This is a genomic window from Coleofasciculus sp., assembly GCF_046565525.1.
Taxonomy (GTDB): Bacteria; Cyanobacteriota; Cyanobacteriia; order Cyanobacteriales; family Coleofasciculaceae; genus Coleofasciculus.
On sequence record NZ_JBKHUP010000008.1, the window covers coordinates 1 to 57671 of the forward strand.

54 protein-coding genes, 1 tRNA gene and 1 other annotated feature (1 of these 56 running past the window's edge) are annotated in these 57671 nt (G+C 46.1%); of the genes, 23 read left to right on the forward strand and 32 right to left on the reverse strand.

Going from position 1 to position 57671, the window contains the following annotated elements; genetic code table 11:
* The first annotated feature begins 258 nt into the window (after positions 1-258).
* A complete protein-coding gene (locus tag ACLGGO_RS04095; protein ID WP_446418369.1) occupies positions 259-1413 on the forward strand; it encodes an AAA family ATPase in 1155 nt (384 codons plus the stop codon).
* Positions 1414-1607: 194 nt separating this feature from the next.
* Here ACLGGO_RS04095 and ACLGGO_RS04100 read toward each other — a convergent pair whose 3' ends face one another.
* The 6 genes from ACLGGO_RS04100 to sufU form a co-directional block, all read right to left on the reverse strand.
* The gene (locus ACLGGO_RS04100; protein WP_446337002.1) at positions 1608-2048 is read right to left on the reverse strand and encodes a QcrA and Rieske domain-containing protein; all 441 of its coding nucleotides are present in this window, start codon (positions 2046-2048) and stop codon (positions 1608-1610) included.
* Positions 2049-2190: 142 nt separating this feature from the next.
* Positions 2191-2886, reverse strand: a complete 696-nt coding sequence (locus ACLGGO_RS04105) for a rubrerythrin family protein (RefSeq protein WP_446337001.1) — start codon at positions 2884-2886, stop codon at positions 2191-2193.
* A 68-nt stretch (positions 2887-2954) separates the two neighbouring features.
* A complete protein-coding gene (locus ACLGGO_RS04110; protein ID WP_446337000.1) occupies positions 2955-3242 on the reverse strand; it encodes a peptidase in 288 nt (95 codons plus the stop codon).
* A 177-nt stretch (positions 3243-3419) separates the two neighbouring features.
* Positions 3420-4934: a sensor histidine kinase gene (locus ACLGGO_RS04115; protein WP_446418370.1), complete on the reverse strand. Its 1515-nt coding sequence runs from the start codon at positions 4932-4934 to the stop codon at positions 3420-3422.
* Positions 4935-4949: 15 nt separating this feature from the next.
* On the reverse strand, positions 4950-5624 hold the full coding sequence (locus ACLGGO_RS04120) for a response regulator transcription factor (RefSeq protein ID WP_446368367.1): 675 nt from the start codon (positions 5622-5624) through the stop codon (positions 4950-4952).
* Positions 5625-5793: 169 nt separating this feature from the next.
* Entirely contained in the window at positions 5794-6228 is a 435-nt protein-coding gene (gene sufU, locus ACLGGO_RS04125; RefSeq protein WP_446418371.1) for a Fe-S cluster assembly sulfur transfer protein SufU, read from the reverse strand.
* A gap of 45 nt (positions 6229-6273) precedes the next feature.
* On the opposite strand from sufU, the gene ACLGGO_RS04130 reads away from it, so the two are divergent.
* On the forward strand, positions 6274-6591 hold the full coding sequence (locus ACLGGO_RS04130) for a cupin domain-containing protein (RefSeq protein ID WP_446418372.1): 318 nt from the start codon (positions 6274-6276) through the stop codon (positions 6589-6591).
* Here the strand turns inward: ACLGGO_RS04130 and ACLGGO_RS04135 are convergent.
* The 7 genes from ACLGGO_RS04135 to ACLGGO_RS04165 all read right to left on the reverse strand — a co-directional run bounded on the left by ACLGGO_RS04135 (position 6509) and on the right by ACLGGO_RS04165 (position 13939).
* Positions 6509-7183: a nucleotidyltransferase family protein gene (locus ACLGGO_RS04135; RefSeq protein ID WP_446418373.1), complete on the reverse strand. Its 675-nt coding sequence runs from the start codon at positions 7181-7183 to the stop codon at positions 6509-6511. The genes ACLGGO_RS04130 and ACLGGO_RS04135 overlap by 83 nt on opposite strands.
* A gap of 98 nt (positions 7184-7281) precedes the next feature.
* Positions 7282-8412 (reverse strand): XdhC family protein, encoded by a 1131-nt coding sequence (locus ACLGGO_RS04140; RefSeq protein WP_446418374.1) that lies wholly within the window; start codon positions 8410-8412, stop codon positions 7282-7284.
* 16 nt (positions 8413-8428) lie between these two features.
* Positions 8429-10561, reverse strand: coding sequence for a xanthine dehydrogenase family protein molybdopterin-binding subunit (locus ACLGGO_RS04145; protein ID WP_446418375.1), 2133 nt, complete (start codon positions 10559-10561; stop codon positions 8429-8431).
* Entirely contained in the window at positions 10558-11553 is a 996-nt protein-coding gene (locus ACLGGO_RS04150; protein WP_446418376.1) for an FAD binding domain-containing protein, read from the reverse strand. Before ACLGGO_RS04150 ends, ACLGGO_RS04145 begins: the two co-directional genes overlap by 4 nt.
* Positions 11546-12109, reverse strand: coding sequence for a 2Fe-2S iron-sulfur cluster-binding protein (locus tag ACLGGO_RS04155; protein WP_446418377.1), 564 nt, complete (start codon positions 12107-12109; stop codon positions 11546-11548). Before ACLGGO_RS04155 ends, ACLGGO_RS04150 begins: the two co-directional genes overlap by 8 nt.
* A 137-nt stretch (positions 12110-12246) precedes the next feature.
* Positions 12247-13518, reverse strand: a complete 1272-nt coding sequence (locus ACLGGO_RS04160; RefSeq protein ID WP_446418378.1) for an acyl-CoA dehydrogenase family protein — start codon at positions 13516-13518, stop codon at positions 12247-12249.
* 250 nt (positions 13519-13768) lie between these two features.
* Complete coding sequence (locus ACLGGO_RS04165; RefSeq protein WP_446418379.1) at positions 13769-13939, reverse strand: hypothetical protein; 171 nt, start codon at positions 13937-13939, stop codon at positions 13769-13771.
* A 459-nt stretch (positions 13940-14398) separates the two neighbouring features.
* Between ACLGGO_RS04165 and ACLGGO_RS04170 the strand changes: the two genes are divergently transcribed.
* The 6 genes from ACLGGO_RS04170 to ACLGGO_RS04195 all read left to right on the forward strand — a co-directional run bounded on the left by ACLGGO_RS04170 (position 14399) and on the right by ACLGGO_RS04195 (position 20867).
* Positions 14399-15703, forward strand: coding sequence for an ABC transporter substrate-binding protein (locus ACLGGO_RS04170; RefSeq protein WP_446418380.1), 1305 nt, complete (start codon positions 14399-14401; stop codon positions 15701-15703).
* Between the two features lie 47 nt (positions 15704-15750).
* Positions 15751-16656, forward strand: a complete 906-nt coding sequence (locus ACLGGO_RS04175; RefSeq protein ID WP_446418381.1) for a carbohydrate ABC transporter permease — start codon at positions 15751-15753, stop codon at positions 16654-16656.
* A 7-nt stretch (positions 16657-16663) separates the two neighbouring features.
* Positions 16664-17539, forward strand: a complete 876-nt coding sequence (locus tag ACLGGO_RS04180) for a carbohydrate ABC transporter permease (RefSeq protein WP_446418382.1) — start codon at positions 16664-16666, stop codon at positions 17537-17539.
* Positions 17540-17657: 118 nt separating this feature from the next.
* The gene (locus ACLGGO_RS04185; RefSeq protein ID WP_446336985.1) at positions 17658-18752 is read left to right on the forward strand and encodes an ABC transporter ATP-binding protein; all 1095 of its coding nucleotides are present in this window, start codon (positions 17658-17660) and stop codon (positions 18750-18752) included.
* Between the two features lie 180 nt (positions 18753-18932).
* A complete protein-coding gene (locus ACLGGO_RS04190; protein ID WP_446336984.1) occupies positions 18933-19481 on the forward strand; it encodes a hypothetical protein in 549 nt (182 codons plus the stop codon).
* Positions 19482-19526: 45 nt separating this feature from the next.
* Positions 19527-20867: a TIGR03279 family radical SAM protein gene (locus ACLGGO_RS04195; RefSeq protein WP_446418383.1), complete on the forward strand. Its 1341-nt coding sequence runs from the start codon at positions 19527-19529 to the stop codon at positions 20865-20867.
* A 65-nt stretch (positions 20868-20932) separates the two neighbouring features.
* On the opposite strand, the gene ACLGGO_RS04200 is transcribed toward ACLGGO_RS04195, so the two are convergent.
* Positions 20933-21850, reverse strand: coding sequence for a glycosyltransferase family 2 protein (locus ACLGGO_RS04200; protein WP_446418384.1), 918 nt, complete (start codon positions 21848-21850; stop codon positions 20933-20935).
* A gap of 178 nt (positions 21851-22028) precedes the next feature.
* Here ACLGGO_RS04200 and ACLGGO_RS04205 point away from each other — a divergent pair, with 178 nt between their 5' ends.
* The gene (locus ACLGGO_RS04205; RefSeq protein WP_446418385.1) at positions 22029-23345 is read left to right on the forward strand and encodes an NB-ARC domain-containing protein; all 1317 of its coding nucleotides are present in this window, start codon (positions 22029-22031) and stop codon (positions 23343-23345) included.
* A 91-nt stretch (positions 23346-23436) separates the two neighbouring features.
* Here ACLGGO_RS04205 and ACLGGO_RS04210 read toward each other — a convergent pair whose 3' ends face one another.
* On the reverse strand, positions 23437-23664 hold the full coding sequence (locus tag ACLGGO_RS04210; protein WP_446336980.1) for a hypothetical protein: 228 nt from the start codon (positions 23662-23664) through the stop codon (positions 23437-23439).
* Positions 23665-23731: 67 nt separating this feature from the next.
* A complete protein-coding gene (locus tag ACLGGO_RS04215; RefSeq protein ID WP_446418386.1) occupies positions 23732-24493 on the reverse strand; it encodes a Uma2 family endonuclease in 762 nt (253 codons plus the stop codon).
* Between the two features lie 330 nt (positions 24494-24823).
* Here ACLGGO_RS04215 and ACLGGO_RS04220 point away from each other — a divergent pair, with 330 nt between their 5' ends.
* Positions 24824-28660, forward strand: coding sequence for a PAS domain-containing protein (locus ACLGGO_RS04220; protein WP_446418387.1), 3837 nt, complete (start codon positions 24824-24826; stop codon positions 28658-28660).
* 17 nt (positions 28661-28677) lie between these two features.
* Here the strand turns inward: ACLGGO_RS04220 and ACLGGO_RS04225 are convergent, their stop codons facing one another.
* Both ACLGGO_RS04225 and ACLGGO_RS04230 read right to left on the reverse strand, forming a co-directional pair.
* Positions 28678-30297 carry a rhomboid family intramembrane serine protease gene (locus tag ACLGGO_RS04225; protein WP_446418388.1) on the reverse strand — a complete coding sequence of 540 codons (1620 nt, stop codon included), beginning with the start codon at positions 30295-30297 and terminating at the stop codon, positions 28678-28680.
* A 59-nt stretch (positions 30298-30356) separates the two neighbouring features.
* Positions 30357-31724: an RNA-guided endonuclease InsQ/TnpB family protein gene (locus tag ACLGGO_RS04230; protein ID WP_446418389.1), complete on the reverse strand. Its 1368-nt coding sequence runs from the start codon at positions 31722-31724 to the stop codon at positions 30357-30359.
* Positions 31725-32433: 709 nt separating this feature from the next.
* On the opposite strand from ACLGGO_RS04230, the gene ACLGGO_RS04235 reads away from it, so the two are divergent.
* From ACLGGO_RS04235 to ACLGGO_RS04255, 5 genes are all read left to right on the forward strand, one after another.
* Positions 32434-34371, forward strand: a complete 1938-nt coding sequence (locus tag ACLGGO_RS04235; protein ID WP_446418390.1) for a S9 family peptidase — start codon at positions 32434-32436, stop codon at positions 34369-34371.
* A gap of 148 nt (positions 34372-34519) precedes the next feature.
* Positions 34520-35122 carry a rhomboid family intramembrane serine protease gene (locus tag ACLGGO_RS04240; protein WP_446418391.1) on the forward strand — a complete coding sequence of 201 codons (603 nt, stop codon included), beginning with the start codon at positions 34520-34522 and terminating at the stop codon, positions 35120-35122.
* A 201-nt stretch (positions 35123-35323) separates the two neighbouring features.
* The gene (locus ACLGGO_RS04245) at positions 35324-35575 is read left to right on the forward strand and encodes a TIGR02450 family Trp-rich protein (protein ID WP_446336974.1); all 252 of its coding nucleotides are present in this window, start codon (positions 35324-35326) and stop codon (positions 35573-35575) included.
* Between the two features lie 126 nt (positions 35576-35701).
* On the forward strand, positions 35702-36079 hold the full coding sequence (locus tag ACLGGO_RS04250; protein WP_446418392.1) for a hypothetical protein: 378 nt from the start codon (positions 35702-35704) through the stop codon (positions 36077-36079).
* Between the two features lie 248 nt (positions 36080-36327).
* A complete protein-coding gene (locus ACLGGO_RS04255) occupies positions 36328-37203 on the forward strand; it encodes an SDR family oxidoreductase (protein WP_446418393.1) in 876 nt (291 codons plus the stop codon).
* 120 nt (positions 37204-37323) lie between these two features.
* On the opposite strand, the gene ACLGGO_RS04260 is transcribed toward ACLGGO_RS04255, so the two are convergent.
* Complete coding sequence (locus ACLGGO_RS04260) at positions 37324-37854, reverse strand: PEP-CTERM sorting domain-containing protein (RefSeq protein WP_446418394.1); 531 nt, start codon at positions 37852-37854, stop codon at positions 37324-37326.
* 352 nt (positions 37855-38206) lie between these two features.
* Positions 38207-38677, reverse strand: coding sequence for a GNAT family N-acetyltransferase (locus tag ACLGGO_RS04265; RefSeq protein ID WP_446418395.1), 471 nt, complete (start codon positions 38675-38677; stop codon positions 38207-38209).
* 104 nt (positions 38678-38781) lie between these two features.
* On the opposite strand from ACLGGO_RS04265, the gene ACLGGO_RS04270 reads away from it, so the two are divergent.
* The 4 genes from ACLGGO_RS04270 to ACLGGO_RS04285 all read left to right on the forward strand — a co-directional run bounded on the left by ACLGGO_RS04270 (position 38782) and on the right by ACLGGO_RS04285 (position 44647).
* Entirely contained in the window at positions 38782-39933 is a 1152-nt protein-coding gene (locus ACLGGO_RS04270; RefSeq protein ID WP_446336970.1) for a UDP-sulfoquinovose synthase, read from the forward strand.
* 204 nt (positions 39934-40137) lie between these two features.
* On the forward strand, positions 40138-40338 hold the full coding sequence (locus ACLGGO_RS04275; protein ID WP_446418396.1) for a hypothetical protein: 201 nt from the start codon (positions 40138-40140) through the stop codon (positions 40336-40338).
* A 113-nt stretch (positions 40339-40451) separates the two neighbouring features.
* A complete protein-coding gene (locus tag ACLGGO_RS04280; protein WP_446418397.1) occupies positions 40452-41585 on the forward strand; it encodes a glycosyltransferase family 4 protein in 1134 nt (377 codons plus the stop codon).
* 443 nt (positions 41586-42028) lie between these two features.
* Positions 42029-44647: a GAF domain-containing protein gene (locus tag ACLGGO_RS04285; RefSeq protein WP_446336967.1), complete on the forward strand. Its 2619-nt coding sequence runs from the start codon at positions 42029-42031 to the stop codon at positions 44645-44647.
* A 369-nt stretch (positions 44648-45016) separates the two neighbouring features.
* On the opposite strand, the gene ACLGGO_RS04290 is transcribed toward ACLGGO_RS04285, so the two are convergent.
* The 10 genes from ACLGGO_RS04290 to rplS form a co-directional block, all read right to left on the reverse strand.
* Entirely contained in the window at positions 45017-48223 is a 3207-nt protein-coding gene (locus tag ACLGGO_RS04290) for a sensor histidine kinase (RefSeq protein WP_446418398.1), read from the reverse strand.
* 1117 nt (positions 48224-49340) lie between these two features.
* Positions 49341-49871: a hypothetical protein gene (locus tag ACLGGO_RS04295; RefSeq protein ID WP_446418399.1), complete on the reverse strand. Its 531-nt coding sequence runs from the start codon at positions 49869-49871 to the stop codon at positions 49341-49343.
* A gap of 472 nt (positions 49872-50343) precedes the next feature.
* A complete protein-coding gene (gene rplL / locus ACLGGO_RS04300; RefSeq protein WP_446418400.1) occupies positions 50344-50748 on the reverse strand; it encodes a 50S ribosomal protein L7/L12 in 405 nt (134 codons plus the stop codon).
* 86 nt (positions 50749-50834) lie between these two features.
* Positions 50835-51401 (reverse strand): 50S ribosomal protein L10, encoded by a 567-nt coding sequence (gene rplJ, locus ACLGGO_RS04305; protein ID WP_446418401.1) that lies wholly within the window; start codon positions 51399-51401, stop codon positions 50835-50837.
* Positions 51402-51455: 54 nt separating this feature from the next.
* Positions 51456-51618 (reverse strand) — a sequence feature (ribosomal protein L10 leader region).
* A 29-nt stretch (positions 51619-51647) separates the two neighbouring features.
* Positions 51648-52364, reverse strand: coding sequence for a 50S ribosomal protein L1 (rplA, locus tag ACLGGO_RS04310; RefSeq protein ID WP_446336962.1), 717 nt, complete (start codon positions 52362-52364; stop codon positions 51648-51650).
* 105 nt (positions 52365-52469) lie between these two features.
* Positions 52470-52895, reverse strand: coding sequence for a 50S ribosomal protein L11 (rplK, locus tag ACLGGO_RS04315; protein ID WP_446336961.1), 426 nt, complete (start codon positions 52893-52895; stop codon positions 52470-52472).
* Positions 52896-52897: 2 nt separating this feature from the next.
* Complete coding sequence (gene nusG, locus ACLGGO_RS04320; RefSeq protein WP_446336960.1) at positions 52898-53515, reverse strand: transcription termination/antitermination protein NusG; 618 nt, start codon at positions 53513-53515, stop codon at positions 52898-52900.
* Positions 53512-53742: a preprotein translocase subunit SecE gene (gene secE / locus ACLGGO_RS04325; RefSeq protein ID WP_446336959.1), complete on the reverse strand. Its 231-nt coding sequence runs from the start codon at positions 53740-53742 to the stop codon at positions 53512-53514. The genes nusG and secE overlap by 4 nt, the downstream gene beginning before the upstream one ends.
* A 144-nt stretch (positions 53743-53886) precedes the next feature.
* Positions 53887-53959, reverse strand: a tRNA-Trp gene (locus ACLGGO_RS04330).
* A gap of 93 nt (positions 53960-54052) precedes the next feature.
* Positions 54053-54415 (reverse strand): 50S ribosomal protein L19, encoded by a 363-nt coding sequence (gene rplS, locus ACLGGO_RS04335; RefSeq protein WP_446336958.1) that lies wholly within the window; start codon positions 54413-54415, stop codon positions 54053-54055.
* A gap of 225 nt (positions 54416-54640) precedes the next feature.
* On the opposite strand from rplS, the gene ACLGGO_RS04340 reads away from it, so the two are divergent.
* From ACLGGO_RS04340 to ACLGGO_RS04355, 4 genes are all read left to right on the forward strand, one after another.
* Positions 54641-54853, forward strand: coding sequence for a hypothetical protein (locus ACLGGO_RS04340; protein WP_446336957.1), 213 nt, complete (start codon positions 54641-54643; stop codon positions 54851-54853).
* Between the two features lie 103 nt (positions 54854-54956).
* A complete protein-coding gene (locus tag ACLGGO_RS04345) occupies positions 54957-55499 on the forward strand; it encodes a DUF1349 domain-containing protein (RefSeq protein WP_446418402.1) in 543 nt (180 codons plus the stop codon).
* A gap of 38 nt (positions 55500-55537) precedes the next feature.
* A complete protein-coding gene (locus tag ACLGGO_RS04350; RefSeq protein ID WP_446336955.1) occupies positions 55538-55777 on the forward strand; it encodes a DUF433 domain-containing protein in 240 nt (79 codons plus the stop codon).
* Positions 55774-56004: a DUF5615 family PIN-like protein gene (locus ACLGGO_RS04355; RefSeq protein ID WP_446418403.1), complete on the forward strand. Its 231-nt coding sequence runs from the start codon at positions 55774-55776 to the stop codon at positions 56002-56004. Before ACLGGO_RS04350 ends, ACLGGO_RS04355 begins: the two co-directional genes overlap by 4 nt.
* 182 nt (positions 56005-56186) lie before the next feature.
* On the opposite strand, the gene ilvC is transcribed toward ACLGGO_RS04355, so the two are convergent.
* A complete protein-coding gene (gene ilvC, locus ACLGGO_RS04360; RefSeq protein ID WP_446336952.1) occupies positions 56187-57179 on the reverse strand; it encodes a ketol-acid reductoisomerase in 993 nt (330 codons plus the stop codon).
* 211 nt (positions 57180-57390) lie between these two features.
* Positions 57391-57671, reverse strand: partial view of a glycosyltransferase family 2 protein gene (locus tag ACLGGO_RS04365; RefSeq protein WP_446418404.1) — the 3' portion only. 715 nt of this gene lie beyond the right edge of the window; the window shows 281 of its 996 coding nt (coding positions 716-996); the start codon falls outside the window, past its right edge — the gene reads right to left on this strand; its stop codon occupies positions 57391-57393.

The following is a 57671-nucleotide window of genomic DNA, read 5'->3' on the forward strand; positions in this document are numbered from 1 at the left end:
AAGCCGAGTCGCGGAAAGAGGAAGCCTCGTCAGTGATGGCGGGAATCCCTGTGCGTTTACGCCGGGGAGGATGTCAAGCATTCATGTTCTAGATGTGTCAGGGTACGTCTTTCTAAGGTAAAAAAAGGAGTTCCTTGCTCAATTGTGTGAGGCTTATGCCGGACAAGCTCAGCCGATCAGATTATCATCAGCAGTATCGATAACAATTGCTGCTTTTCATATCGGTGTCATTTTATTGCCATCAGCCTACTATAAGCCATGAAAGTCAAGCGCCTGAAAATCAACTCGTTCCGTGGCATCGGCGATCTGACGCTGGAGTTCCAGGAGACTGAACCAACAGTCTTGGTGGGGATCAACGGAACGGGAAAATCCAGTATTCTCGACTGTATCGCACTCCTACTTTCCCATTTTGTGGCGGAACTTCAAGATCCGATTGGAACGGGACATTTTATTAATGAACAGGACATTACTGAAGAACGGAAAATTCCGCGACATTTTTTTAGTCAGGAAGATATCGCCAATGGCGCCCATCAAACCAAAAATGAGATCACGATTTCCCTAAGGGAACGGCAGATCAGTTGGTTTCTCTCGTTATCCAATACCAAGGGACGACCCCGGGGTGGGCATATTCGAGAGTTAGAAGGAATTTGTTTGCGAATTAAGAATCAGTTGCAAAACAATCTGAATGTGAATTTACCCGTAGTGGTTTATTATCCCGTCAACCGCCAGTTTTGCGACAAGGTTACCCAAGAACCGACGAAATACCATTGGTCAAACCAACTGGTGATTTATGACCAAGCCCTAATCGGTGTGTCGATTAACTTTAGCAGCTTTTTCGAGTGGTTTAAGGATCTTGAAGATCTAGAAAACGAATGGCGTCGAGATAATCCTGAACACCGCGATCGCCTCTTAGAAGCCATCAGACAAGCGATATCCTCTCTGTTGCCCGGTTTTGCTAACTTGCGGGTGCGACGCGCCCCCTTACGGATGACAGTGACAAAACAAGGTCGAGAATTAGTCGTTAATCAGCTATCAGAAGGTGAAAAAGGCTTGCTCGCACTCGCCGCCGATTTAGCCAAACGGTTAGCGATCGCGAATCCGGGGTTAGCGAATCCCCTAGAAGGGAGTGGTGTGGTTCTGATTGATGAGATTGAACTCCACCTGCATCCTAAATGGCAACACGAGATTGTGCCAGCACTGACTCGAACTTTCCCCAACTGTCAGTTTATTGTGGCGACTCATTCACCCCAGGTGATTGCCAATGTCAACCCGGAACAGGTTTATCTTCTTCAAGCTATCCCAGATAGCGAAATGGGAGACACTCCCATGATTATCGCCAAGCATCCAGAACCGTCAATGACTCAAGATAGCAATTCCTTGCTCAAAGAACTGATGGAGGTTTCGGTTAGCTAAATCGGCAAGAACCCTTACTTCAAATATCCTGACACGAGCGAAGGATCAGGCAGGGTGGAATAAATCGCCAGTCTAAAGACACGTCATTTTAGTCTCTCCTAGAACTTACGTTTTCTTGACATCTAAATTACCATTCGTAGGGGCACGATACTATCGTGCCCTCACCATAAGTTGCGTTTGTGTGTAAGTTTGTTTTAACCAGCTTTGACCAGAATTAAATCATCTTCTTGCTTCACATCATAACCTGCCAAGGAATCTTTAGCCGGTCCTTGAATGACTTCGCCATTGATCGTGAATTTAGAATCATGGCAGGGACATACAAATTCCGTTTGATCTGCTTGCCACTTTACTGTACAACCCGTGTGAGTACAGGTAGGATTGACCGCTATAATCCTGTTCGAGTCGCCGGGATCACGCACCACCAAGATTGAACCGATGGAAAATTGTTCGTTGAGGATTTCACCGTTTTGATCCAATTGAGCGACTGCACCAACAGACTCAAATCCATCCGCACGAGTGGGATTAGCCGCAGAGGTTGATTCATCTGTTTTGGGCGAACAAGCAACAATGGCGACGGGCAAGTAACTGGCGATACCACCAATACCAACCCAAGTTATAAATTCTCGGCGATTCATAGGTTAAAACGTCTTGACGATAGCCCTTCCCAAGGGTGTAAGGTACAGCCTAGTGTAGATGCGTAATCTTTGCGCCTCTACCAATATACTTGATCCGGTTGATCAATTGAATTTTTTCAACTATTCGTTTGCAATCATCACCCTAAACAACCTCTCCAAACAAATTTTTTGCCGTGCCACATTCTGGGCAATTTTCAAAGTTTAAATTATTGGTGGTAAATCCGCATTCAGGACAAACATAGAACACCATTTTAGCGTCTTTCCAGTCTTCGAGGTTGTCTTTGGCTTGAGTGTAGTATTTAGCATGTTCAGTTTCAGCTTGTACGGCATAAGTAAAGGTTTGAACTGCCTCTTGATTGCCTTTTTGCTTAGCCTGCTCAATGAACTCCGGATACATGGTATCCCGCTCATAAGATTCTCCGTTAATGGCTTCTTCCAGATTTTCTCGAGTGGATTTAACCTCTGGAGTTTCAATCGTTGCTTCCGGTTTAGCACCAAGTTTGCGAATTACAGCCGCGTGATTAGCTGCATGTATTGCCTCAGCTTGGGCAGCCGCTTGGAAGAGACGGGCAACTTGTTGATAGCCCTCTGTTTCTGCTTTTTTGGCAAAGGCTAGATAACGAGTATGAGCATTGGATTCACCATTATAGGCAGCTTGGAGGTTTTTCAATGTCACTCCATCTGGGCTGGATGTTTCCTGAGAAACCTCTTGGGTTGTCACCGATGTTGACGGTTCAACCGTAGCGGTTGGGGTTGGCTGAGTACAACCGACTAATGCGAACACTCCCAGACCTAAAATTGATACAAACGTAGCTGTTTTTTTAAGTAGATGACTCATCGTTGCACTCTCCTCATTATTAAATAGTTTTCTCTTTTTAAGTTGTAAGTTGGAACCTGATCAGGATTTTAGTGGTTGCCTGTTTTTTGAATAGACGGACGTTTCTTAAATAAACCTGTCATGCTTAACCCTGTAACTAACAACCCCACTAATCCCAAACCATTCAGCAGCGGATAGATGGTTTCTAAACCCAAAATTTTCAGAGTATGCAGTTGCATTAGAAACCTAGCGATCTCGTCTTGATGAAACCATTCATCAAAAATGGTGTAACCCATGCCAGTAATCACGGTTATAATTAACGGGAGACAGGCAGCGATCGCGATTAGGCGGTGGTATTTACGAAACGTGCGTATCATGGGCATCCCCTCCTCCATTGCTTGAGAATTCTGATGTTAGCCATCACTGTTTCCGGCTATAGTTAAGACTTTAAGTGGAAAAGGTAAAGAACTCGGGTGGATACCACAGTTTTGGCAAAAAAAAGTCACACCACCAGTAGGGACACGGCAGTGCCATGCCCCTACGGCTATCTACCCCTAAGAAACTATGGGCAGATACACCTGAAAACAACTGCCAACTCCTAACTCACTCGTCACCGTAATGTCTCCACCATGTTGTTGAGCAACGGCTTGAGCGATCGCTAAACCTAACCCTGAACCTTCCTGGCGCTGAGTTCGGGCTTTATCGGCTCGCCACAGGCGATCAAAAATAAACGGCAAATGTTCTGGATCGATACCAATCCCTGTATCCTCCACACTGACAACCACCAAGGTTTCATCTGTGCTCATCGACAGGGTAACTGTACCCCCGGATGGAGTGTATTGCAGAGCATTTTCAAGCAGATTACAAAATACACGAAAAAGTTGAGAAGCATCTCCCTTGACAAAAACATCAGGTTGTAGTAACCATTTCAGGGTAATGTCTTGGGCTTCAGCGTTGGGTTCGAGACGCTCCTCAACATCCTCCAAAAGTTCGTCAAGGGGAATCACCATCCATTCGCGGGCGGCGGTTGTCGCATCGGTTCGGGCGAGTAACAGGAGATCCTCCACCAAACGACTCATCTGGCTAGTCGCCGACGCGATCGCAGCCAATTTTTCCACATCCGCCGGATGAATCCGTTCGGGATGAGTCTGCATCACCTCCACTGACGCCTTAATCGCCGTCAGGGGGCTGCGTAACTCGTGAGACGCATCGGCTGTAAACTGTTTAAGTTGCTGAAAACTCTGCTCAATCGGCTGCATCGACTGCCGAGTCAGCCACATACCGCCCACCCCCATCAATCCAAAAGCCAGGATACCGGCTACCCCAGATCCCCAACGTAACTGGCTGAGGACAGCTTCCACAGACTCTGTAGATTCACTGGCGCGAACATAACCTTCGAGTTGTCGTTCTCCTTGGCGGTAACTGTATGCGGGAATCGTTAGGGTACGAATCTGCCCTTGTTCCCCTGTCTGGAACCCTTCTTGTAGGAGAAAAGTGGGCGAAAGTGTGCCAGAGATAGCTAACCGTTGCTGATCCGCCCCAAACCACTCCACACTTTGATCCGGTTTACTCAGATTTTGCCAGGGAATGTCGAGATCACCATCTCCGTCTAAAGGGCGATAAGCAGGTTGATCAACGGCATCTTTATCCTGCTTAATCGCCACTAAACTATGAGCCGCCGCTTGGGCTAAATTGAGCAGACGGTTATCTAATTGCTGATAGAGACTATGGGCAAAAAATTCATAGACTACACCATTGGATATGACCCGAATTGCCACCATAACCATCAGGTAGGAACCCAACAGACGCCAGCGCAAGGATTTAAACTGGGGGCTGACAGAGTTTTGACGCTTTACTTCGGAAAGAGGGCAGGGTTTTGAGTATGTAGAAGCGGGTTTAGGGATTTTCTTTTGGCTATTGAGGGTAACGTTTGTGCGAAACCCGCCCTGACTGAGTTTTGGATTTTGACCCTTTGCTTTGCTTATAGGGAACCTGGTTTTGATACCCAATTTTGGTAAAAATTTATACGGTTTTTTATGTCCCTGATTTCCCTGATCTTCTCTGACCATACGTCTTTCCCCTGGCTAATTTTGCTTCAGCCGATACCCGATACCATAAACCGTTTGAATCAAATCCGGTGGAGCGCCGACTGCTCTAAGTTTTTTGCGTAAATCTTTAATATGAACCTTAACCGCATCTTCTCCGGGTGGATCATCCCATGACCAAAGCTGTTCTAAAATAGCGCTACGACTCTGCACACGACCATGACTTCGTAACAGTAATTCCAGTAAACTGTATTCCTTGGGCGTCAGATGCAGGGGGTGTTCAGCATAAGTGACTTGACAGGTATTCGGATCGAAGCTCAGACGTTCCCACTCCAGCACCGGGGGTAGGCTAGAATTGCCTCGACGCAGTAATGCCCGAATCCGAGCGGTTAATTCTGGCAAATCAAAGGGTTTCACCACATAATCATCCGCACCTGCATCTAATCCAATCACCTTATCATTGCTAGTGTCTTTAGCCGTCAGCATCAGCACCGGGGTCATTTTACCGGAACGTCGCAAGCGTTGACAAAAGCTAATTCCATCCAGTTTAGGTAGCATCACATCCAGCAGGATGAGTTTATAGTTGAATGCTTCGACAAAATCCCACCCCGCTTCGCCATCGGTAGCCATATCAACAATATAATGTTGGTCTTGCAGAGTTTCTGCCAGCGCTTTAGCAATGCGCTGATCATCCTCAACCAGCAAAATCCTCATGATTGTTCACAGCTATTCACGGGTAGATAGTTTCTATAATAACGTTTCACTTTCGTAAACCATAAATTGGATTCGCAGCAAACAATTTTTTCTAATCCGTCGATAACACAGTCTGACAGGTAAACCATTGACAGCCGCCAAATTTAAAATTATTACATGAGGATTCGCGTTAAGATTCTATAACGGCTTTAAGCGTATGCCAACTCAATGTCGCACATTTAATCCGTATAGGAAACTGGGAAACACCCTGTAAGGCTTTCAGTTTCCCCAACTCTGGAGAAAACTCACCTTGTCCGGTAATCATCTCTCGAAAGCGTTCCACCATTGACAAGGCTTCGGCTATGGTTTTCCCCCGTACCGTATCCGCCATCAAGTCGGCTGACGCGATCGCGATCGCACAACCTTTTCCCTCAAATTTAATATCTTCAATCCTATCGCCTGTTGGATTAAGTTGTATCGTTAGTTCAATCGTGTCGCCACACATTGGGTTATGTCCGTAATGATATCCATCTACAGGATTGGTTGTGCCTCGATTTCTAGAGTTTTTTGAGTGTTCCAGAATAATTTGCTGATATAATCGGCGCTGATGAATTGAAGAAGTCATAATCTTTTAACATTCAATAGAGGATAGTTCCATCATTCATTAGATATGCCCAATATTTTCAACTTACCGCCCCAACTGCCTAATGAAGAACTATTTGAGGCTTTAGTCTCTAGTGATAGCGTTTTAATTGAGCGCATTATCTCCACGGGACAAACGACACCTATAGGAGAATGGTATGACGGACAGCAGGATGAGTGGGTGATCCTGCTTCAGGGTGAAGCAATTATTGCTTATAATGATGGTTCGAGAATTGAACTCAAAGCCGGTGATTATGTTCTGATTAATGCTCATCAAAAGCATCGAGTTGAATGGACAAGTTCTCACCCACCCTGCATCTGGCTTGCTGTCCATGGTAATCTATAGGAGAAAATAGTTGTTCATAGTCTTTAGGTGTATCGATATCAATTGCTCCTTCGGAAAAGGGAATACTAAAGACTTGAGGATAGTAGTTTTGAATCAGTTTTTTTGCCCCTTCGGTAGTCTTAAGCGCCATGAGTTCGGGAAATAAAGTATTGTTAAATAACACAGGTACACCCAGCGTTCCAGCATATTCAGATGCAATAATAGGTTGACCCGTAGAACGGTAGGCTTCAACGAGATGGTTAAGGGTTTGAGACGAAACGAAGGGTTGATCACAAAGCGCGATCGCAATGGCTTCTAAGTGAGGATTCCCCGTCAGCAGCGCGTTTAAACCAACCTGAATTGAAGCACTCATTCCCTCCCGCCATTGTTGATTTTTGACCACTTGTACAGGTAAATCACTGAGTTCCGGCTGTATTCGTTCTGCATACGCCCCCAACACAACTATAGTCGGTTGGCAGACAGAGGCGATCGCAACCTCTGCGGTGTGGCGAATAAAACTGCGTCCTTGGTAGTCTAGCAGTTGTTTGGGTGTACCCATGCGTGTGGATGCTCCTGCTGCCAGAATGATTAGACCAACTGCTGAAGAATTCATGCTAAACTGCTCTATATGTTTGTAGTAAGTGCTGTCTTCGCTTCTGGCACGCTTGGTGCCTACTACGAACTAAGATAAACTGTCCGATAAATGTTGAATTATTTGATGCTGCGGTCATGAATGGGTCCTAGTCGGTTTCTCAGCGACTCGCCCGTGCGATTCCTGATAACGGCTTGAATTTCCGCCACAATGGATAGGGCAATTTCTTCTGGTGTATCCCCACCAATGTCAAGACCAATAGGACTATATAAACGTTGACGTTGTTGTTCGGTTGGGGTAATTTCTTCTGGCAAATCTTGCAGTAAGGTTTCGGTTCGGCTTTTGGAACCAAGGATACCTAAATATTGTACCGGAGAGGGTAAGAGGGTTTTCAGAAGTTCCAGGTCATGCAGATAGTTATGGGTCATAACTACAGCTATTGTACGATGATTGAGGTGAACGCGATCGCAGACTTTCTCTGGAGACGAAAGAATGACGTGATCAGCACATTGGAACCGTTCTCCTGTCACTTCCGCTTGTCGGTTATCCACGACTGTCACATACCATCCCAATTCTTGCGCCAAGCGTACTAATGGTAAAACATCATGACCTGCACCAAAAATGATCAGGGGTATGGGCGGCTGGATAAACTCAATAAACACCTCAGCTTTACCGATGAGTAAGGGATAAGTGTTTATCAATGAGCGACTGTTTTTAAGCGCGTTCTGGGCATCATCGCGTATCTGGGTAACTAAATCAGTATCTGGGATATTGCTTTCGACTCTACCATCTGGATACAGGATTAAGCGAGTTCCAATTTTGGTTTTGATCTCACCCTCAACCTGAAACACCGTTGCTAGAAATCCCACTTGTCGATGGCGGATACAGTCGCTTAAAAATGTTAGCGGGTTGAATGAATTCTCTGGTTTAATTCGTTCAATCAGAATCTGAACAATTCCATTACAACCGAGTCCCAATCCCCAGATAATATCCTCATCGGACATCGTATCGTACTCTACAACAATGGGTTTGCCAGAGGTCATCACCCCTTGCGCCTGTTCAAAAACATCACCTTCTAAACAACCACCACTCAAGGAACCAACCATCTTTCCCCCTGAAGTCATCAGCATTCGCGCACCAGGGCGTCGGTACGTCGAACCCGAGGCTTTGACGAGGGTGGCGAGGGCGATGCTTTGATCAGAGTTCTTCGTTTGCTCAAATGTTTGCAGAATGTTCTGTAATTCTTTCATAAGTGAGCCACTCTGACTACTGATTTGTTAACTTCTCCGGTGTCAGGGGCAGATTCCGCAATCGCTTACCCGTCGCGTGATAAACGGCATTCGCCACCGCCGCCGCCACCCCGGTAATGCCAATTTCACCCACACCCCTTGCCCCGGCTGGGTTAAAGTTTAAATCCGGTTTACCAACAAATGTCACCTCAATCCGAGGAATGTCTGCGTGTGCCGGAAAGTGGTAGGTCGCCAAGTCATACACCACAGGATAGCCAATATCTGGGTCAAAGTGGCACGCCTCCATCAACGCTTGCCCAATCCCCATAATCACAGCACCGCGCACCTGACTCGCCGCCGTTTTCCCATTCATCACCCGCCCAATATCCATCACTGACACCCAGCGCGTCACCCGCAAACGCCCGATTTCTTCATCCATAGCCACCTCGCAGAAATGTGCACCCCATGACTGAAATGCCCATTTTTTGCCCTCATCTCCCGGTGCTGTCGAAGCCGTTGCCTCAAATGCTTCCCGCCCAGATTGACGCAGGGCATCAAAGGCAGCCGATGCTGTTGTACAATTCGCCGTTTTCAGTACTTCCTGACACGCTTCCATGACGGCGGGGGCAATCGAGGCTGTCATCATCGAACCTCCAGCCATCCCACCATCGGGTAATTGGGAATCGCCCAATTCCACGCGCACATTGTCCACGGGTACACCCAGCGCCTCGGCGGCTGTCACCGCAATCATGGTATAAGCACCTGTACCCATGTCATTAGCGGCGGTTAGGATATGCACAGTGCCATCGGGTAATAGGCGCACTTTAACCGATGCTTGACCGCGAAGTGCCGGAAACGTTGCTGCCGCCATACCCCAGCCGATTAGCTGACCCTCACGGGTGAGGGCGCGGGTTTGCATCGGTCTATCTTTCCAGCCAAATTGTTGTGCGCCCATTTGCAAACAATCAGCAAAGTGCTTGGCAGAAAAAGGCAATCCTTTGCGCTGATGTTCCTTCGTTTCATTTTTCAGCCGCAGTTCCACCGGATCTAAATTCAGCGCCCAAGCCAGTTCATCCATGGCGGATTCCAGCGCCCACATCCCCGGATTTTCCCCCGGTGCACGCATAAATGTTGGTGTACCCACGTTCAGGACAGCGAGTTCCTGATTTAACTGCATCGTGGGGGCAGCATACATGACCGGTGTAATATTTGTACAAGGTTCAGTGAAAACCTCGACGGGAGAGGTACAGGACTTAACCTCATGCGCGATCGCACTCAGTATACCCTCTGCATTTGCCGCCAGACGAATCCTTTGTTCAGTTTGGGAACGATGTCCCGTATTCGCGGTCATCTGTCGGCGGCTGAGAACCAGTTTCAGGGGACGTTGTAGCTGACGGGCGGCGGCGACACAGAGAATCGCGTGAGACCAAGGGAAGCCTTTACAACCAAATGCCCCACCAATATACGGCGTTATTATCCGTACCTTTTCTACAGGGATATCACACAGTTCAGCATAAGTGCGTTGGGAACCCATTACCCACTGGGAGGGTTCGTAGACGCTGAGGGAATCGCCTTGCCACTGGGCAATAATGGCATGGGGTTCCATGGGGGCATGGAGTTCTGTGGGGGTGGTGTATGTCGCCTCAACCGTCGCGGCTGCGTCTGCCATCCCAGCCGTAAAATCTCCTGTGGCAAACTGCCCTTTCTCAAAGGTAAACGACTCACCAAACATGGACGGCGCTTCCTGGAATGTGGCGTTTTTCGCCTCAACCACTGGCGGTTGGCTATCGTACTCAACCTTCACCTGATGCGCCCCATGTCTTGCCCGTTCAAAAGTATCTGCCACCACTAAGCCGATAATTTGTCCCCCATAGTGAACGGTATCATCGGATAGGGGTAAACGTGCCTCGTAGATTTTCGAGGTGATGAAATTATTGGTGGGTGGGCATATTGGCGGGGCGTTTTTATGAGTGAAAACCGCCATCACCCCCGGTATTTCTTCTGCTGCACGAGTATCAATGGATTTAATCCGCCCCTTGGCAATACTGGCAGTTACCAGATACCCGTGAACCAGTCCCGGAATCGGGTGTTCTGCGGCATAGGTTGCCGTTCCTGTGACTTTGGCACGTCCATCTTTGCGGCTAACATTTTTCCCCATCACCTGACTCATGCGACATTTCCCCCCTTTGCTGATAATATCAGCGATCGCCTGATCGCGCGTTTGGCTAATTCCACTTTAAAACCATTGTCAACTAAGGGTTGCGCTGCCTGTAGTGCCATGTCTGCTGCTTCCTGGAATGTTTCGGCGTTGGCAGGTTTTCCCCGTAAAAATGTCTCGGCTTCCTGGGGACGCCAGGGTTTGTGAGCAACGCCACCTAGGGCTAAACGCGCCTCAATAATAGAATCTGCGGCAATATTCACCATAGCCGCCACTGAAACCAGGGCAAAGGAATAGGACGCCCTGTCCCGTAGTTTAAGATAAACACCCGATTGAGCAAAGGGTACAGGGGGTAACACCACAGCCGTAATCAGTTCTCCGGGTTCTAACGTTGTGTCCCGTTGGGGGGTGTCACCAGGGAGACGGTGAAACTCGGTGAATGGGATTTGCCGCCTCCCGTTGGTTCCTTCCACCTCAACCACCGCATCCAACGCCGCCAACGCTACACACATATCGGAGGGATGAACCGCCACACATTGGTCACTCGCGCCAAAAATGGCGTGCATCCGATTCATCCCCGTTACCGCCGGACAACCACTCCCTGGCTGCCGTTTATTGCAGGGGAAGGCGGTATCGTAGTAGTAGGGACAGCGCGTGCGTTGTAGAAGATTACCACCCACACTTGCCACATTGCGAATTTGCTGAGAGGCACCCGACAAAATCGCCCGCGAGAGTACAGGATAGTTCTGGCGGACAGTCGGATGATCCGCAACGGCGGTATTACTCACCAGTGCGCCAATCCGCAAACCGCCTGCTGTCGTATCTTGAATCCGCCGCATCTGCAAGCGGGAGATATCGATAAGCTGGGAGGGTTGATCCAGAAAGACTTTCATCCGGTCAACTAAGTTAGTCCCCCCAGCAATAAACAGGGCTTGTTGATCAGCCATTGCTCGTTGCACGGCATCGTTTACCGAAGTGGCGCGGATATAGGAGAATTTATTCATTGACCAAGACGGTAGCGCTAGGAGAGGGAGGCGTCTGTCCGGCGGCTTGCTGCACGGCGGCGACTATGCCATTATAAGCGCCACAGCGACAGAGATTCCCACTCAGTCGTTCTTTAATTTCCGCCTCAGAGAGTTCTGCTAGTTGAGGTGGATGGGAGAGATCCTCTGTGACAGCGCTCGCACAGCCTTGTTTTACTTCGTCAAGGAGGGCGACAGCAGCGCAAATCTGTCCGGGTGTACAGTAGCCGCACTGGAAACCATCCTGTTCGATAAATGCGGCTTGTACGGGATGGAGAGTATCGCCGACGCTGAGTCCCTCAATGGTAACAATCTCCTTGCCTTCCTGCATGACAGCTAAGGAGAGACAGGAGTAAACCCGCTGTCCGTCAATGAGGGCTGTACAAGCGCCACATTGACCATGATCACAGCCTTTTTTACTGCCTGTAAGGTTAAGGCGATCGCGCAGTGTATCTAGTAATGTAACTCGTGGTTCAATGGTCAGCGATCGCGTCTGTCCGTTAATCGTCAGGTTAACTGTTATTTCGTCATTTGTCATTGTCATTTGTTTATGTCTTATGTCTTATGGTCGGGGCGGGTTTTGCCGCCAAGCTAGGGATAACAATCAATATTAGTCCCTAAACCCGCCCCTACACACAGACGCCATGGCGCGTCTCCACATGCTCCCCATCACCCCTAATTTAGAGGCGAGTAGACTAACTGCGCCAAGGTTGCTTCCATTACTGCCGTGGTTTGCCCAGACACCGTAAATACTACAGCTTCACGATAAACTCTTTGGGCGGCGTGGGATTGGATATTTGCCGCCCCACTAGAAACTGTTACAGCCGCATTGGTACAGCGCCCCGCTAAATTAATTGCCCACGCCCTTAGCTGTAGGGATTGGGGACGTTTTTTCCCCATGTAGGGGCGGGTTTCACTATTATCATTTGTTGTCACCCGGATGTTTCTAAACCCGCCCTCATCTCCCCTATCTCCCCTATATCCCCTATATCCCCTATCTCCCCTATCTCCTCCATTTTCCTGATCTTCGGTGTCAGCATAATTTGTTGATAATGCGGCAATCATAGCGGCTTCACAGTCCAAGACTTCGGCGTGGAGATGATCAAAAGCCGCTTGAATAAACCCTAATTTCTTGCGTCGATAAACGGCGGTAACAATATCTAATCCGGCTTTAGCACAGCCTAAGGCAAAGAACCCATGATTTAACACATTTTTTCGATCCGTTTCATGAATCGCCCCGGCTTTTCTGATGAATAAAACAGACTCGTGGGGTAAAAACCAATCAGTCAGACTCGCCGACACTGTATTCGTGGAGTTCATCGCCGCTAACACCATCGGTTCACTAAACGCGATCGCACCCCCAACAGCTTGCTCCGTAGACGTAAACGGCACTATACCATAGAGTTCCCGACCATCGGGTAATGTCGCCCCAATCACAAAATCCTCAAACAAGCCAAAACCCGTAACCCAAGGGACATTTCCAGTAATCTGATAGCCCCCATCCACGGGCGTCGCTTTGACTGGAGGATTCCCAGTGCGTCGCAGTTGGGAGAATCCTACCCCCACTAACGCCTCACCTCTCCCCATGGGGGGAAGATAACGCTGCTTTAAGGCTTCATTGTCACTCTTTGCCAAAAAGCCACCTGCACTCTGATGCTGAGTTTGCAGAAATGCCAAGGCGCCCGAATAGCGACAGACGTGTTGCTGGAAGTGAGAGAAGGTGACAGGAGTAACCTCTGCACCTCCCCAACGTTGGGGAACCTTCAGCGCTAGGAGGTTGCGAGAGCCTAATCCCTGGAGCGCGGTTCGCAACGCCTGTGTATCCTGATCTATCTCTGATGCGCGAGGGGCAACGATTTGGCGCAAGTAAGCATCCGCCACCTCTAAAAGGTTGGACTGATTCGCGATATCTTGAGCAACACCCTGGTTAGCTGCGGTTAGTGACATTTGGCAACAAACAGTTAAATTATCCCTTCCTTAGACTATCCAATTTTTAGCAAAGGAAACAAAGAGCAGGGAACGGCAACAGACGATTGCCCAAATTCTTTAGGGCGGCTAGATAAGACAGTTGATACGAAAAATCGGATTACTTAAAATCAGCTTGGTAAAAAATAGGAAAAAATCAGTTGTTTCATCAAAGGTATTATCTAGCTAATGTATTTAGTAAAATCCTCAATAAGCATAGCCCCTTATTTTACTATGTTTGAGAAATGGCACATTGGCTCAATGCAGATTTCTCATCATCAATCCCATACAGAATAACCTTGGGCATAATGATCAATCCCCAGAAAACCATTTTTTCGGGCAAAATATCATAGCCAATTTCTATTAATCGTAACCCTGGACACATAACTGACACCGTTTTCACGAAACTATTTGATGTAGGGTAGGCAAGTAGGATAAAGCCTGAAAAGCTGAACAAGAGACTTGCTGGAACTTGCCCATCCCACGTTAACTTGGAATTATTGCCACAGGTGCAAATTGTCAACTAACTATGGAGGTATAAATTATGTTAGCGAAACAGGATACCAGTATCTTGCACACCCGAATCGACTGACCGAGCCGCTCTTGCCTCATTGTTCTCTCAATGTTAACTTAAATAAATTTAAGTTTCATTTCTTTACATCTAGCGCTAACCTAGATTGACATCTCGTCAAATCGAGCGATGAGGTAAAGTACTTCATAAGCGTTAGCTACAATTAGGCTGAAGCTTCTACACCTTGTTGTGTTGACTCCAATGCCAGCGCCAAGAGCAATCCTGTCAGAGACAGGGCATAATCGTCATCACACAGGTGAATTGAACCCTATTGAATTGTCAGAGCATCCAATGAACATTAGTCAGCAATTAAGCAGACTCAAAAGAGGCATCTTCAGAATCAAAAGATTCCCTCGTTTTTTAATCTTACTGATTGCCTCAATTGCCGCAATTCAGTTTCTAATTCTCCCAGCATTGACCCAACAACCCGTCACAGTCCAAGTATTGATGAGCGCCTTAGAAGCATCCCAGTGGCAACCTTTTGTGGAGGACTTTGAACAACAAAATCCAGGCATCAATCTGGAAATCATCGAAGGACCGAATGAAACTAACTTGGTTGAAGACCTCTATACCTCGGCTTTCTTACTAGGAAAATCCCCTTACGATCTCGTTTATCTAGACATTGTTTGGGTACCAAAATTTGCCGCCGCCGGATGGTTAATGCCTCTGTCTGACCGAGTTTCTGAAGACCAATTAGCAGAGTTTTTGCAAGGGGATGTAGAGGGGGGACGCTACAACGGTGAACTTTATCGGATGCCCTTCCGTTCCGACGGGGGTATGCTCTACTACCGTACTGACTTATTAAAGCAAGGTGGATACGAACCCCCCGAAACTTTTGACGAACTCATGCAAATCTCCCAAGCTTTGCAACAACAAACAGACATTGATTTGGGGTATTTATGGCAAGGGAAGCAGTACGAAGGATTGTCTGCTATGTTTGTGGAAATCCTGGAAGGATTTGGTGGCTTTTGGGTGAATCCAGACACATTAGAAGTTGGACTTGATCAACCCGAAGCTATCCAAGCTGTCGAATTTTTACGCAATACCATTGACAAGGGCGTTTCTCCCCCTGGTGTCACCACTTACGCCGAAGAAGAAACCCGGCGCATCTTCCAAAACGGTGAAGCTATTTTCTTGCGAAATTGGCCCTACGTTTACACATTAGCAGCCGACTCAGAAATTGCGGGTCAATTTGCAATCAAGCCGATGGTACACCAACCTAATGATAGCAGTGGTGCTTGCCAAGGTGGATGGGGACTGGGTATTTCTAAATCGACGAAACACGCCGACGAAGCATGGAAAGTGATTGAATTCTTTAACCGTCTGGAGGTACAACAACAATTCATATTGGCAACAGGCTATGCTCCAGCTCTCAAATCCCTTTATACCGATCCCGAACTGGTGGCTAAATATAGTTACCTTCCCAAACTTCTAGAAGTTCTGGAAAAAGCGGTTCTGCGTCCACCCATCGCCCAATATGCTCAAACCTCGGATATTTTACAGCGTTATCTGAGTGCAGCGATTACGCAAAGCCTAAGTGCAGAAGAAGCCATGAATCGGGCAGCCCAGGAGACTCGTAGACTCTTGGGAGATTAATGTGAAGCAGCAGGTTTCACGGCTAGTTGTAAGTCTATAAAGTCACTATGAAACAAGGTTCAATTCGGCAAAAAGAGATCCGAACGGGTTGGTTACTAACCCTACTCGCCATACTTATCTTGGTAATGGTATTTGCCTATCCCATTGGACGGGCATTTTGGTTGAGTCTATTCACTCAAAATTTGGGTACTGAGTTGCAGGCAGAGTTTACTGGCTTGGACAATTATGCACGGCTTTTGGGTGATGGGCGCTTCTGGCAAAGCATCTGGCACACGACCGTTTTTACGGTGTCCTCGATTCTGGTTGAATTAGTGCTAGGAATGGCAATTGCCCTAGTTCTAAATCAAGCCTTTTTTGGACGAGGTTTAGTTCGCACGGCTGCACTCATTCCCTGGGCGTTACCAACGGCAGTCATGGGGTTAGCGTGGCAGTGGATTTTCAATGATCAGTATGGCGTTGCCAACGATATTTTGCGATTTTTACCCGTCGTTGACCCGGTAACTTGGTTGGGTGAACCTAATTTGGCAATGGTGGCATTGATTGCGGCTGATGTCTGGAAAACAACGCCTTTTTTTGCGATCATTCTGCTGGCAGGATTGCAATCAATTTCTGAGGATCTTTATGAAGCTCATGCTATTGATGGAGCCTCTCCACTACAAAGCTTTGTGCAAATCACCTTACCTTTGCTAACCCCACAAATCCTGATTGCCTTATTATTTCGATTTGCTCAAGCCTTCGGTATTTTTGATTTGATCCTAGTGATGACGGGAGGGGGTCCAGCCAATGCTACGGAAATGATCTCACTCTATATTTACGACACGGTGAGGCGCTATCTGGATTTTGGTTACGGTGCTGCTTTGGTAGTCGTAACATTTCTCTTGCTGATTATCGCCGTAGCAATTGTCGCATTTTTGCTCTCAAAAACCCGGCTTAATGTTTTAGGAGACCAATAGATTAACCATGGCAATCGCTCAACAATCATCATCACAAAAAAAGTCACGAATCAATACCAAGCAAATTATGCTCTGGGTTGGTGTTGTCTTAACGCTAATCTTTTGCCTCGCGCCAGCCCTTTGGCAAGTTCTCACGTCATTCAAGGTGAATGAGGCAATTTCGGCAATTCCTAATGTCTATTTTCCCGCGCCAGATCAACTCACTTGGAATCACTACACGCAGCTATTTGATCGTTATCCCTTTTGGCGTTATATCTTCAATAGCGCCCTTGTTTCATTAACCTCCACCTTCTTGTGTTTAATCGCCGGAGCGCCTGCCGCTTATGCCTTAGCACGCTTAAGACTTCCGGGAGAGCAGATTGTTCTAGGCTGTGTCCTCGTCGTCAGTCTCTTTCCCTACGTGCTACTGTTTCTGGGGCTGCTAGAGGTGGTGAAACTTTTCGGCTTGGGAAATAACTACATCGCCTTAATTGTTCCTTATACCGGAATTAATTTACCGCTGACTATTTTGGTTCTACGGAGTTTCTTTCAGCAGCTACCTAAAGACTTAGAAGATTCGGCTAAGGTTGATGGATACAACACAGTACAAATGCTGCTGAAAATTGTTCTGCCGATGACCATACCTGCCCTGGTAACGACGGGAATTTTGACATTTATCTTTGCCTGGAATGAATTTATCTTTGCCTTGACCTTTATTACTCAAAATGAAATGAAAACTATCCCGGTGGCAGTGGCTCAAATCGGTGGCACATCTGTATTTGAAATCCCTTACGGTCCGATCGCGGCGGCGACAGTAGCTGGAACGTTGCCCCTGATTGTGTTAGTCCTCCTCTTCCAGCGTCGCATTGTTCAAGGAATCACGGCTGGGGCAGTTAAAGGATGAGGTTGTAGGGGCGATCCGCTTGCACAAATTAACAACTGTGTCCATTCAATAAAATCGGGTCGCCCTTTACTCAAGTTTCCTTGACATGCTCCCATTCAAAACTCAATAGGTAAAAATCATGGCAAAACTCGAATTACAGAATCTACGTAAAGAATACAATCCCAAAACAGTGCCGATTAAAGACATCAGCTTAGAGGTTGAAGATGGTGAATTTATGACATTTATCGGACCCTCTGGCTGTGGCAAATCCACATTACTACGATTAATTGCGGGATTGGAAACCCCAACCAAGGGTAGAGTTGTAATCAGTGGACAAACGGTCAACACTGTCCCTCCCGGCGATCGCAACATTGCCATGGTTTTCCAGAGTTACGCCCTCTATCCCCACATGACTGTAGAGGAAAATATCGGCGCTTCTCTGAGAATCCGTAAAACCCCTAGCGATGAAATTCGCAAACGCATTGATGATGTCATTCTCAAGCTAGATTTAGACCGTTCCTTACTCGAACGCAAACCCCGTCAACTCTCTGGTGGACAACGACAACGGGTAGCGGTTGCCCGCGCCTTAGTTCGGGAACCGGAAGTCTTTTTATTAGATGAACCCTTGAGTAACTTAGATGCCCTGCTGCGAGAACAAGTTCGGGCAGAACTCAAGCAACTATTTAAATCTCAAAACAAACCCGTTGTCTATGTTACCCACGACCAAACCGAGGCAATGACTCTCTCTACTCGCATTGCCTTACTTTACGAGGGCGTATTGCAACAGCTTGATACTCCCTATCAGATTTATACCTACCCCGCTAATAGTTTTGTTGCTAGTTTCATGGGCAGTCCCCAAATGAACCTACTAACCCTTAGCTGTCAGGAGAATTATGCTATTCTGGGTGACTTTAAACTGAAACTGCCCAACTTGCCGAAAAAACCACGCCAAATTATCATGGGTATTCGTCCCGAAAATGTGCGGATTGCCAGAGAAGGAGATAACCAAATCATTAAGGGTAACGTGTATCTCGTTGAAGATATGGGCAAAGAAAAACTGATTAGCGTGCGGATGAGGGGTTCCCAAGGGTCAGAAGGTAAGACAATTCGGGCGTTGTTACCCGCTGATCACTACTGGGATGGTGAAGAAGATACGGTGACTCTAGCCCTACCGGAGAAAACGATGCACTGGTTTGATGTAGAATCAGGCGATCGCTTCACCCATCACTCCTAACCTATCCAGTCTCGAAACTGACGACAGTCGGGGCGGGTTTAGTCACATTTTTTGTGCAACCGAAAAGATAATCGTCAAACCCGCCCCTACACCTTACTTTTCACTTTTCATGGGATCTGGAAAACCTCTCTGGAAAACCTCTATGATCTATAAGTGGGCGTCTAGTCGAAAAATCATCACATGGACTTTCTAGAACTTGATCCCGGTCACGTCGATATTATTCTCCAATACCAAGCTGAGTTAGAAAAGCTAGGTGTTAAACTCAATGATGAACAGTTAAAAGAAACAATTTACAACTATTCTCATAATTTAGAACCGTCGATTCAAGCATTCATCGAGTATTGCGCCAAGGGAGAACTTGAGAAACCGAATGATTATCTGATCAAAGCCTTACGCTACGGTTGGAAACCGCGAAACATCTCAAATCCCCCTCGATTACCTGTCTTTACGGAGGCTGATTTTGATACAGGGCATACTCTGGAAGAACGACAAGAGAACTACCGTCGATTGTGTGACTTGGTGAAACATTCTTGTCATCCCAGCAAAACCCCAACCCGATTTAAACCATTGCGTCGTCTGCGTCTCTATAATCAACGACCCGATCTCACAACTGTTGCCCAATTCATGGCAGATCCCATTCTTCGACCCGAAATAGAACGGGCAATTTCACAGCATCCGGAGTGGGGTTATCAAATTACACCCAATGGCGTTCAAGAACTAGAATTTTGAATTCCCTGTGCCTTGACATAAACATAAACAAATGACAAATAACCAATGAGTGAAACTTCTATCCGTCCGGCTTTAATTAACAAAGTCATCCCCAACTCCATCGCGGCTGAGGTGGGGTTTGAACCGGGTGACGCCATTATCTCGATCAATGGTACAGCTCCCCGCGACTTAATCGACTATCAATTTCTATGTGCCGATGAAATACTGGAATTAGAAGTCCTAGATGCGGCGGGAAAAACCCATTCTCTAGAAATTGAGAAAGACTACGACGAGGATTTAGGGTTAGAATTTGAAACCGCCTTATTTGACGGCTTAATCCAATGTAATAACCGCTGTCCCTTTTGCTTCATTGACCAACAACCCCCTGGAAAGCGGCAAAGTTTATATCTCAAAGACGACGACTATCGCCTCAGCTTTCTCTATGGCTCATACTTAACCCTAACCAACCTCACTCAAAGCGAATGGAATCGGATAGAACGCCTGCGTCTATCTCCTTTGTATGTGTCCATCCACGCCACGGAACCGGAAATTCGCAGCCGATTACTCAAAAATCCTCGTGCTGGGCAGATTTTAGACCAGTTGCAATGGTTTCAGGAACGGAGACTGCAAATTCATGCTCAAGTTGTGGTTTGTCCCGGTATTAATGATGGCATTCATTTAGAACAAACCCTGAAAGATTTAGCCCAATTCCAACAGAATGAAATCCCGGCTGTTGCTTCAGTCGCCGTCGTTCCTGTGGGATTAACTCGCTTTCGCCCTTCAGAGGATGAATTAATTCCTGTCAGTCGAGAAAAAGCTGCAGAGGTTATCCAGAAAGTTCAATCCCTACAAACAAAATTTCGCCAGCAATTCGGCTCTACATTTGCTTGGTTAGCCGATGAATGGTTTTTAATCGCTAAACAGGAATTACCGCCAGAATCTCATTACGAAGATTATCCCCAAATCGGTAATGGTGTGGGTTCAATTCGCCAGTTTATTAAACAATTTCAAGATGCAGCAACGCGGATGTTACCCAGCCGTGTGGAACCTGAGCGAGAATTAACCTGGGTGGTAGGTAATGCGGTGGAAACGGCGTTTGTTCCTCTATTGCAGCAGTTAAATAAGGTTGAGGGATTGGATGTCAAACTAGCAGCGCTACGGAGTGAATATTGGGGACAAGAGATTACAGTTACAGGGTTGTTAACCGGACAAGATTTACTCAACCAATTGTCAGGGAAAGACTTCGGCGACGGGATTTTGCTCCCTGCACTGATGCTTAAACATGATGATACAAGGTTTTTAGATGATATGACGGTAGCAGAGGTAAGTCGTCAGCTAGGAACGCAAATTTTAGTCGTCCAGGGAATTGAGGAATTGCTGGAGCATTGTAGGGCAATAAAACTATAATCTGGCTAAAATTTACAGTCAACTTAAAAGCTATTCCTAATTTTAGGGAAAATTTATAGCATTAACTAAGTGCGTTTTTCAAGCATATCAGCTAAAAGTGCAAACATAGTAATTTGGGTGGCAGCAATCAAAAGAATGAGTGTCCTTTCTGTAAGATTTTCGCGAACAAAAATATCTTGAATAAAGGTAAAAAAGAACCCCAGCCAAAATAATCCTGCGATAGGAATAAACACTCTTAAAGGAGCAAAGTAAACTCCCGTTCGCAGAATTAATTGAATAAAACGCAAGGTATCGCGTATTGGCTTAATCTTGCTTTTACCCTGACGATGATAAAAGTTAATGGGTTCGTAATGTACGATATAGTTATTCGCTAGCATGGCTACTGTAATGGTGGTCGTGAAGCTAAATGTGTCTGGCAGTATCTTCAGAAAGCGTTTGACCACACTCTTGTGAAAAACTCGCAGTCCACTGTTGAGATCGGGAATTCGACTATTTGTGATCCATTCAGCAAAGCGAATGAGAAACCATTTCGGTATTTTCCGCAGATTTGAATAGTGAACCTGAGGACCAATCCTCGCTCCCACAACCATATCGGCATTTTGGGTTAAAGCAACCAGATGGGGAATGATTTCGTTGGGATAGGTGCCGTCAGCATCGGTAATCACAATTAAGGGATACTTAGCTTGTCGAATTCCTGTCTTTAGCGCCGCACCATATCCCCGATTCCGGCGGTGTTCAATGACTCTAACATTAAAGCAGGAGCGCAGCAGTTCACCCGTTCCGTCTGTCGAACCATCATTAACAGCGATAATCTCATACTCGCCGTTAATAGATTTCAGAGTGTTCTGGAGATGATCGATGGTGAGGGTAATGCCTTTTTCTTCGTTGTAAACGGGAAGGATGAGGGAAAATGGCGGACAGTTTGCCGCTAAACCATTACGGCTAGAGGATAATTTTTGGTTGACTTGGCTACTTTCGTGCATGATAAATAAGCCTGGGAGTAAAAATCCCGTCTAGTGTTTTCAAAATTTATCATGACTTCTTGTATTTAGGGTTCGGCTACCTCTTTTTGACCTGATCACTCCCAAATCGGCTGCATTTATTCTCATAAATATGAGTTAAGCTGAAGGGTGGAGTCTGGTATAAGTGTGAGCATCGACGGTGATTTCTCAGGATTTTCTCAAAACCATTGCTACTGAACGGGGTCTATCCAAGTCTGAATTAGAGGTTTTGTCCTTGGCGATGGAGGGTCATGGAACGGCTGCGATCGCGTCTCATCTTCAGATTAGTGGAGATGCTGTGCGTAAGCGGCTTAGCGAAGTCTACCAAAAGTTTAAAATTCCGGGTAGAGGTCCAGTTAAACTGACCAAATTGCAACAAATCCTGGTTAACCGCTATCAAGAGTATCTCCAGCAGCAAAAGGATACCCCAAACCGTCCCCCTGTTTCCCAGAGTCCCCCTACCTCACCCCAGCCGCAAAATCGCCGAGATTGGGGTGAAGCACCGGATGTTTCCGTATTCTACGGGCGTAGCGATGAACTGAAAACCCTGGAACGCTGGATTATTCAGGAAGGCTGTCGCTTGGTGGCGCTGTTGGGGATGAGTGGTATTGGTAAAACGGCGTTATCGGTGAAGCTGGCGAAACAGCTACAGGATAAATTTAAGGTTGTCAGGTGGCGATCGCTACGTCAAGCGCCTTCTGTGTCTGATCTTCTCGCCGCCTTAATTCAAGACTTATCCCAGCAACCGGAAACGGTAATCCCTAAAACCCCTGATCAGCGCATCTCCTGGCTGATTGACTATTTCCGACAACACCGTTGTTTAGTCATTTTAGATGGTGTGGAATCGATTTTACAAAGTGGGGAATTAGCCGGGATTTACCGAGAAAGCTATGAAGGGTATGGTGATTTTTTTCGACGTTTAGGACAAGAACCCCATCAAAGCTGTGTACTAATCACGTCTCAGGAGAAACTGAATGAAATTTCGTTATTGGAAGGTGAAACCTCACCGGTTCGTTCATTTAAGTTAGAAGGCTTGGGAGACGCATCCCGATTCATTTTAAAAGAAAAAGGATTATCCGGCGAGAAAAAATGGCAACCGTTAATTCAAGGCTATCGCGGTAATCCGTTTATGCTCAAGCTGGTGGCGACGACGATTAAGGAAGTTTTTGATGGTGACGTGACGGATTTTTTATCAACGACGTTGTTTACCCACGATATTAGTGATTTCATTGAGGAAATTTTAGACCGCTTATCGGAATTAGAAGAAAGAGTATTGGTTTATCTTGCTCATCAAAAAGAGGCGATTTCGTTTAAAGCATTGCAACAGCAGTTTAGCGACACATCGCCCCAGGAAGTGATTCGGGCGCTGGGTTCCCTGAGTCAGCGATCGCTAGTGGAGAAGTCGGAGGGTCGATTCATTTTACCACCAGCCGTTCGGGAAGTGACACTGCAATTAATGACTCCGTTGGAGGAGTAAAGCCACGGCGATTGAAATCGCTGCTACACAAACAAAGTCCGCCTACGCGGACTGACTTATAGCTGGGGTGGGAAACTTGGATTTAGTATAATTACTGCTGCAAATCTTGTAAATTAATTTCAACTAGATTTTTCCGTTCTCTAACATTTTTAATAGCTCCTAAAAGCCTAGTTTTGTTGGCTTCTGATTTTAAAAGATACTCAGTTTCATCAAATTCTGACACAATAATTTCAATCTCTTTATCTCCAAATTTTGTTTTTATTTCTTCCAGGAAATTACGATCGATTTCGTTTGCTTTTAAACGATAAATGGTTGACATTGTTGTTTCCTATTTGTAGTTTTGACAATTATAAAGTACGGAGGTGTCCACAATTGATGAACGCCGACTACTCTGGCAAATCTGGTTCAACGCCTAACTCTTTGAGTCTAGCTCGTAATTCTGTTACCTGCTGTTGTGCTAATTCCCTCTGCTGTCGTTCTATCTCCGCTTGTTTTTGGGCAGCTTCAGCTTGTTTCTGGGCAATTTCTGCCCTCTCTTCTGGTGTGGCGACGAGTTGACCCTCTAGGCTGAAAAAACGCAGTTTTGACTCATAAACTCCCAAAAACAATTTCAACTGACGACTCCATAACCACCCTTGATTAGTGGGTTCTATCGGTTGGTACTCACCCGCCATAAGCAGAAACCCCTGAAACTCCAACGTGTCTGGATGAAACCAAAAATATTCGGGGGTGCGGAAGGTATCTTGGTAAAGTTTTTTCTTAAAGTCTTTATCAATTTTGGTGGTGCTATCAGAAAGCAGTTCCACAATTACATTTGGATATTTACCCTGTTCTGCCCATAATATCCAGCTTTTGCGGGGTCGATTTTCTGTGCCTAACACAACAAAAAAATCGGGTCCTCTAAAGTCGCGCGTGGTGATGTGTTCTGGGCTAAAGTAAATGGTAAGATTGCCTGTAGCATAGAAGTCCGTGCGTTCTCGCCACCACCACTTGAGGCAAGCCAGCAGGAGTTCTATTTGATCTCGATGTAAATCACTTTCCAAGGGAGGTTCATCACTCAACAAATCAGATGGAGGAATAATAATATCCTCTGTGTCGTTAAAGGAAGTAATTTGATCTGTTGGTTGTGAATCCTTGGCGAGGGTCATCGGGAGAGACGATAAACGGCTATCTTTAGTTTACAGATTCGCTTATGAGCGGATAGCGCCTTGCTGCCAAATCCGTTTTTGTAATCTTACCCTTTCTGCTTCCCTTGTGCCCTGTGCCTTAGAGAGTGGTATGCAACCGGACATGATAAGCTGCTATGCAGCTAAATCCAATAATTTAGCTCCTGAAACCCTTTGATAGCTTAGATTGCCTTATCAAATTAAATGCATTACAGCTTATCAGGGATTGGGTAGGGGATATCTACCTCATCCTTAAGAGTTATTTTAAGATTAAAATAAACAGATTATGGCAAGTCTGAGGAAAGTTTCTCTATGCGTTTTGCTTCAAACTCTACGCCCTTAACTCGCCAACACTGGTGGCTTGTCATTGTCTTATCTGGATTCGCCCTAATTTTAGCTCATGGAGTGGCACTTCTCTATCAGGTGCAACCGGGAATATCGCTATGGTTTTTCCCATCCGGAGTCGCGATCGCACTGACGCTCTGTTTTGAATGGATAGGACTTATCTTAACCGGCATCACCTCACTTGTCATCGCCCCGTTTTGGGGAAGTGGTGACTGGACAGGTTGGCTCAGAATCACTGATATAATAATTCCACTGATAACTTGGCTTCTTTATCGCCGACTTTGGCAGGGTTCGCTGTCACTCAAACGTTTCGCTGATGCCGTTGTCTTTATTTCTGCTACTCTCGCCGCCTGCACGACTTCCGCCACGGTTCACAGTCTAGGGTTGCTAGCTTGGGGTAAAATACCGCCGTCTACTCTACTACAGAACTTATCCTACAACTGGTTAGGGCAGGCAATGGGTATCCTCGCCGTAGCGCCAACTGCTCTTTTAATTCTCACCCGATTCTGGCAAAATCGAGGTTGGCTTCCTAACTCAGACCAAAAAAGTTCCTCTGTCTGGAGTCTCTGGCTGCATCAATGGCTGGAAATCTTGGCACTGGGGTGCTTAAGTATCGGTATCGCTACCCTCACCGTTTGGGCAACCTTTGATTCCGGCTTGACATTCGAGCGATTATTGTTTATTGGTTTTCTACCGATTCTCTGGGCAGCTATCCGCTTTGGTGCGATGGGTGGGATGCTCTTGGTTAGCTTTTCTATCGCGGTGACAGGGCTAGACTACCTAATTTTTTATCCTAGCGCCCTCTCCCTGTCCCCATTGCCCATTTCCGCAGACATTTTATCTTTGCACCAACTGAGTCTGCTGACGCAAGGTATTGTCAGTTTACTCCTGGGAGCGGCGATCGCACAACCCGAAACCGTTACCGCAAAACCTGCGGCATATAGCGACTATCCCACTCGCGCTCAACTCAATGCTTTATTAACCAAAGCCTATACTCGCTTACAAGAATTTAACCAAAAATTGCGGCAGAGTGAAGAACGATTTCGCACCTCTGTGGAAAGTATGCTGGATTGTTTTGGTATTTATACCGCAATCCGCGATGAATCGGGTGAGATTGTGGATTTTCGCATCGATTATGTTAATGCCGCCGCTTGCCGTGATAACTTTTTAAGCAAACAGCAAATTGGGCAATCGTTATGCCAACTCTTGCCCGCTCATCGGGAAACTGGGCTATTTGCCGAATACTCTCAAGTCGTGGAAACAGGTGAACCCTTAATTAAAGAATCCCTGATTTACGAAGATAATTTTGCTCAGCAACGCCTGCGTCGCGCTTATGATATCCGGGCGACGAAGTTAGGAGATGGCTTTATTGCCACTTGGCGGGATATCACAGAAGGTAAGCAGGTTGAAGCCGAACGGCAACACTTGGCACATCAGGTGCAGCAGCAGGTGGGACTGTTGCAGGGTATTCTTAGCGCCTCTGTGGATCAAATTTACCTCTATGACCGTCACGGCAAATACCTCTACGTCAGTGTATCAGCCGCCAAAGCCTTAGGACGACAGCCCAGTGACATGGTGGGTAAAACCTGGCAAGAGTTGGGTTTACCTGCAACCGTGATGGAATCCTATGATGCTCAACGCCAAGTGGTATTTGAAACCGGGCAAAGCCTGACTGATGAAATCAACTTCCCGACGGTGCAGGGAATCAGACAGTATGAGTACATTCTCTCACCCGTTGCCAATGCTGAGGGTACGATTGAGACAGTGGTGGCTACAGTTAGAGATATTACAGACCGCAAGCAAGCCGAAGTCCAACTCCAAGAACGGGAGGAATTATTCCGTACCTCAGTTGAGACAATGTTGGACTGTTTTGGCATTTACTCCGCCATACGCGATGAATCGGGTGAGGTTATTGATTTTCGCATCGACTATGTTAATGCGGCTGCCTGTAAAAACAACAGTTTAAACCAAAACCAGCAAATTGGTAGGGGACTGTGTGAAATCCTACCCGCCCATCAAGAAACGGGGCTATTTGCGGACTACTGTCAGGTTGTGGAAACTCGACAACCGTTAGTGAAAGAATCGGTTGCGTATGAAGATAACTATGGTCAACAGCGCCTGAGTCGAGTCTTTGATATTTGCATTGCCCCCTTTCGCGATGGGTTTATTGCCACTTGGAGAGATGTGACGGAACGCCAGCAAACCCAAGCTGAACTTTATCGTCGCCAACAGGAATTCCAAGCCCTGGTGGAAAATTCTCCGGATATTATTTGCCGATTTGATCAAGACTTAAGTTTTATGTATGTCAACCCAGCCATAGAAGCGGTAACGGGATTGTCACGCCAAAGTTTTCTGGGCAAAACTTATCAGGAATTAGGCATCCCAGAACCCATAAGTACCCACGGGCAAACCACGCTGCGTGAAATATTTGCCACGGGACAAGAGCAAATTCCGGAGTTCAATTTCCTCACCCCCGATAATACAACTCGATACTATCAAGCCCGGATGGTGCCGGAATTGGCGGAAGATGGCATCGTTGAATCAATCTTGGCTATTGCCCGGGATATCACTGATATTAAACTTGCAGAAGCAGAACGCAATCAGCTACTGGTGCGGGAACAGGAAGCCCGTTCGGTGGCAGAAGCGGCGAGTCGAACTAAGGATGAGTTTTTAGCTATAGTATCCCATGAATTGCGATCGCCTTTGAACGCAATTTTGGGTTGGGCGCAGTTACTTCGCATCCGCCAGTTGGATGCACAAAAGACAAATCGCGCCCTTGAGACGATTGAACGCAACGCCCAAGCCCAAGCCCAACTGATTGACGATTTACTGGATATTTCGCGGATTATTCGCGGTCAAATTCGCCTGAATATCTGTCCCACGAATCTGGTTGGTGTGATTGAAGCGGCGCTAGATACGGTGCGTCCCACGGCGACGGATAAACAGATTCAAATGGACTCCCGGCTTAATGCTTCTGGGGGTTGGGTTTCGGGTGACCCCAACCGCTTACAGCAAGTGATTTGGAACCTACTCTCAAATGCGGTCAAGTTTACCCCAGAAGGGGGACGAGTTGAGATTCATTTAGAACCAGTGGATCAATTTGCTCAAATCCGGGTCAAGGATACGGGTAAAGGAATTAATCCAGAGTTTTTGCCTCATATCTTTGAAAGCTTCCGCCAAGCCGATAGCACCACAGCCAGAAAACAAACCGGCTTAGGATTAGGATTAGCGATCGCGCAAAATCTGGTGAAACTGCAAGGTGGTACGATTCACGCTGAAAGCCCCGGAGAAGGACAAGGGGCGACGTTTATTGTCAAGTTACCTCTTTTGGATGATGACAACAAAAAAATGAATGCTCACGATGGAATTGATTCATCCTTGAACTTTGACGCCTCACTCCTAAGTCGGATACGAGTCTTAGTCGTCGATGATGATGCAGATACCCGTGAATTCTTGATCGCCCTTCTGGAACAGTACGGGGCAATGGTAACTGCAACAGCATCCGCAACTGAAGCGCTGGAACGGCTACAACAAATGAAATATGATCTGCTACTGAGTGACATTGGTATGCCCGGTGAAAATGGTTACAGGCTGATTCGCCAGATCAGGGCGTTACCGTTAGCCCAAGGGGGACAGATGCAGGCGGTGGCTGTCACCGCTTATGCTAGAGAAGAAGACCGTATGCAAGCCCTATCAGCAGGCTTCCAGATGCACATCTCTAAGCCGATTGAACCGAGGCAATTACTCAAGGTCATTGTCCGGCTAGCTGGAAGAACTGCCAGCACGCGAGATTTCCTCAATTGATTTGATGAACACTACGATCACTTATGGTACAGCATAAGCCCCACCAAAAAACCGATAATTAAGCCTGATGTATGACCCGTGAAACTTACCTGAGGAATTGATAGGTCAAAGACGACTTGAAAGGCAATAATAAATAAAATAAACCGCAAACGACGAGAGGCTAAACGCGATTTTTCGCGCCGCCATCCCTGAAGTAAAATAGCCGCCGTTGCGCCCACAATTCCCATCACTGATCCGGATGCCCCAACCACAAATTGCGCCTCAGAGTATCCAAAATGAGTGGCTAGAGATACCACCACCATCGAACCTATACCACTAATCAAGTAGAGCAGCAAATATCGCCACCCAGAGAGGGCATATTCGACAAAGGGTCCAAGGATATAAAGACCCAGCATATTCATTAATAGATGCGTAAATCCAAAGTGCAAAAATGTTGATGTCAATAATCGCCACCAAGCACCGTCGAGAACTTCCTGTGGCACTAATGCTCCGAGAGCATATAAAACCTGCTGATTTTCACTTCCGCCCAAGTGAATTTCCAATCCAAACACGATCAGGTTTAATCCAATAATTCCCCAAGTCGTATACGCTCTAGAACCCAGAAACCGTTCTCTAGAACCGTATCGCACCTGATGTTGAAGATTGAGTGTAAGTTGCGCTAAAATCTGCCGAGAATGTTGAGTTAAAACAGCATCAGGGTTGACAGGTGATTGGGATAAACGAGCTTGGATAGCATGGCGGTAGAGTCCAGTATGGCGGTTAGAAATAGCCCACAGTTGCTGACGCGCCCCCTCTACCTCTCCCGCCGCCCAATCCGTCGTAGCCAGCCAAAATCGGCGAATGTAATTTGGATAAAATGCTAAGGGTCCAGTGAGCAATTGTGCGACTTGGGCTTTTTGACCGCAAAAGGCAAAGGCAAATAAATAAGCTTGACTCTGATTGATGCCGCGATCGCTTTGTTCTAAGATAGGTTCAAACCGTTCGATTTGTGCGAGCAAGCCATTTATGTCCCCCATTTCTGCCAACGCTCGCAGGTAGTACAGGATTAGACTGGGATCATGTTCTAGGGCGCTCTGTGATACGTTGGTTTCAATCCACTCCCGCAACTCTTGCCAACGCGCCTCCATTTTGTAGAGGGTGGCGATGGTGTGTCGCACCAGAGGACGATTGGTGGTTTTGTCGCGATTGATAATCGCCGTGGCTTCAGTGGTTGAACCTTGCTTGAGTTGTTCCAGCGTGTCCAACAATTCAGAAAATTGACGCCAATTCTGGGCGGGGTGCAGCCAGCAGAGGAGTTTACCCAGTCGGCTAGCCAAGCCAAAGCGTTCCTGATATGCCAATTGATTCATGAGTCTAAACCCTAGAATCGGCATTAAAATCAACAACCCCCATAATCCCCCGCCAATCCAACCTGCATTCTCTGGAGTGAGGACATACAAGACAGCAGTTGTGGCTAACACCAAACCGGAAACAATCATCCAGCTATGGATGTAGGGGGCTGAATCTGAAATCCTAGCACGGCGCATTCCGACGATAATGTTCAGAATGCAAGAGGTGCAGACAATCCAGAGGAGTAACTGATTAATATCCATTTCTGGCGATTTGCGATCAGGCGGGGAGGAGTAGGCGACGTTCACCTTTTCCAGGATACGTGACGCTCCTACGCTGACCTGAGTACAGGTACAGCGTAGGCTTCTCAGACACCTCGAAGGGTGTGGAGAACTTCCTTGGAGGTACTATCAGTAATAGAACCAACTATTACGATGCCACCTTTGCGGCGTTTTATGCTGGGGAACACGTCCAGCCCCAGCCTCTTAATGTTGATAGCTGCATTAATGTCTCTATCAACCAAGAGCTTCTCAATATCATCCCAGTATTCTCGTACACTGCAATCCGTAAACACAAATTCATCACGGTACGAGAGTAACAGGGAACTATATGCAGGATTCTTTGCAACCACTTTGGCTCCAGCTTTTCCAGCTATGTGACCCAGGATTTCAAAGAATTGTCCAAATGCTGCATCAGCCCACGACAAGTTTAGTCCAGATTTAGCTGATTGCCCATTTTTGGTGTACGCCCCTGTTTCATCTTGTTTAGGAGCGTTGCGACGGACAAGACCTTTCAAGTTAAGGTCTTCATGGAAAAATACTTTCTTGCCAGTCCTCACTAATTTGTGGGCAGTTTTGTACTGGAAATCCTTCCTTGCCCTAGCTATCTTTTGATGTTGCCTTCCTTCTCTTATAGCTAGCCTACGTCTAGAAGCAGAACCTTTCTTTCTCAAGTTCTTTTTATTAGATATTTGGGCTAACTTCTCTAGACTGTTGCGTAGAACCTTAAGTGAAGGAAGTTTGGTATTCTCCGATGTTGCCAGGTAATCATCTTCATGGAGAACAGCATCTAAACCCATTGAATTATCCCAGTTGGGAATAAACTCATCATGGGTTATAGTGGGAACAGTTATATCTTCGAGACGGAGATTGACAAACCAGCCATCATTTTTCTTGATAAACTGCAACTGTTTAAGAACAGCGCCATCTCGAATGTGACGGTGTGACCGAATCTTGATTAAACCAATCTTGGGGACTTTGATGTAGAGGTACTTGCCGCCAACAGAACATGAATGTAGTTCTAGTCCAGCCCCTTCAATTACAAATGAACGGAATCTGGATTCGGATTTAAAGCGAGGTTTTCCACTTCGCTTTCCCGTCGAGTCACCAGCAATAAATCGCTCAAACGCTTTATCAACGCGCTGGCAAACTTCCTGTAGCGTATTTGCTGGAACTCTTGAAAAATCTAGTATTTGCCCAGACCATTGCACTACAATGGGTTGCTTTTTGAGTTCTGGCAATTGTTTCTTCTGATTGTAATAGTTTGGCTTTTCCCTCAATTCGGGTAAGTGCGTTACCAGAGGGCAAGCATCAACGGGAGAGCGATTACACTCCCACCAGTCGAACCTGTCGCCTAGTTGTCGGTTATACCAATACTGGCAAGTCCGAAGCCAGAGATTTAACTCTAGTTTCTGTGACGTTCTTGGAAGTGCCTTGTACTGGTAGGTATATTTCATGCCATTATTGTACAGGGAATTCATTTACTTGGACTTTGGCAAAACTCACGGAATCTGTTAACTTTCGTCTCACCCTACAATAAAAGCAAGTTTGGCGGCGATATTGTGAAATGTCAGCCCGAACACAAAACGATGTGTTTAGGGATTACATAAGGACAAAGCCCAAGAAAATGTCAAAGAAAGGGGTGTCGAACCCCCTCCTTTGACCCGCATTCCTCAAGGGCACTGAGGCTTCCCTTGATTAGAGTGGAATCCCATTTCAATGTCCGCCTTCTTCTTTTCTTGAGATAGCTACTAACTCCTTTCTTGTTTGTCACTCTATAGCTAATTTATTTTTTTGAAAAGAGTTTTGCCGTATCTTTACGGAATCTTTATATCGAAAGCCTTTGTCTTCATCAATGCTTCATAAATCAGATGTTAAACTAGGTATATTTGCCTAGTTTAATAGTCTTGGTCAAAGTCCTTGATTGGGGTTGGGTTAACGGAAAAATCACTATTGTTTAGAGCATCTTGGGAGTGGAAGCTGAGTGTGGGGCGTGGGTTTAGTGTAAACCTATATATCGAAACTATATATTATAGGACTTACGCTTTCTTGACGGCACAGGCGCTACCTGTAGGGGCTCTTTCATTGCCGTGTCCCTACCATAAATGGCGTTTGTGCGTAAGTCCTGTATTAGTTATAACTGTTGGCAAAACCCAGAAATTAACGATGACTCAACCGAAAATCGCTCCCTACGGTTCCTGGAACTCTCCGATCGCAGCCGAACTCATTGTGGCTGGTACGATTGGCTTAGGTAGTATTACCCTAGATGGTACGGATACCTACTGGATAGAAGCACGACCCATGGAAGCGGGACGTAATGTGATTGTACGCCGTCAGGTGAATGGCGCGATCGCAGATATTACCCCCTCGGCTTTTAATGTGCGTACTCGCGTTCACGAATATGGGGGTGGTGCTTACGCGGTTAAAGATGGCATTATTTATTTTGCTAATTATAAAGATCAGCGCCTTTACCAGCACACAAGTGATGCAGAACCCCAACCCATCACCCCAGAGTCAGCAGGAACTCTGCGCTATGCTGATATGGTGATTGACTCCCAGCGACAACGGCTGATTTGTGTGCGCGAAGATCACAGCAGTGAGGGTGCACAACCCGTTAACACGTTAGTCAGTATTCCTTTAAATAATAGTGACGCTATCCAAATTATCGCTACAGGAAATGACTTCTACGCCTCACCCCGCTTAAGTCCGGATGGTTCTCAGTTAGCCTGGTTGAGTTGGAATCATCCCAATATGCCATGGGATGGGACACAATTGTGGGTGGCGCCGATTCAAGCAGATGGATTATTAGGTGAAGCCAAATGTATTGCAGGTGGAGTTGAGGAGTCAATCTTTCAACCGGAATGGTCACCCGATGGCACATTATACTTCGTTTGTGATCGGACAGGGTGGTGGAATCTTTATCGCTGGAATCAGAACCAGGTAGAATCACTTTGGGAAATGGAGGCTGAGTTTGGTCTTCCCCAGTGGGTGTTTGGTATGTCTACTTATGGCATCTCATCGCGCGATCGCCTAATCTGTGCCTATACTGTCCAAGGTCGATGGCGCTTAGGAAGTATTGATCTACAGACGAAACAATTAAACCCGATTGAAACCCCTTATACCAGTATTTCATCGGTGCAAGTGACAGAAAATCGCGTCGTCTTTATTGGCGGTTCTGCAACTGAACCCACCGCCGTGGTACAACTAGACGTAGCCAGCCAACAGATAGAGGTTCTGCGTCAATCGACAACATTAGACATAGATAAAGGATACCTCTCCATACCCGAGGCGATCGCCTTTCCCACCGAAAACGGTCAAACGGCTTACGGCTTCTTCTATCCCCCTCAAAACCAAGAATATCAAGCACCCGAAACCGAGAAACCTCCCCTGATTGTCAAAAGTCACGGTGGACCGACTGCATCTACATCCAGTACCTTTAATCTAAAAATCCAATATTGGACAAGTCGCGGCTTTGCCTTCTTAGATGTTAACTATGGTGGAAGTACAGGGTATGGACGCGAATACCGCCAACGCCTCCAGAATCAATGGGGAATAGTCGATGTCGATGACTGCGCCAATGGTGCAAAGTACCTCGCTGAACAAGGATTCGTCGATAGAGAACGTTTAGCGATCGCAGGGGGTAGCGCTGGGGGTTATACTACATTAGCCGCTCTTACCTTCCGGGATATCTTTAAAGCCGGGGCGAGTTATTACGGCGTCAGCGACTTAGAAACCTTAGCCACCGATACCCACAAATTTGAATCTCGTTACCTGGATGGGTTAATTGGTGCCTATCCTGAACGCAAAGACTTGTACAAAGCGCGATCGCCTATTCATTTTACCGACCAACTGTCCTGTCCGGTGATTTTCTTCCAAGGGTTAGAAGATAAAGTGGTTCCCCCCAACCAAGCCGAGACGATGGTAGAGGCGTTAAAAGCCAAGGGATTACCCGTAGCTTATGTCACCTACCCAGAAGAACAGCATGGATTCCGAAGGGCACAAAACATCAAGCGCACCTTGGAAGCCGAGTTATACTTTTATTCGCGGATATTCGGTTTTGAGTTAGCCCAACCCATTGAACCCGTCGAGATCGACAATTTTTAACTCCCATCAAGGGTTGTAGAGACGTTGCATGCAACGTCTCTACACAGTGGGATTATTTATAGGCTTGACTATTGCTATTCATACCTCGTAGGGGAAGTTGCTACCCTAGAAACATTAAGACTTAACACTCTATCCCAGAGGTCTAGCCATGAGCAACCGGGAAACCCGAGAACTTGTCCATCAAGAAACCAAAGCACTTGCCCGTGAAGTCAAAACCCAGGCTACCATTTTAGGCGGACTTGTCGCCGTGATGTGGGGTTTAGAACTCATTGATTTAATCATTTTCCAAGGCGCACTGAACCGCTATGGTATTTTCCCCCGTCAAATTATCGGGTTAAGGGGTATACTATTTGCTCCGTTTCTCCATGGTGGTTTAGGTCACCTAATTGCCAATACTATCCCCTTTCTCACTCTAGGCTGGTTTGTCATGTTACAAGAAACCAGCGACTTTTTTATTGTTACCGCCATCACCATGGTTGTCAGTGGTTTAGGGGTTTGGCTAATCGGTTCTTCTGGTGTTCACATTGGCGCTAGCGGTCTAGTTTTTGGCTATCTTGGTTTTCTGCTGTTGCGTGGCTATTTTCAACGCAATGTTCCCTCTATTTTACTCTCACTTATCGTGGGATTTCTCTATGGAGGAGCAATTTGGGGTATTTTACCAACGGTTCCCGGTGTATCCTGGGAAGGGCATTTATTTGGCTTTATTGGTGGAATTATTGCCGCACGCCTGTTGTCTCAGCGCAAGAGATGAGGGATGGGGAAGTAGAGACGCGCCATGGCGCGTCTGGGAGATGGGGAGATGGGGAAGATGGGGAAGATGGGGGAATTAATTCAAAATTGGATCAGGGCGGGTTTAGTTACATTTGGGTTAAGTAAGAAACGATAATAGTGAAACCCGCCCCTACACACCGCCACCGAATGACGTGAAGGGTCAATACGTTTCCAATTATTAATGGCAAAACAAAAATTTCCTTATCTGGTGGGTTCCAAATGGACAGCGACTCAACAAACCTGGGGTTGGCGACATTTTCAAGTGGTCAACCGCAAAAATCAGGGTCAATGGGTTTTTGCTGAAATGGTGGCTTCTTGTGACCCTACTGTTCGCTTTTGGCTTAATGCTCAACAGTTTAAAGACCGTTCTCTGTGGAAACCAGGTTGGCAGTCTTTACAAGAAATGAAGGAACTGGCAGAGGATGAACTATGATAGAATATCATGTCCGCCGAAACAGTTATCATTTCCTTTTAACGGACAACAATAGCTCCTTCCCTTGAAGACCAAACTGTAAAGAGTGAACTACCTATAAAAATACCCTTTCTCAGGTGATTTATCATGAAAATTAATTCGTCAAAGTGGTTTGTTGCCCTAGTTTTTGTTATTTTTCCTTTGAATTGCGCGGCTTCTAGCACGGGTAGAATCTGCCAATATGATCCTGAGTCTGGTCAACCTAATCCTTTGGGAATGAGGGCATATATTACCATTACAGAAGACGAGGGAAGTACAATTGTTACCTATGAACAGTTTCCCTCAAATGTTGCTGAAAATATTTCCCTGACAACGAAACGAGAACTCACGTTTCATGATACCCCCTTGGACACAGCACGGGTGGTTCTCCTGCAAAACAAGAATTACTATTCTGAGTTAGTTGGCTATGATGACCCCGAAGGATTTGCACCCGTTAATGAAGTATTAACCTGTGAGTCAAAGTGATGGGATCTTATAAAGACATTTGGGAGCAGATGCATTCGTAGGGGCTCTCGCTTATGCGCCCAAATGTCTCGGTTTTATGCCAATATTCCAGCGCATAAGCTTCGCCAAATCCCCAAGATGCATTCGTAGGGGCTCTCGCTTATGCGCCCAAATGTCTCGGTTTTATACCAATATTCCAGCGCATAAGCTTCGCCAAATCCCCATGGATAAGCAGGGGTTTCTACCAGGATTTACCGGAAAAGAATGAGATGAAACGGTTATTAATTACAGGTATTAGTGGCTTTTTGGGGTGGCATATTTGCCAATTGTCTAAAGGCGAATGGAATGTTTATGGAACTTGCTTTTCTAAGTTGATTAATAGTCCAGGTATAAACACAATAAAGGTTGATTTAACCAATTTCCCGGAACTAAAACAACTTTTTCAAGACATTAAACCTGACGCCGTTATTCATACCGCTGCTCAATCCAATCCTAATTTTTGCCAGATGCATCCCCAGGAGACAGAAGTGATAAATGTTATAGCATCTGGTAATATCGCGGGACTTTGTGCGGATTATGGCATTCCTTGTGTATTTACATCTACTGACTTGGTATTCAATGGTTTAAACCCACCCTATCCGGAAACTGCTCCGGTTTCGCCAATTAGTTATTATGGAGAACAAAAAGTTAGGGCTGAGAATATAATGTTAACCCGTTATCCTCGGACAGCAATTTGTAGAATGCCTTTAATGTTTGGTCAGGCGACACCAACAGCGACTAGCTTTATCCAGCCATTTATTGACATTTTACAATCGGGAGGGGAGTTAAAATTATTTGTTGATGAATTTCGCACGCCTGTGAGTGGAACCACCGCCGCTAAAGGGATATTATTAGCCCTCGATAACATTCAAGGCTACCTACATCTGGGTGGAAGGGAACGGATATCACGCTATGACTTTGGTCGTCTCTTGGTTGATGTGTTAAAATTACCTAAAACCGGATTAAACTATTGTAAACAAGCCGAGGTAAAAATGGCAGCGCCAAGACCTCCAGATGTTTCTTTGGATAGTTCCAAGGCGTTTGCATTAGGATATAATCCTTTATCCTTGCCAGAAGAATTAGAGGCATTGCGGGGGAGGTTGTAGAGACGTAGCATGCTACGTCTCTACAGGGTTCAAATAGATAGATATTAGGGGCGCAAGATTTGCGCCCTTGGCGATGCACCACATAAAACCCGGAAATTACTTTCCTATAGATTAGGATTACTAGTTGACTTTATTCTTCTTTCTCGAATTCTCTTGCTTGAGTACGAATCCAAAGCCTAATGCGGCGGCTGAACCAAGGAGTGTCAGGGGTTCAGGAACAGAAGGAACTTTAGTTAGTTGGTAGGAGACAGAGCCAGTTAAATTTCCATTTGCCAAAGTGGCTTGTCCACTTGCCATATCACCAATGTCCTGGGGCAGTGGCAGTATGTTAAACAGAGTGAGACTCTGAGAAGACGTACTGAAAAGAATATTGGTTTGGGAGCCATCAGTGACAAATTGCCCTTGATTAAATTTGATATTCCCCAACTTTAGAGCAACTGATTCAATTGCATCCATTGAATCGTTCGTGGTGAAGGAACCTGCAGCTGCATTTATTGTTGTTGAACCACCCAGTATGTCTGAATTAACTGGGATATCATGGATGTCTACACTAAATCTCATTGAAGCGGCTGTAGCGGGTGATACATTAGCTAGGCTGACGGTAGCAGCAGTAGTAGCAACCGTCAAGGCAGCAAGTGAGGTAAATTTCATAAATTTTGTCATGGAATCGCACTGTATGAAGTAGGACAGTTGTCACTCTTAATTAAACGACTGCTAGATAGATATAACATCTATCTTCAGGAGTAGAGCAACTTAGTTATTGTATTGACTTATATTGGGTGAGTCAATCTAATTTGTTAGGTTTTCCTGAAAATAATAATAATTGTTACAAAACAATCGAATTATTGAGATCTTGCCGGGGGAGAATCTCCCGTACCTCGTGGGATTATAAAAAAAATATTATTAAGTGTTATTCTGTAGGGTATAAGGGTTTTAGATTAAGAAAACCTAAGGACAAAACTTTCTTTTTGCCCAGAAGAATAAAGATTGAACAAGGTTTAAGTTATTGACAGTTTGATGTCAGGTGCATAATTTCTACGGGGAGTCGCAAAATAATTTTTGCCATACGAGACAAACCAAATTTAATTTTAAGCGATCGCGGCAACTCTTGCCAGGAAACCGGGACAAAGCCAAAGCGCCTGTAGAACTGGGCTAAGCGTGTCCCCAAGCATTCCAGATAAAGGGGAAAGCTGGCTTGGGCAATCAGATGATGCATCAGCAGGGTTGCCAAACCGCGATCGCGCCACTCTGGGGCGACAACCAAACTGCCCAACTCTTGAGCGTCAGCAAACTGGCGTAACTGTCCACAAGCCACCACCTGTCCCTGACATTCAATCACCCAGAATTGCTGCCATCGTAACTGCGTCGGATCAAGTTTTGCCCCCAGTACCAATCGGAAAATCGCGCCCCGATCCCCAGAATAGGCGCGTCGGAGGACACAGTTGGCGGGTAGAGTTGGCTGACTCGTATGCATGTAGGATGATTTAATAGGGTGAGATCGCTGAGTTTAATGGTTCGAGAGTACCCGAAACCTGATACATTTACCGAGTATCGGCAAGCACAATTTATGGATCGACTATGAAAGTCTTGGTTATTGGTGGCGATGGTTATTGTGGGTGGGCAACCGCCCTGCATCTATCCAACAAAGGATATGACGTCGGGATTATAGATAGCCTGGTGCGCCGTCATTGGGATATGACACTGGGTGTAGAAACACTGACGCCAATTGCACCGATTCAGCAACGCCTCCAGCGTTGGCAGGATCTGACGGGAAAATCCATTGACTTGTTCGTGGGTGATATTACCGACTACGATTTCCTGATTAAATCCCTGCATCAGTTTGAACCCGAGGCAATCGTTCACTTTGGTGAACAACGATCTGCCCCATTTTCCATGATTGACCGGGAACATGCGGTACTGACTCAGGTAAATAATGTCGTAGGGACGCTGAATATTCTGTACGCCATGCGACAAGACTTCCCCGATTGCCATTTGGTCAAACTGGGGACGATGGGTGAATATGGAACGCCGAATATCGATATCGAAGAAGGCTATATCACCATCGAGCATAATGGACGCAAAGACACCTTACCCTATCCCAAGCAACCCGGTAGCTTCTACCACCTCAGCAAAGTCCACGACAGCCATAATATCCACTTTGCTTGCAAAATTTGGGGGTTACGGGCAACAGATCTCAATCAAGGCGTCGTCTATGGTGTCTTAACCGAAGAAACGGGTATGGATGAGATGCTGATAAACCGCCTCGACTACGATGGCGTTTTCGGTACCGCCTTAAACCGTTTCTGTATCCAGGCGGCGATCGGTCATCCCTTGACAGTATACGGTAAAGGGGGTCAGACGCGGGGCTTTTTAGATATTCGGGATACGGTTCGCTGTGTCGAACTCGCGATCGCAAATCCGGCTGATCCCGGTCAATTCCGTGTATTCAACCAGTTCACGGAAATGTTCAGTGTGGGCGACTTAGCCGTGATGGTGAAAAATGCTGGAACCCATTTAGATATCGATGTGGATATTCAGCACCTCGATAACCCACGGGTTGAGTTAGAACAGCACTATTTCTACGCCAAAAATACTTGCCTGTTAAGTTTAGGACTCCAACCCCACTACCTATCTGATTCCCTGATCGATTCCTTACTTAACTTTGCCAGCAAGTACAAGCACCGTGTAGATGAAAAACAAATCTTACCCAAGGTGTCTTGGCGGCGATAAATCTCTAGACTATCGGTCCAGAATTCAGGATTACGCTAGGGAAGAAATAAAACGTCAATGGGAAAAAATAGGAGTTTCGGTGGTTTATGTTCCCGTTTTTTCAACCCAACTTAGTCTAGAACCGCCCACGATGATAACTGAACCGATGGTTTCGGTAAGAGGAACTAGAAAATCTCAGTTTCCTCTTACCCCATCCCATTTGTGATGGGAAATACTTATTACCAAACGTTGTCTCAATCTCCATCCTCGACAATGCGTGACTTATCCATTGCCCAAGCCGCAGAAAACAGACATCGAATCAATTGTTTGGCTGAAGTTGTGGGCGTTTTATTAGGGGGAATCATCGCGGCTATCGGCATTCATGGACTCTGTACCTTACCGCAAAAACACAATGAACGCTCTTAGTCCTTATAGCTGTCGCCATAAAGATTAAGACAGATATAATGGCTGAAACGACCCAATACCAGTAAGAATCCTTCTGCCTTTTGCAATAACACTCCGCACACGGTCACACGATTATGCGAATTGCCTTATTCACTGAAACCTTTTTGCCAAAAGTTGATGGAATTGTCACTCGACTGCGGCACACGGTTGACCATTTACAACGCAATGGTGACGATGTTCTGGTTATTTGTCCCGATGGTGGACTCACTGAACACAAAGGTGCCAGAATTTATGGCGTTTCGGGTTTCCCATTACCTCTATATCCAGAACTGAAACTGGCATTACCTCGACCCGCGATTGGCATGGCTTTAGCCGAATTTAAGCCAGATGTGATTCATGTGGTGAATCCGGCGGTATTAGGGTTAGGGGGACTGTATTATGCTAGGGTGATGCAAATTCCTTTAGTCGCGTCCTATCACACCCATTTACCCCAATATCTTCAGCATTATGGGTTAGGGATGTTAGAACCAGTGATGTGGGAATTAATTAAAGCCAATCACAACCAAGCCCAGCTTAATTTATGTACCTCGACGGCGATGGTTGAGGAATTGAGAGGGCGCGGGATTCAACGATTGGATTTGTGGCAACGGGGTGTGGATACCGAGACATTCCATCCTAGTTTGGCATCTGAAAAGATGCGATCGCACTTGTCCCAAGGACACCCGGAAAGTCCCTTGTTGCTTTATGTTGGGCGTTTATCGGCAGAAAAGGAAATTGACCGGATTAAACCGGTTCTCGAATCCATCCCCGGTGCGCGTTTGGCGTTAGTGGGAGATGGACCCCATCGCAGCGCCTTAGAAAAACATTTTGCCGGAACCCCAACCCATTTTGTTGGTTATCTTACAGGTGAACCTTTAGGTTCTGCCTTTGCGTCGGCGGATGCGTTTATTTTCCCCTCCCGTACCGAAACCTTGGGATTAGTCTTGCTAGAAGCGATGGCGGCGGGGTGTCCGGTAGTGGCGGCGCGTTCGGGTGGGATTCCTGATATCGTCACTGATGGGGTCAACGGCTACTTATTTGATCCGCAAAATGAACAAGGCGCGATCGCGGCGACTCAACGTCTATTCCAGGAACAAACCGAACGGGAAACCTTACGCCAAAACGCCAGGGCGGAAGCCGAACGCTGGAGTTGGTCAGCCGCAACCCGTCAGTTACAACAGTATTATCAAGGCGTGGTTTTGTCGCGATCGCTCTTAACGGCGGCTTAATTAGGGCGTGGTTTTGTCGTACCTCTACCGCATCAGAGTGCCATGTCCCTAAACTGTGGTAGGGGCACGGCATTGCCGTGCCCTCTTATATCTGTGCAAATATTATTATTCTCTAATGTTGAGAATTATTTAAGGGCGAATCCGAAGGCTCAGCCAGCAAGAATCCCTCTGGACATCGGGTGAAGACCCAAGGATGAGACAATAGAGGCAACAGGTAAGAGGAAATGACAAAGGACAAAGCATAAATGACAAATAACAACTCAGGCAGATAAATTTGTCTAAAATTGAGATTGGTCTAAACTAACGGAAAAAGGAAGCGTTTTTCAATTTTCACCGATATCGCTGTGCTTATTTGTTTTACCCAGACTGCATTCCTCAACCCGACGTGCATGAGAGCACGTCTGACAGCCAGAGCCAAAAGTAGCTGTTGAACAGCGAATACTATGACACTGTCTAATGCCGGTAGCGTTCTTGCTACATTGACTCAGTTAACCCAACTCAATCGCACTAGCGTCCTAACTCATCGAGTTAAAGACCTCTCCCTTCCCGAATTTATCTGCTTACTGGACTTCATCACCGCTGAATTTCAGCAATTTCTGCGAGCGCTGGAAATGATTAACCATGAAGCGCTCGAAACCATGCTGGAACAGGTGATGGAGGCATTTACTCTAAAAATTGGTCAACTCCTGCAAGCTGAGCGTACAACTATCTTCCTGGTTGATGGTGACAAAGACCAGCTTTGGGCAAAAATTCCCTCTGGTGAGGACAACGCCGCCAAAGAAGTTCGCATTCCCCTGACGGTGGGTTTAGCGGGTCATGTGGCGACGACGGGTGAATCGCTCAATATCACCGAAGCCTATAACCACCCCTTGTTTAATCCGGAAGTTGACGAGTCTCCCGGCTATCATACCGATTCCCTCTTGTGTATGCCCATTGTCAGCAGCAATAAAAAGATTGTCGCTGTAGTACAGCTATTGAATAAAGCTGGGGGTGTACCGTTTGACGAAGAAGATGAACAGCGCTTCCGTGACTTTGCCGCCTCTATTGGCATTATCCTGGAAACTTGCCAATCATTCTACATGGCAGCCCGGAACCAACGCGGCGCCGCTGCACTCCTAAAAGCAACCCAGTACCTAGGTCAAAGTTTAGACCTAGAAGCCACACTGCGTCTAGTCATGGATCAAGCGCGGGAGTTAATGCAAGCAGACCGCTCTACGTTATTTATGCTAAGTAAAGATACTGGGGAACTGTGGAGTAAAGTCGCGACGGCTGATGGCAACAAGATGATGGAAATTCGTATCCCAGCCAATCGGGGGATTGCGGGTTACGTGGCGTCTACGGGTCAACCGTTGAATATTGCCGATGCGTATAAAGATCCTCGGTTTGATCCGACTACAGACAGAAAAACAGGCTATGTGACTCGCAATCTTCTCTGTATGCCCGTCTTTAACTCGGTTGGGGATTTAATTGGTGTAACTCAACTGATTAATAAGCATCAAGGTAGCTTCAGCACCTCCGATGAAGAGTTTATGCGGGCATTTAATATTCAAGCCGGCATTGCCCTGGAAAATGCCAAACTGTTTGAGAATGTTCTGATCGAAAAGCAATATCAAAAAGACATCCTGCAAAGCCTTTCTGATGCGGTTATCTCTACCGATATGCAGGGACGAATCGTGACCATTAATGATGCAGCGCTAGGATTACTGGGGTGTCCCTTACAACAAGCCGATAATCGCAATCGTCATTTGTGGGAAGAGAAACTCACGGGTCGCTATGTCTGGGAGGTTGTGCCCATTGAATATCTCCAAGTCCGGTTACAAGACAGCCTAACTACGGGTGCGAAGCATTACCTCCCCGAACAAAATTTAACCGTCGGTCTTTTCCAATGTCCACTGGAAGAGATAGAAAAACCCAATACTCCCCCCTATTGCCAATCGAATGATGATACTCATCTTTATCTCCTCGCTATTCCCAAAAGCGATAACCCTAGAATCTATAGTCTCTGGAATGAAGCTCCCAGTCTTGTTCCTACCTCATCCTATCTATCTTCATCCTATCTATCTAAAGAGCAAGTCCAACCCATAGAACGGAGTATTAATTTGACGGTCAATCCGTTAACGAATCCCCAAGGAACAGTGCGAGGGGGTTTAGTTGTATTAGAAGACATTAGTCGAGAAAAGCGGCTGAAAACAACGATGTATCGCTACATGACGCCAGAGGTAGCGGATGAAGTCTTGGCGTTAGGTGAAGATGCACTGATGCAGGGGAGTAAAAAAGATGTCACCATTTTATTTTCAGATATTCGGGGGTATACAACTTTAACCGAAAACTTGGGAGCGTCGGAAGTTGTTTCACTGCTGAATAAATACTTTGAAACAATGGTCGAATCGGTCTTTGAGCATAAAGGGACTTTAGATAAATTTATTGGTGATGCGCTAATGGCAGTTTTTGGCGCTCCCTTGGCGTTAAAAGAAAATCATGGCTGGATGGCGGTTCAGTCGGCTTTAGATATGCGCTGGCGCTTAGCCAAGTTTAATGAACCTCGGATGAAAAATCGCCAACCTTTAATTCATATTGGGATTGGAATTAGTTCAGGAGAAGTGGTTTCGGGTAATATTGGTTCCCACAAACGCATGGACTATACGGTTATCGGAGATGGCGTGAATCTCAGCGCCCGCCTGGAAAGTATTACTAAAGAGTACGGCTGCGATATTATCATTAGTGAATATACGTATAACCTCTGTCGCCAAAATGTTTGGGTGCGGGAATTGGATAAAATTCGGGTGAAGGGGAAAAATCAAGCGGTTAGCATTTATCATTTGCTTCAAGATATCGACACGCCTCTCAACGATAAAACTCACAAATTTTTAGACCTGTATGCCAAAGGACGTAAAACCTACATGAATCGCGATTTCTCCAGGGCGATTGTGTATTTTGAACAAGCTTATCAACTTGAACCCAATGATAAGCCGGTTTTGATTCACCTCGAACGGGCTAAACATTATCAGGATAATCCACCTCCTGATTATTGGGATGGTGTGCATACAATGACTAGAAAATAGATATAAAGGGGTTTGGTTACCAAACCCCTACGGCGTCTTAACAAATCGTATTAGCAGGGAAACTTATCAGACCTAAAAGAAATTTTAACCATTGTCCTGTATCAACTTTGACAAATTGCCGTCATAATCAATGGATAGGCAAAGAAATGCCAATGCAACCAACAGGAAAATAAGGATATGGGTATAGCTGACTGTTTAATGATTACACTCTTTAGTGCCATAGTTTGCATCTGCTTACCCAAGATGCTGATGGTGATGAGTTCAACGGTTCGTCGAATCCGTAGCTACCTATTTAGTTTTCCTCAAAAAATAAATCCTATCCAGCCCCGTGCAATTAGACATAAAAATGCATCACAACTTGGTTGACACTCACAAACGGGTAAGCGATGCTTGAGAGACAGGTAAAGTAAACCAAAACGTTGTCCCCTCTCCGGGAGAACTAATCACCCCAATTTCGCCTCCGTGTGCTTTAATAATTTGCCGACACAGGTACAATCCCAAGCCAATACCGCTTAAGCTGCGAGAAGACGCGCCGCGATAGTAGAGATCAAAAAGGCGATCGCACTGTTGTTGTTCCATCCCTACTCCATTATCCGCGATCGCACAACGCACCATATCCCCCCCAACAGCACCCTCCACCACCGTCGCACTCAGGGTGAGGTGAATTCCAGGGAGGTTGTGTTTCATCCCATTGGTGATTATATTCTCAAACACTCGCCACAACTGTTTGGCGTCAGCACTCACTAAAGGTAAATCATCGGGAACGTGATTCGTCAACGTCACTTGATTTTTGATCAATAACGGTTGCAACTCTGTGAGAATATCTTGAATAAGTTGACTCAGTTCTAAAGGTTCGCACTCACAGGGAATCCCATAAGATTCAGCCGCGTGAATCTCCAGTAACGAGTTAATTAAATTAAGTTGGCGATCGCTACTTTGGATCATCCGCTCTACAATGGAACGGGGGACAGGGATTGTCAATTGTCCTTGGTCAATTGTCCTTAGTTCTGGGTTTTCCGGAGAAAAATAACTATTCAGTAAATTTTTCAGTACCATTAACATTCCCATCACCGGTGTTCGTAAATCATGGGATACTGCATGTAAGAACACATCTTTGAGTTGATTGAGTTCTTGCAATTCCTGCATTTTTTGCTGCAATTGCGCCGTTCTTTCTTCAACTTGATACTCCAAGTTTGTATTCAGTTCGCTAAGCTGTTGGTATAATCGTCCCTGCTTAATCGCAATCGCCACTTGCGTCGCCAGACGGCGCAGTAACTCCACTTCCAAGGGTTGCCAATGACGCGGGCTTGTGCATTGATGCGCCACTAATAAGCCATACATTTGCTCATCTACGACAATCGCCACGGCTAAGGCGGCTTTCACTTGAAATTGATCCAAATATTTAGCGCGTTCTGGGGAGGTTTCCAAAAGAGCGGTATCGTCAATAACTTGCACCTCGGTATGTTCAAATAAAGCAATTAACTCCTGAAGATACTCGTCATTGTCCACCGCTAAATCCCAACAGGAGGGCAAACTATCCGCCACGGATTCTGCCACGACTTTACCATGCATCGTCCCATCCATATAACTAATCAGCACCCGATCCGCTTGCAGGAATTGGCGGACTTCTGCTACAGTCGTATTCAGAATTTCATTCAGATCCAGTGAGCGGCGAATCCGAGCCGCAATTTCTCCCAACAAGCGATCGCGTTCAGCCGCTTCTCGTAATCGCGCTTCGGCTTGCTTTTGCTCCGTAATATCCCGCACCACAGCTAAAAGATGGGGTTTCCCTTTGTACATAAACCCGGTTCCCCGCACCTCTATGGGAAACGGCGTACCATCGGAACGCAAATCCACTGCTTCCCGCTGAAAAGGAACCCCCTGTCTAACCGCAGTCAGATACTCGTAAAATATGGGATGGGAGTCCGGATGAATAAAGCTTTCGGGATCAAGATGAATAAACTCTGAATAGGAATAGCCATGCATTTGACAAGTGGCTGGATTTACCTCCACGAGTTGTCCATCTAAGTCGCTAATAATTAAACCATCCGTGGTGGCTTCAAAGATTGCCCGATATTGGACTTCACTCTCTTTGAGACGCTGTTCAGCTAATTTACGCTGAGTAATATCATGGGTAAGTGCCAGTAAGCAACGTTCTCCCCTTAAATTAATAATCTCGGCGGAGAGTAAACCGATGAGAATTTCACCCGATTTCGTCCGAAACTCATATTCTTGGTTCGTAATCGCACCGTGCTGCTGCAAACTACGAATCATGCGATCGCGATCATCAGAATGCACCCAAATATTCAATTCCTCAACGGTACGACCAATCACCTCTTGACGTTCATACCCAGAATACCGCCTAAATGTTTCATTGACCTCGATATACCGTCCATCTGCTAAGGTACTAATCGTGATCGAATTGGGACAACAGCGAAAGGCTTTAGCAAACTTTTCCTCGCTCAACCGCAACGCTTCTTCCGTGCGCTTGAGTTCAGTAATATCCACACTGACACAGACAGCCGCTTGACCCTGTTGGTATTTCTGAGCAACTAATAAATAATACCGACAATTATCGTCAACAAAGGTTTCAATTTCTCGGTTGGCTTCCTGGAGTGGATTGGCAAAAAAATGGACGATAAACTCCTTAAATCCGGGGGTAGAATTCATAAACCCCAGTTCTTTCCCCACAAACGCTTCGGGGGATAATCCAAATGTCTTCGCCAGATAACGGTTGACGCCCTGATACTTTAAATCTGTCCCCACCCAAGACACACATCCGGGTACAGCATCTAAAATAGCTTGTAACTGGTCTTTCGCCGCTTGCAGTGACGCGATTAACTGCTGTTCCGTTTCCTGCGCCCGTTGGCGTTCAGCAATTTCTTGGCGCAATTGCTCATTGGTGGCGGTTAACGCCGCTGTGCGTTCAGCGACTCGCTCCTCCAATTGTTCATTCATCAAGCGCAGGGCGTTTTGAGCTAAATGACGTTCGGTGATATCGTGACCAATACAGAGAATACCTGTCACTTGTCCTGAGACATCCATGAGCGCTTTATTCGTCCACCCTACCCAGACGCGACTCCCATCCCGCCGGATATTTTCGTTTTCGTGGTAGCGGTATTGATCCGGATGTTGGATGATGTCTTGAATTAAAGTGGTCAAGTTGCGTCCCGATGTCTCGGTTTCTGGAATAATCGTCTTAGCTGCAGAATGTCCGAGGATTTCTGCTTCCGGATAACCTAAAAACTGTTGGGCAAATTTGTTTAAAAAGGTGATTGTACCTTGAGTATCGATGCGTAAAATTAAGCTATTGGCATTTTCGACGATGTTTCGATAATAAGCCTCTCGCTCTCGCCATACCTGCTCAACCTGTTCTCGTTCAGCAATCTTGCGCCGCAGTTGCTGATTGATCTGTTTTAATTCGTTGATCTCGTCTGAGTTGTCGGGTTGTCCTTGGCTCTCAGGGTAGAATGACAGGGGGATAGGGGCTTGCAGGGGAGAGTTAGGCGAGCGGGGGTGATTATCGCCTCGGTTGTTGACAATGGCTAGCCAGAGCTGTTTGAGCTGTTGATACATCGGCGGCGTTCCGAGAAGGGGAAGTAACTGTAACCAAAAAGTTGGACACCTCTGGACATTGTTGGATATTTTGTCCAGGTGTTGTTGTGTTATAATGAACGCAAGCGAAAACCAAGCTAAAAATCTTAGGGCTTGAGACCCCGTAACAAAGCTTTTAAGAGTAGCGCACCTGTAAGGCAGGCGGTTGAGAAATCCAGCATACCTTAATGGCGCTGAAAATAACGGATTAAAGCAGCAAAGCTTCTCAAATTACTACAATTACTGACTTTGAGTAGGGCGAGTTTCGTCCGATTTTAAGCCTGTGGACTGGTTGAGTGCCGACACCGCCAGGGTGAAGCTCCGAAGCAATCCGGATAATGTCTAACAAGATCCAATGTTGTCTAGCTTTGTCCAAGTGTTGTAGAACGGTTCCCAAAACGTAATGTTCTTCTCACTATACTCTGACAAGTCTCGCCCTGTTTATCCTTTGAGCTCAAACCAACAATTAACCCACCGGGAGACGGTGGGTTAATAGACGTATAAGTTTCATGGAATAATCACCCTGATGAATTCGCTGCTCTCTCGTACCTTCTATGTTATGGAGTTGAGTTAAGCGTCTGTCGATTTAGCCTCAAAGAATCAGATGGCTGACTCAAAATCCCTCCTACACTGTTTTTTTTGCGGTGCGGGCGGGAAGAATCCAGCACAATACTGGCGACAGAACCATCGAGAAAACAGAAACGATCAAAATCATCGATAAAACTTGGCTGAGTTCAGTAGTCATGATCCTTACCTCAATAGTTTTTTATCAGGTTATAGGGCTTTTCTACTTCAAGTTTAACCTTGTTGTATCTCCGACAACAAATTTTACTGTAATTTTATGGTACAGATATCCGCCATTTTTATAATGTAATCTTTATTGATTTTTGTTAAATATTATTCATGAACAGAAAAAAATACCGAGGCGCAATGCTTCAGATGTACCCTGGCACATCTAGAACATGGGAAAGGTAGTGTAGGGGCGGGTTTTACTATTATCGTTTCTGACTTCACCTAGATGCAACTCGCGCCCGCCCCGACGACGTAGAGACGTAGCATGCTACGTCTCTACAGGGTTAGTTCACCAGAACGTCATGGTTTAGAAGCGATAACCCGCACCGGCTTGAATACTAACAGCAGAAGCTGGACTATTTTGATAAGCTTCAATCCCCACCTTTGTATCGCCATAAACAACAAGATTGCGACCAAGTTGAGCTTCAGCACCGACGGTAATAACAGGAGCATTTTTGTTTCCTATAGGTGTGGCATGTTCTTCGGCTTCAACCCAAGAATAACCAGCACCAACGTAAACATTGGCGTTGTTCGTGACAGGAACATCGTAGGAAACAATCGGCATAATGGCGCTGGTATCCTCACTGAATAGAACAGCACCGCGCAGAGAAACTGGCGCTTTTGAAGTTGTTACACGACCTTGAATATTCCCGCCAAATGTTGCCGCATCATTATTGTGTCCACCGTTGGTCACGCCTGCGGCGACACCAGCACCGATATAGTTAGCATCAGTTCCAGTGGGCTTAGCAGATGCCATATCAGCCGATAATAAAACAGGCGCGATCGCGGTAGCGGCTAGGGTTGAAAAGGTAACAAAAGACTTAAGGTTGCGTTTCATAGTAACGTCCATCAATAGGTAGGGTGTAGTGTTGCGTTGTTACTATTCAAGTCGTTTTTAATCGAGTCAATGTTCCAGATTTAGTTTTTTTTTGATTGATTTATTTTTGTAAAAACCTTGGATGCCTTGACAATTAAGCATTTCAGAAAAACCACTTGATTATTTTTCGGTAGCTTTTCCAATAAACATAGAAACAAACGTGAAACTTAGTTAAAATCAATCGAAAAATTATAGTTAGCTTTTGATAATTTGTGAGCCGCCAGTAGACTATTGATTAACTGTCACATTTTTTGTCATTTCGTCCGGATGAGAGTTTCCTCCCCAAGACGGCGGGGAGGGTTCGCATCCCTTACTACAAGCCAAATCCAAAAATGAAGAAAAACCCCCGTTCGTGTTGATCCGGGGGATGATGAAATCAATCGTTTCAATGCATCGATTGCGGGGGCAATTCAGGAATTGCCCCAACAGAGTTCTATTTCACAGAAACCTTAGCACCAGCTTCTTCAAGCTGCTTCTTGGCTTCTTCTGCGGCTTCTTTTGCCACCGCTTCTTTAATTGGCTTAGGCGCAGACTCTACCATATCTTTGGCTTCCTTGAGACCCAAACCAGTCATGGTTCGCACGACTTTCAGAATGGCAATCTTCTTATCAGCGGGAACTTCTTCTAAGATGACATCAAATTCTGTCTTCTCTTCCGGCTCTTCACCCGTAGCACCAGGCGCACCGGGAGCCGCCATTCCGGGCATCATCATCATGCCACCTGCAGGAGCAGCGGCGCTAACGCCAAAGGCTTCCTCAATTTGCTTAACTAATTCCGACGCTTCGATTAACGTCAGGGATTTTAGCTTTTCCAAAATTTCGTCGGTTGTAGCAGACATGAATAAACTCCTTCGTTTGACTTTTTACGTTTGACCCTTTGACTAAGCTCAGGGTAAGCTTTTTAGGTTCCAGGTAGCGGTAGGTACTAGCCACCGCTTTCTTTCTGAGCGGAGAGCGCTTGCAAAACCCGACCCAGTGAGCCAGGAATTTCGTTGATGCTGCGACCCAGGGAAGCAGGAACTTCATTGACACCCACAGCCAGTTGGGTGGCGATGGAATTAATCGCACCCGCAATCTGCCCAATGAGTTCTTCCTTAGACGGCAAGTCAGCAATCGCCTTGATTTGGTCTTGATTCAAGGCTTGACCTTGCATCACGCCGCCCTTGAAGTCGGTTTTTTTGGTGGCTTTCTGGAAGTCCTGATATGCCCGAATTGCACCACCCACATCCTCTTTGATTAACATGAAGGCGGTGGAACCGACCAAGAATTCGGTCATGGGTTGCCAGTTTTCATCATCCTCAACCGCCCGCCGCATCAGGGTATTTTTTGTGACCTTACAAACTGTGCCTGTGGGACGCAGCCGATCCCGCAAATCGGTAATTTGAGCCACGGAAAGTCCCTGGTAGTCAATGATGATGGCGAGTTGGGACTCACTCAAGAGTTGCTTGAGATCAGCAACGACTTCCTTTTTGTTTTCCAGGGTTCTGCCCATTCTTGTTTCACCTCCTTGTTTCCTTTCATAGTTGATAGTTAGAAAATCCTGCCATTAGCCATAACAAAACCCCGGACATGCCGGGGTTTCGCTCTTGTATCTTTAATACCTGTACTTTAGTTTAGATGTACAGTGATAGTGGATACGTCGGGCGCTGACCTCGGCAGGATATTAAGTGATGAACACCTGCTGTCTTTGGTACAAGCCAATGAAATATTGGATCGTCAACAAATCTAACGGTTCACATTAGGCAGCCTCAACCGCTTTCAAGTCCCGTAGCGTCGGGATATCGACTTCGATGGAGGGTCCCATGGTAGCGCTGACAAATATGCTGCGCCAAAAGCGACCTTTCGCCCCTGAGGGACGATTGCGGTCAATCGTTTCCTGTAAGGACTTGAGGTTGACCAGCAAGTCTTCAGCAGAAAATGATGCCTTACCAAACATAACATGAACGATGCCTGTGCGATCGGCACGAAATTCAAGTTTACCTGCTTTGAATTCTTCGATCGCCTGGGTTAGGTCAAAGGTAACGGTACCACCTTTGGGAGAGGGCATCAAACCCCGTGGTCCGAGGAGCCGTCCTAACTTAGCCACTTGGGGCATCATGTCTGGCGTGGCAATCAAAAGGTCAAAATCCATCATCCCATTTTGAATTTCGCCAATTAATTCTTCAGAACCGACAATATCTGCTCCCGCATTACTCGCTTCTGTGACTTTTTCGCCTTTGGCAATGACCGCAACTCGCACCACCTGACCCGTTCCTTTGGGTAGTGATACGGTTGTCCGCAGTTGCTGATCGGTATATTTGGGATCAATTCCCAAGCGGATATGTGCTTCGGCGGATTCGGGGAATTTTGCCGTCGCGGTTTCTTTTAAAAGCTTAAGAGCTTCTATGGGTTCATAAGGTCGCTCTTCAACCTTGCCTTGTAATTCTTGTAATCGACGTGATAGTTTTTTGGGCATTTATCTCTCCTGGGGTGACTAACGAAGCTTCTTACCTCTCCCCCAAATTAGGTTGACAACGGTCTTTGATTGCGGGTTGATTGCACTTAAACCTCAACCCATGGACTATTCTGCGATCGCGACGCCCATATTCCGGGCAGTCCCTTCGACGATTTTCATTGCTGCTTCAATATCATTGGCATTGAGGTCAGGCATTTTCGTCTGAGCGATTTCTTGCAGTTGCGCCCGGGTGATAGTGGCAACGTTTTGCCGATTGGGTTCACTTGCGCCTTTTTCAATACCCGCTGCCTTTTTGATCAGTACGGATGCAGGCGGGGTTTTGAGGATAAAGGTAAAACTGCGATCCTCAAACACCGATATTTCTACGGGAATGACCATTCCTACTTGGTCGGCGGTCTTGGCGTTGTATTCTTTACAAAACGCCATAATATTCACCCCATGCTGACCAAGAGCCGGTCCTACTGGGGGAGCCGGGTTGGCTTTCCCCGCCGGGAGCGCCAACTTAATAACTGCAACGATTTTTTTTGCCATTCTTAGCCTGTTTTTTCCACCTGATTGAATTCTAATTCAACTGGCGTATCTCGCCCAAAAATGGAGAGTAACGCCTTGAGCTTACTGCGTTCGGGGCTAACTTCAATCACTTCGCCTTCAAAATCTTTAAACGGACCCGATAGCACGATGATTTTGTCGCCAACAGCCATGTCTACTTTAATAACTGGCTCTTGTTCTTCGGCGTGCTTAAAGATCCGTTCGATTTCTCCAGGACTCAGGGGTACCGGTTTAACGTGACCTCGCCCCCGTCCATAGCGACGTTTCTGTTCTGCCCCTACAAAATTAATCACATTGGGTGTGTTTTTGACAACCTGCCAGCTTTCATCATCCATGACCATTTCCACCAAGACGTAGCCAGGGAAGACCTTTTCTTCAGAGTGCTGGCGAGATCCATCCTTACGGATTTTCACCGTCGGTGTTTGGGGAATCTGAACTCTTAAGATTCGGTCAGCGACATCTAGGGTTTGCACTCGCTGTTCTAGATTTGTCTTTACCCGCTTCTCACAGCCGGATGCCACCTGAACCGCATACCAACGGGCAGGTGGGGCTTCTTGTAGCTGTGAGTCGCGATCGTATGATTCGTTTGCTGCAAAACTCATCCAAATACCTGTTGTGATGCCCACAAGAATAAGCCATCCACTAAATAGATTAGGGTGGCTGATAGCACGACCATCAATAACACGGCAGCCGATTCGCTAATGAGTTGCTGCCGAGAGGGCCATACGACTTTACTAAGTTCCTCTTTGGTTTCTTGAAGAAACGTTACAACATTAAACCCAGAGGCTTTTTCCTGAGACTCTGTGTCCGTTTTTGTTTTCTTTGCCACAATAAGTTGATTTCCCCCTTCTACTGATTATCAGAGCTGTTCAACCCAGCACTCATAATTCATATTAACCTGCTTCACTCATCAGTGAAGTGGATAAGACTTGGGTAGAACTGCTGATGCTCCCCCAATTTTATATATTTATAACGCGCCCTGGAGGACTTGAACCCCCGACATCAGGTTTTGGAGACCTGCGTTCTACCAACTGAACTAAGAGCGCTTGGGTTGGCTGGTAGAGGTGAATTTATTCCCTTTGCTTTACTGATTGTAACGCAATTAGGGCATGAATACCAAGCCAATATCCAAAAAAAATTTAAATCCCCCGGTCAAAGCGCTGCTTAACGCGAGTCGCTTTACCCACACGCTCTCGCAAATAAAAGAGCTTCGCCCGACGAACCTTACCTCGACGCACGATTGTAATACTGGCAATTCGGGGAGAATGGAGCAGAAAAACCCGTTCTACACCAACACCTTGGAAGACACGCCGCACGGTCATCGTTTGGTTGATACCACCGTGACGCATGGCAATCACAGTACCTTCGTAGGGCTGAACCCGTTCTTTGTTCCCTTCACGAATACGGACGCCGACTCTAACTGTGTCACCAATATGGACTGTCGGTAGGTCGGATTTGAGCTGTTCGGCTTCTATGGAGCGAATAACCTCTTGAGCATGCATAGTTCTTAAAAAAATCACAGCCTATAATCTTAACGCACTATCTGACTAGACGTCTAGTTTTGAGTTTTGAGCGACCGTAGGGGTTTGGTTACCAAACCCCTACGGCGTGGTGAGGATGTCAATTGTGCTAAAATGTAAAGAATTATAGAAAAATGACGATTTTCTCTTGACTCAGGGGAAAACTAGCAGTATGCCAAATGCATTTATGCGACTGGGAGGAGAGTTATGGGTTTCAAAAATATTCTAGGACCACTGTTGATCCTAGCATTGCTGTTTATCACGTTAGGCGATCGCGTCCTACCTGCGCCGCTAGATGATGCGAGCCGCAACACCCGCACCAGCATCAATCAATTTTTAGTTGGGCTATTTCCCGACTGGAATCCCACAAACCCAAATGAACGTACTGAAAAGGAAGTTGATCAATTAGAACAGAGGTAATCTTCTACCGGGAAGGGAGTAACCACTGGGAGAGCGATCGCGCTCCTCACTTTGGGTTTACCATTAGCAGAGGAAAAACGCTATCTACTAGAGATAAATTTCCATGAAATGGTATAATGAACCGCCTGTCTGGAATGAACAAGAGCAAGTAATTACAGTCACGTCAGGACTAAAAACAGACTTCTGGCGCAAGACGCATTACGGATTTATCCGCGATACGGGACATTTTTATTATCAGGACATAACCGGTGATTTTATAGCTGTCGTGAAAATCACTGGACAGTATCAGGAACTTTATGACCAAGCAGGGTTAATGATCCGCGAAAATGATCAGAAGTGGTTAAAGTGTGGAATTGAGTTTGTAGAGGGTGTACAGTATGCCAGCACAGTGGTCACACGAGAGTATTCGGATTGGTCTGTGGTGGGTATCCCAGAAAATCCTAAGTCCTTATGGTTAGAACTACAACGTAGCGGCGGCGCTGTCGAGATTAACTATTCCCTTGACGGCGAACAATTTACAATGATGAGATTAGCTTATTTAACTGAAACAGAAACAGTGCAAGTGGGTTTAATGTGTGCGTCACCGGAACGGGAAGGGTTTCAAGTTGTCTTTGAGGGATTTCAAATCAAGACTCTTTCAGCATAGCGGTTCAAACTAATCTAGTAGTTTTGGAGGACTAATTTATGTTGAATTTAGATAGAATTACGTTTAATCCACGTATCATGGCAGGAGTTGCATGTATTCGGGGAATGCGAGTTCCGGTTTCATTAGTTTTAAATTTAGTGGCAAATGGTAAAACAGTGGAGGAAATTATCGAAGATTATCCCTATTTGGAACCTGAAGATATTCAACAGTCATTGCTGTATGCTGCATGGCTGGCACGAGAGCAGGTTTTCCCTATCGTGGGTGAGAAAGTCGGATGAGATTTTTAGCGGATATGGGTATCTCGCCACGTACTGTTAATTGGTTAAAAGCTGCTGGTTATGATGCCATACATTTAGTTGAAGAGGGTTTGGAACGATTAGCCGATGATGAAATTCTTGTAAAAGCTCGTGAGGAAGGGCAAATTCTTTTAATTGGGTTAATTCGAGTTTATTTGTTGTCATTAGCGCTACGCATTTACCCGTTCATGATAATTGGGGTTTGCTGAATAAGAGGACAAATGTTATACCAAATCCACCTTTATTACCCCCTTTTGCCAAGGCGATTGAAATCGCTGCTACACAAACAAAGTCCGCCTGCGCGGACTGGGTTATAAAGACTGATGTCATTTGCCAATTGTCTTGCCAAAAAATAACAAAGGACAACGGGCAAATGACCAATGACTAATGACTACTTTTTCAACCAGCTAAACATTGCCCGTAAATCTTTACCCACTTCTTCTACAGGATGTTCAGCTTCTTGACGGCGCATGGCTGTGAATCCAGCTTTACCTGACTGGTTTTCTAAGACAAACTCACGGGCAAATTGACCGGATTGAATTTCTTGCAGGATTTTCCGCATCTCGGCGCGGGTTTGGTCATTAACGATGCGAGGTCCACGGGTATAATCGCCATATTCAGCGGTATTAGAGATACTGTCACGCATATTGGCTAGTCCGCCTTCCACAATCAAATCCACAATTAGTTTGACTTCGTGGAGACACTCAAAATACGCCAACTCTGGCTGATAGCCCGCCGCCACTAAGGTTTCAAATCCCGCTTTAATTAAGGCACTCAATCCCCCACATAACACAGCTTGTTCACCAAATAAATCGGTTTCCGTTTCTTCCCGGAATGTGGTTTCTAAAATACCTGCACGAGTTCCACCAATCCCTTTAGCATAAGCCATGGCGCGATCGCGAGCTTGACCTGTGGCATCCTGATACACGGCAAATAGGCAAGGGACACCTTCTCCCTGTTCGTAAGTCCGTCGCACTAAATGTCCTGGTCCTTTGGGTGCCACCATAATCACATCCACATCAGGTGGGGGAACGACTTGACCAAAGTGAATATTAAACCCATGGGCGAAGGCAAGGACGTTCCCTTTTTTCAGATTCGGGGCAATTTCTACATTGTAAACGGTTTTCTGTACCTCATCCGGTAGCAAAATCATAATCACATCCGCCGCTTTCGCCGCCTCAGCAACAGAATGAACCGTTAATCCGGCTGACTCCGCTTTCGCCACCGACTTACTGCCCGGATACAAACCCACAATCACCTTGATGCCACTCTCTTTGAGATTCAGGGCGTGGGCGTGACCTTGAGACCCATACCCGATAATTGCGATAGTTTTATCGCTGAGTAGGTCTAAGTTAGCATCTGTGTCGTAATACATCCGGGTCATAGAAGTATCTCCCTTGCTACAAGCATTTTCGTTTGACTGCGAACTCTTGATTTTACCCCAAAACCTGAAGGGGCGGCTAAGAACGCCAAAAAGGAGACGGGGTATGGGGTGACCGGGTGTGGAGTGTCACGAAAATCTCAGCACTCTTATCTGAGAGTCCTGAGAAGACCCTCGCTTTGAGCGACGGAAGTGTCAACTCCCTCACTTTGAATTAAGTAGCTTTTTTATTTTTACGAGTTACTAAAAAAGAAGTATTAATTTGAGAATCTTGCAATAGTATATCCAAACTATTTCGATAAAATAACCTCTTCAGGAATAGCCTTGATCCTCCTATTAAAAATTCAGTTTTTAGCCAAATCTTTATAGCGATAAAAACCTCCATTTTTTTGAGCGCGACAAATCCCCAATGTAATATTGTTGACGATTTTATATCTGATAGGTTAGGCAAAGTATGCCGATATTTATCGCTAATGCAAGCATAAATTTCTTCTT

Bases quoted from the DNA above. Each gene is read 5' to 3' on its own strand.
- ACLGGO_RS04290 (WP_446418398.1), bottom strand. From the start codon at position 48,223: ATGTATCAACAGCTCAAACAGCTCTGGCTAGCCATTGTCAACAACCGA.
- ACLGGO_RS04180 (WP_446418382.1), top strand. From the start codon at position 16,664: ATGGCAATCGCTCAACAATCATCATCACAAAAAAAGTCACGAATCAAT.
- ACLGGO_RS04220 (WP_446418387.1), top strand. From the start codon at position 24,824: ATGCGTTTTGCTTCAAACTCTACGCCCTTAACTCGCCAACACTGGTGG.
- ilvC (WP_446336952.1), bottom strand. From the start codon at position 57,179: ATGACCCGGATGTATTACGACACAGATGCTAACTTAGACCTACTCAGC.
- rplJ (WP_446418401.1), bottom strand. From the start codon at position 51,401: ATGGGCAGAACCCTGGAAAACAAAAAGGAAGTCGTTGCTGATCTCAAG.
- ACLGGO_RS04245 (WP_446336974.1), top strand. From the start codon at position 35,324: ATGGCAAAACAAAAATTTCCTTATCTGGTGGGTTCCAAATGGACAGCG.
- ACLGGO_RS04355 (WP_446418403.1), top strand. From the start codon at position 55,774: ATGAGATTTTTAGCGGATATGGGTATCTCGCCACGTACTGTTAATTGG.
- ACLGGO_RS04255 (WP_446418393.1), top strand. From the start codon at position 36,328: ATGAAACGGTTATTAATTACAGGTATTAGTGGCTTTTTGGGGTGGCAT.
- ACLGGO_RS04145 (WP_446418375.1), bottom strand. From the start codon at position 10,561: ATGAGTCAGGTGATGGGGAAAAATGTTAGCCGCAAAGATGGACGTGCC.
- ACLGGO_RS04200 (WP_446418384.1), bottom strand. From the start codon at position 21,850: ATGCACGAAAGTAGCCAAGTCAACCAAAAATTATCCTCTAGCCGTAAT.
- nusG (WP_446336960.1), bottom strand. From the start codon at position 53,515: ATGAGTTTTGCAGCAAACGAATCATACGATCGCGACTCACAGCTACAA.
- ACLGGO_RS04170 (WP_446418380.1), top strand. From the start codon at position 14,399: ATGAACATTAGTCAGCAATTAAGCAGACTCAAAAGAGGCATCTTCAGA.
- ACLGGO_RS04110 (WP_446337000.1), bottom strand. From the start codon at position 3,242: ATGATACGCACGTTTCGTAAATACCACCGCCTAATCGCGATCGCTGCC.
- ACLGGO_RS04100 (WP_446337002.1), bottom strand. From the start codon at position 2,048: ATGAATCGCCGAGAATTTATAACTTGGGTTGGTATTGGTGGTATCGCC.
- ACLGGO_RS04185 (WP_446336985.1), top strand. From the start codon at position 17,658: ATGGCAAAACTCGAATTACAGAATCTACGTAAAGAATACAATCCCAAA.
- ACLGGO_RS04295 (WP_446418399.1), bottom strand. From the start codon at position 49,871: ATGAAACGCAACCTTAAGTCTTTTGTTACCTTTTCAACCCTAGCCGCT.
- ACLGGO_RS04175 (WP_446418381.1), top strand. From the start codon at position 15,751: ATGAAACAAGGTTCAATTCGGCAAAAAGAGATCCGAACGGGTTGGTTA.
- ACLGGO_RS04235 (WP_446418390.1), top strand. From the start codon at position 32,434: ATGACTCAACCGAAAATCGCTCCCTACGGTTCCTGGAACTCTCCGATC.
- rplA (WP_446336962.1), bottom strand. From the start codon at position 52,364: ATGCCCAAAAAACTATCACGTCGATTACAAGAATTACAAGGCAAGGTT.
- ACLGGO_RS04285 (WP_446336967.1), top strand. From the start codon at position 42,029: ATGACACTGTCTAATGCCGGTAGCGTTCTTGCTACATTGACTCAGTTA.
- ACLGGO_RS04095 (WP_446418369.1), top strand. From the start codon at position 259: ATGAAAGTCAAGCGCCTGAAAATCAACTCGTTCCGTGGCATCGGCGAT.
- ACLGGO_RS04240 (WP_446418391.1), top strand. From the start codon at position 34,520: ATGAGCAACCGGGAAACCCGAGAACTTGTCCATCAAGAAACCAAAGCA.
- ACLGGO_RS04275 (WP_446418396.1), top strand. From the start codon at position 40,138: ATGGGAAATACTTATTACCAAACGTTGTCTCAATCTCCATCCTCGACA.
- ACLGGO_RS04260 (WP_446418394.1), bottom strand. From the start codon at position 37,854: ATGAAATTTACCTCACTTGCTGCCTTGACGGTTGCTACTACTGCTGCT.
- ACLGGO_RS04250 (WP_446418392.1), top strand. From the start codon at position 35,702: ATGAAAATTAATTCGTCAAAGTGGTTTGTTGCCCTAGTTTTTGTTATT.
- ACLGGO_RS04210 (WP_446336980.1), bottom strand. From the start codon at position 23,664: ATGTCAACCATTTATCGTTTAAAAGCAAACGAAATCGATCGTAATTTC.
- ACLGGO_RS04265 (WP_446418395.1), bottom strand. From the start codon at position 38,677: ATGCATACGAGTCAGCCAACTCTACCCGCCAACTGTGTCCTCCGACGC.
- ACLGGO_RS04340 (WP_446336957.1), top strand. From the start codon at position 54,641: ATGGGTTTCAAAAATATTCTAGGACCACTGTTGATCCTAGCATTGCTG.
- ACLGGO_RS04130 (WP_446418372.1), top strand. From the start codon at position 6,274: ATGCCCAATATTTTCAACTTACCGCCCCAACTGCCTAATGAAGAACTA.
- ACLGGO_RS04280 (WP_446418397.1), top strand. From the start codon at position 40,452: ATGCGAATTGCCTTATTCACTGAAACCTTTTTGCCAAAAGTTGATGGA.
- rplS (WP_446336958.1), bottom strand. From the start codon at position 54,415: ATGCATGCTCAAGAGGTTATTCGCTCCATAGAAGCCGAACAGCTCAAA.
- rplL (WP_446418400.1), bottom strand. From the start codon at position 50,748: ATGTCTGCTACAACCGACGAAATTTTGGAAAAGCTAAAATCCCTGACG.
- ACLGGO_RS04120 (WP_446368367.1), bottom strand. From the start codon at position 5,624: ATGAGGATTTTGCTGGTTGAGGATGATCAGCGCATTGCTAAAGCGCTG.
- rplK (WP_446336961.1), bottom strand. From the start codon at position 52,895: ATGGCAAAAAAAATCGTTGCAGTTATTAAGTTGGCGCTCCCGGCGGGG.
- ACLGGO_RS04230 (WP_446418389.1), bottom strand. From the start codon at position 31,724: ATGAAATATACCTACCAGTACAAGGCACTTCCAAGAACGTCACAGAAA.
- ACLGGO_RS04140 (WP_446418374.1), bottom strand. From the start codon at position 8,412: ATGAAAGAATTACAGAACATTCTGCAAACATTTGAGCAAACGAAGAAC.
- sufU (WP_446418371.1), bottom strand. From the start codon at position 6,228: ATGACTTCTTCAATTCATCAGCGCCGATTATATCAGCAAATTATTCTG.
- ACLGGO_RS04345 (WP_446418402.1), top strand. From the start codon at position 54,957: ATGAAATGGTATAATGAACCGCCTGTCTGGAATGAACAAGAGCAAGTA.
- ACLGGO_RS04150 (WP_446418376.1), bottom strand. From the start codon at position 11,553: ATGAATAAATTCTCCTATATCCGCGCCACTTCGGTAAACGATGCCGTG.
- ACLGGO_RS04215 (WP_446418386.1), bottom strand. From the start codon at position 24,493: ATGACCCTCGCCAAGGATTCACAACCAACAGATCAAATTACTTCCTTT.
- ACLGGO_RS04350 (WP_446336955.1), top strand. From the start codon at position 55,538: ATGTTGAATTTAGATAGAATTACGTTTAATCCACGTATCATGGCAGGA.
- ACLGGO_RS04135 (WP_446418373.1), bottom strand. From the start codon at position 7,183: ATGAATTCTTCAGCAGTTGGTCTAATCATTCTGGCAGCAGGAGCATCC.
- ACLGGO_RS04160 (WP_446418378.1), bottom strand. From the start codon at position 13,518: ATGTCACTAACCGCAGCTAACCAGGGTGTTGCTCAAGATATCGCGAAT.
- ACLGGO_RS04195 (WP_446418383.1), top strand. From the start codon at position 19,527: ATGAGTGAAACTTCTATCCGTCCGGCTTTAATTAACAAAGTCATCCCC.
- ACLGGO_RS04270 (WP_446336970.1), top strand. From the start codon at position 38,782: ATGAAAGTCTTGGTTATTGGTGGCGATGGTTATTGTGGGTGGGCAACC.
- ACLGGO_RS04155 (WP_446418377.1), bottom strand. From the start codon at position 12,109: ATGACAAATGACGAAATAACAGTTAACCTGACGATTAACGGACAGACG.
- ACLGGO_RS04190 (WP_446336984.1), top strand. From the start codon at position 18,933: ATGGACTTTCTAGAACTTGATCCCGGTCACGTCGATATTATTCTCCAA.
- ACLGGO_RS04115 (WP_446418370.1), bottom strand. From the start codon at position 4,934: ATGGTCAGAGAAGATCAGGGAAATCAGGGACATAAAAAACCGTATAAA.
- ACLGGO_RS04105 (WP_446337001.1), bottom strand. From the start codon at position 2,886: ATGAGTCATCTACTTAAAAAAACAGCTACGTTTGTATCAATTTTAGGT.